Annotated in this window: 52 protein-coding genes (2 of these 52 only partly in view); 14 read left to right on the forward strand and 38 right to left on the reverse strand. The window is 57.5% G+C overall.

The annotated features are described in order from the left end of the window. From fdh3B to AC2FFF_RS00905, 6 genes are all read right to left on the reverse strand, one after another. Positions 1–377 carry the 5' portion of a formate dehydrogenase FDH3 subunit beta gene (fdh3B, locus tag AC2FFF_RS00880; RefSeq protein WP_085821701.1) on the reverse strand. Its footprint begins 217 nt before the window's first position, so 377 of the gene's 594 nt are visible here — the first part of the coding sequence; the start codon lies at positions 375–377; its stop codon lies beyond the left edge, outside the window. 11 nt (positions 378–388) lie between these two features. Further along, positions 389–3,283 (reverse strand): formate dehydrogenase subunit alpha, encoded by a 2,895-nt coding sequence (locus tag AC2FFF_RS00885; RefSeq protein WP_281972245.1) that lies wholly within the window; start codon positions 3,281–3,283, stop codon positions 389–391. Between the two features lie 107 nt (positions 3,284–3,390). Beyond that, complete coding sequence (locus AC2FFF_RS00890; protein WP_142634359.1) at positions 3,391–3,579, reverse strand: ubiquinol-cytochrome c reductase iron-sulfur subunit N-terminal domain-containing protein; 189 nt, start codon at positions 3,577–3,579, stop codon at positions 3,391–3,393. A 59-nt stretch (positions 3,580–3,638) separates the two neighbouring features. After that, on the reverse strand, positions 3,639–4,250 hold the full coding sequence (locus tag AC2FFF_RS00895) for a TorD/DmsD family molecular chaperone (protein ID WP_281972244.1): 612 nt from the start codon (positions 4,248–4,250) through the stop codon (positions 3,639–3,641). A 4-nt stretch (positions 4,251–4,254) separates the two neighbouring features. Then, positions 4,255–4,836 (reverse strand): DUF3306 domain-containing protein, encoded by a 582-nt coding sequence (locus AC2FFF_RS00900; protein ID WP_281972243.1) that lies wholly within the window; start codon positions 4,834–4,836, stop codon positions 4,255–4,257. Then, positions 4,833–5,387, reverse strand: coding sequence for a DUF3305 domain-containing protein (locus AC2FFF_RS00905; protein ID WP_142634353.1), 555 nt, complete (start codon positions 5,385–5,387; stop codon positions 4,833–4,835). The genes AC2FFF_RS00900 and AC2FFF_RS00905 overlap by 4 nt, the downstream gene beginning before the upstream one ends. 230 nt (positions 5,388–5,617) lie before the next feature. Here AC2FFF_RS00905 and AC2FFF_RS00910 point away from each other — a divergent pair, with 230 nt between their 5' ends. Beyond that, positions 5,618–7,570: a 4Fe-4S binding protein gene (locus AC2FFF_RS00910; protein WP_281972242.1), complete on the forward strand. Its 1,953-nt coding sequence runs from the start codon at positions 5,618–5,620 to the stop codon at positions 7,568–7,570. Here AC2FFF_RS00910 and AC2FFF_RS00915 read toward each other — a convergent pair. Further along, positions 7,564–8,292: a c-type cytochrome gene (locus AC2FFF_RS00915; protein WP_142634349.1), complete on the reverse strand. Its 729-nt coding sequence runs from the start codon at positions 8,290–8,292 to the stop codon at positions 7,564–7,566. The two genes, AC2FFF_RS00910 and AC2FFF_RS00915, sit on opposite strands and share 7 nt — an antisense overlap. A 110-nt stretch (positions 8,293–8,402) precedes the next feature. Here AC2FFF_RS00915 and AC2FFF_RS00920 point away from each other — a divergent pair, with 110 nt between their 5' ends. Genes AC2FFF_RS00920 through AC2FFF_RS00930 form a run of 3 tightly spaced genes read left to right on the forward strand, consistent with a single transcriptional unit; the run spans position 8,403 to position 10,635 of the window. Then, positions 8,403–9,464 carry an Mrp/NBP35 family ATP-binding protein gene (locus tag AC2FFF_RS00920; protein ID WP_281972241.1) on the forward strand — a complete coding sequence of 354 codons (1,062 nt, stop codon included), beginning with the start codon at positions 8,403–8,405 and terminating at the stop codon, positions 9,462–9,464. Then, on the forward strand, positions 9,461–10,156 hold the full coding sequence (locus tag AC2FFF_RS00925; RefSeq protein ID WP_281972240.1) for a biotin/lipoate--protein ligase family protein: 696 nt from the start codon (positions 9,461–9,463) through the stop codon (positions 10,154–10,156). The genes AC2FFF_RS00920 and AC2FFF_RS00925 overlap by 4 nt, the downstream gene beginning before the upstream one ends. Continuing rightward, positions 10,156–10,635, forward strand: a complete 480-nt coding sequence (locus AC2FFF_RS00930; RefSeq protein ID WP_281972239.1) for a DUF6505 family protein — start codon at positions 10,156–10,158, stop codon at positions 10,633–10,635. Before AC2FFF_RS00925 ends, AC2FFF_RS00930 begins: the two co-directional genes overlap by 1 nt. 3 nt (positions 10,636–10,638) lie before the next feature. Here AC2FFF_RS00930 and AC2FFF_RS00935 read toward each other — a convergent pair whose 3' ends face one another. The 8 genes from AC2FFF_RS00935 to acs all read right to left on the reverse strand — a co-directional run bounded on the left by AC2FFF_RS00935 (position 10,639) and on the right by acs (position 20,037). Beyond that, complete coding sequence (locus AC2FFF_RS00935; RefSeq protein WP_281972238.1) at positions 10,639–11,139, reverse strand: flavin reductase family protein; 501 nt, start codon at positions 11,137–11,139, stop codon at positions 10,639–10,641. A gap of 88 nt (positions 11,140–11,227) precedes the next feature. Next, positions 11,228–12,640, reverse strand: coding sequence for a 3'-5' exonuclease (locus tag AC2FFF_RS00940; RefSeq protein WP_281972237.1), 1,413 nt, complete (start codon positions 12,638–12,640; stop codon positions 11,228–11,230). A 1-nt stretch (position 12,641) separates the two neighbouring features. Further along, positions 12,642–13,160, reverse strand: coding sequence for a hypothetical protein (locus AC2FFF_RS00945; protein ID WP_142634335.1), 519 nt, complete (start codon positions 13,158–13,160; stop codon positions 12,642–12,644). A 26-nt stretch (positions 13,161–13,186) separates the two neighbouring features. Continuing rightward, positions 13,187–15,010: a DUF294 nucleotidyltransferase-like domain-containing protein gene (locus AC2FFF_RS00950; protein WP_271946600.1), complete on the reverse strand. Its 1,824-nt coding sequence runs from the start codon at positions 15,008–15,010 to the stop codon at positions 13,187–13,189. A gap of 111 nt (positions 15,011–15,121) precedes the next feature. After that, on the reverse strand, positions 15,122–16,906 hold the full coding sequence (locus tag AC2FFF_RS00955; RefSeq protein WP_142634331.1) for a sodium:solute symporter family protein: 1,785 nt from the start codon (positions 16,904–16,906) through the stop codon (positions 15,122–15,124). Positions 16,907–16,912: 6 nt separating this feature from the next. Continuing rightward, a complete protein-coding gene (locus AC2FFF_RS00960) occupies positions 16,913–17,197 on the reverse strand; it encodes a DUF4212 domain-containing protein (RefSeq protein ID WP_142634329.1) in 285 nt (94 codons plus the stop codon). Positions 17,198–17,381: 184 nt separating this feature from the next. Continuing rightward, the gene (locus AC2FFF_RS00965) at positions 17,382–18,065 is read right to left on the reverse strand and encodes an adenylate kinase (RefSeq protein WP_142634327.1); all 684 of its coding nucleotides are present in this window, start codon (positions 18,063–18,065) and stop codon (positions 17,382–17,384) included. Between the two features lie 7 nt (positions 18,066–18,072). Next, positions 18,073–20,037, reverse strand: a complete 1,965-nt coding sequence (gene acs / locus AC2FFF_RS00970) for an acetate--CoA ligase (RefSeq protein ID WP_142634325.1) — start codon at positions 20,035–20,037, stop codon at positions 18,073–18,075. 428 nt (positions 20,038–20,465) lie between these two features. Here acs and AC2FFF_RS00975 point away from each other — a divergent pair, with 428 nt between their 5' ends. From AC2FFF_RS00975 to AC2FFF_RS00985, 3 genes are all read left to right on the forward strand, one after another. Beyond that, positions 20,466–21,482, forward strand: a complete 1,017-nt coding sequence (locus tag AC2FFF_RS00975; protein ID WP_496695146.1) for a C4-dicarboxylate TRAP transporter substrate-binding protein — start codon at positions 20,466–20,468, stop codon at positions 21,480–21,482. A 65-nt stretch (positions 21,483–21,547) separates the two neighbouring features. Beyond that, positions 21,548–22,177, forward strand: coding sequence for a TRAP transporter small permease subunit (locus tag AC2FFF_RS00980; RefSeq protein ID WP_142634321.1), 630 nt, complete (start codon positions 21,548–21,550; stop codon positions 22,175–22,177). 3 nt (positions 22,178–22,180) lie between these two features. Next, positions 22,181–23,584, forward strand: coding sequence for a TRAP transporter large permease (locus AC2FFF_RS00985; protein ID WP_281972234.1), 1,404 nt, complete (start codon positions 22,181–22,183; stop codon positions 23,582–23,584). Positions 23,585–23,651: 67 nt separating this feature from the next. Here AC2FFF_RS00985 and ocd read toward each other — a convergent pair whose 3' ends face one another. The 3 genes from ocd to rocF are packed head-to-tail and all read right to left on the reverse strand — an operon-like array spanning position 23,652 to position 26,542. Then, entirely contained in the window at positions 23,652–24,692 is a 1,041-nt protein-coding gene (ocd, locus tag AC2FFF_RS00990; protein WP_142634317.1) for an ornithine cyclodeaminase, read from the reverse strand. A gap of 9 nt (positions 24,693–24,701) precedes the next feature. After that, the gene (ctlX, locus tag AC2FFF_RS00995; protein ID WP_271946611.1) at positions 24,702–25,622 is read right to left on the reverse strand and encodes a citrulline utilization hydrolase CtlX; all 921 of its coding nucleotides are present in this window, start codon (positions 25,620–25,622) and stop codon (positions 24,702–24,704) included. Continuing rightward, complete coding sequence (rocF, locus tag AC2FFF_RS01000; RefSeq protein ID WP_142634313.1) at positions 25,622–26,542, reverse strand: arginase; 921 nt, start codon at positions 26,540–26,542, stop codon at positions 25,622–25,624. Before rocF ends, ctlX begins: the two co-directional genes overlap by 1 nt. Positions 26,543–26,628: 86 nt before the next feature. Here rocF and AC2FFF_RS01005 point away from each other — a divergent pair, with 86 nt between their 5' ends. Together AC2FFF_RS01005 and mprF are read left to right on the forward strand one after the other, a co-directional pair. Beyond that, positions 26,629–27,057: an Lrp/AsnC family transcriptional regulator gene (locus AC2FFF_RS01005; protein ID WP_142634311.1), complete on the forward strand. Its 429-nt coding sequence runs from the start codon at positions 26,629–26,631 to the stop codon at positions 27,055–27,057. Positions 27,058–27,155: 98 nt separating this feature from the next. Further along, positions 27,156–29,765, forward strand: coding sequence for a bifunctional lysylphosphatidylglycerol flippase/synthetase MprF (gene mprF / locus AC2FFF_RS01010; RefSeq protein ID WP_281972233.1), 2,610 nt, complete (start codon positions 27,156–27,158; stop codon positions 29,763–29,765). A gap of 3 nt (positions 29,766–29,768) precedes the next feature. On the opposite strand, the gene AC2FFF_RS01015 is transcribed toward mprF, so the two are convergent. The 6 genes from AC2FFF_RS01015 to AC2FFF_RS01040 form a co-directional block, all read right to left on the reverse strand. Next, a complete protein-coding gene (locus tag AC2FFF_RS01015) occupies positions 29,769–31,331 on the reverse strand; it encodes an efflux transporter outer membrane subunit (protein ID WP_496677784.1) in 1,563 nt (520 codons plus the stop codon). A gap of 11 nt (positions 31,332–31,342) precedes the next feature. Continuing rightward, positions 31,343–32,488: an HlyD family secretion protein gene (locus tag AC2FFF_RS01020; RefSeq protein WP_142634305.1), complete on the reverse strand. Its 1,146-nt coding sequence runs from the start codon at positions 32,486–32,488 to the stop codon at positions 31,343–31,345. Between the two features lie 21 nt (positions 32,489–32,509). After that, positions 32,510–32,872, reverse strand: a complete 363-nt coding sequence (locus tag AC2FFF_RS01025; protein ID WP_142634304.1) for a DUF3302 domain-containing protein — start codon at positions 32,870–32,872, stop codon at positions 32,510–32,512. Between the two features lie 34 nt (positions 32,873–32,906). After that, positions 32,907–33,476 (reverse strand): disulfide bond formation protein B, encoded by a 570-nt coding sequence (locus AC2FFF_RS01030; protein WP_142634301.1) that lies wholly within the window; start codon positions 33,474–33,476, stop codon positions 32,907–32,909. A 9-nt stretch (positions 33,477–33,485) separates the two neighbouring features. Continuing rightward, positions 33,486–33,641, reverse strand: coding sequence for a DUF5993 family protein (locus AC2FFF_RS01035; RefSeq protein WP_185956618.1), 156 nt, complete (start codon positions 33,639–33,641; stop codon positions 33,486–33,488). A 97-nt stretch (positions 33,642–33,738) separates the two neighbouring features. Then, on the reverse strand, positions 33,739–34,521 hold the full coding sequence (locus AC2FFF_RS01040) for a DeoR/GlpR family DNA-binding transcription regulator (protein WP_142634299.1): 783 nt from the start codon (positions 34,519–34,521) through the stop codon (positions 33,739–33,741). A gap of 203 nt (positions 34,522–34,724) precedes the next feature. Between AC2FFF_RS01040 and glpD the strand changes: the two genes are divergently transcribed. Beyond that, the gene (gene glpD, locus AC2FFF_RS01045; protein ID WP_281972229.1) at positions 34,725–36,302 is read left to right on the forward strand and encodes a glycerol-3-phosphate dehydrogenase; all 1,578 of its coding nucleotides are present in this window, start codon (positions 34,725–34,727) and stop codon (positions 36,300–36,302) included. Positions 36,303–36,339: 37 nt separating this feature from the next. Here the strand turns inward: glpD and AC2FFF_RS01050 are convergent, their stop codons facing one another. The 3 genes from AC2FFF_RS01050 to metG form a co-directional block, all read right to left on the reverse strand. Next, positions 36,340–39,477, reverse strand: a complete 3,138-nt coding sequence (locus tag AC2FFF_RS01050) for an efflux RND transporter permease subunit (protein WP_281972228.1) — start codon at positions 39,475–39,477, stop codon at positions 36,340–36,342. A gap of 3 nt (positions 39,478–39,480) precedes the next feature. Next, positions 39,481–40,659, reverse strand: a complete 1,179-nt coding sequence (locus tag AC2FFF_RS01055) for an efflux RND transporter periplasmic adaptor subunit (protein WP_142634293.1) — start codon at positions 40,657–40,659, stop codon at positions 39,481–39,483. A gap of 289 nt (positions 40,660–40,948) precedes the next feature. Next, on the reverse strand, positions 40,949–42,667 hold the full coding sequence (gene metG, locus AC2FFF_RS01060; protein WP_496750541.1) for a methionine--tRNA ligase: 1,719 nt from the start codon (positions 42,665–42,667) through the stop codon (positions 40,949–40,951). Positions 42,668–42,923: 256 nt separating this feature from the next. Here metG and AC2FFF_RS01065 point away from each other — a divergent pair, with 256 nt between their 5' ends. Continuing rightward, complete coding sequence (locus AC2FFF_RS01065; protein WP_496750539.1) at positions 42,924–43,640, forward strand: OB-fold-containig protein; 717 nt, start codon at positions 42,924–42,926, stop codon at positions 43,638–43,640. A gap of 33 nt (positions 43,641–43,673) precedes the next feature. Next, positions 43,674–45,344 (forward strand): flotillin family protein, encoded by a 1,671-nt coding sequence (locus tag AC2FFF_RS01070; RefSeq protein ID WP_281972224.1) that lies wholly within the window; start codon positions 43,674–43,676, stop codon positions 45,342–45,344. A gap of 30 nt (positions 45,345–45,374) precedes the next feature. On the opposite strand, the gene AC2FFF_RS01075 is transcribed toward AC2FFF_RS01070, so the two are convergent. The 7 genes from AC2FFF_RS01075 to AC2FFF_RS01105 form a co-directional block, all read right to left on the reverse strand. Next, complete coding sequence (locus tag AC2FFF_RS01075; RefSeq protein ID WP_496882807.1) at positions 45,375–46,598, reverse strand: MFS transporter; 1,224 nt, start codon at positions 46,596–46,598, stop codon at positions 45,375–45,377. 70 nt (positions 46,599–46,668) lie between these two features. After that, positions 46,669–47,265: a YceI family protein gene (locus tag AC2FFF_RS01080; protein WP_496750537.1), complete on the reverse strand. Its 597-nt coding sequence runs from the start codon at positions 47,263–47,265 to the stop codon at positions 46,669–46,671. Then, positions 47,262–48,476 (reverse strand): MFS transporter, encoded by a 1,215-nt coding sequence (locus AC2FFF_RS01085; RefSeq protein ID WP_281972222.1) that lies wholly within the window; start codon positions 48,474–48,476, stop codon positions 47,262–47,264. Before AC2FFF_RS01085 ends, AC2FFF_RS01080 begins: the two co-directional genes overlap by 4 nt. Positions 48,477–48,537: 61 nt before the next feature. Next, the gene (locus AC2FFF_RS01090; protein ID WP_142634279.1) at positions 48,538–49,164 is read right to left on the reverse strand and encodes an ImuA family protein; all 627 of its coding nucleotides are present in this window, start codon (positions 49,162–49,164) and stop codon (positions 48,538–48,540) included. A gap of 48 nt (positions 49,165–49,212) precedes the next feature. Continuing rightward, on the reverse strand, positions 49,213–49,794 hold the full coding sequence (locus AC2FFF_RS01095) for a retropepsin-like aspartic protease family protein (protein ID WP_142634277.1): 582 nt from the start codon (positions 49,792–49,794) through the stop codon (positions 49,213–49,215). A gap of 40 nt (positions 49,795–49,834) precedes the next feature. Beyond that, positions 49,835–50,455 (reverse strand): MarC family protein, encoded by a 621-nt coding sequence (locus tag AC2FFF_RS01100; protein ID WP_142634274.1) that lies wholly within the window; start codon positions 50,453–50,455, stop codon positions 49,835–49,837. Further along, positions 50,452–52,305 carry an ABC-F family ATP-binding cassette domain-containing protein gene (locus AC2FFF_RS01105; RefSeq protein ID WP_496882808.1) on the reverse strand — a complete coding sequence of 618 codons (1,854 nt, stop codon included), beginning with the start codon at positions 52,303–52,305 and terminating at the stop codon, positions 50,452–50,454. Before AC2FFF_RS01105 ends, AC2FFF_RS01100 begins: the two co-directional genes overlap by 4 nt. Before the next feature lie 106 nt (positions 52,306–52,411). Here AC2FFF_RS01105 and AC2FFF_RS01110 point away from each other — a divergent pair, with 106 nt between their 5' ends. After that, the gene (locus tag AC2FFF_RS01110) at positions 52,412–53,614 is read left to right on the forward strand and encodes a multidrug effflux MFS transporter (protein WP_271946668.1); all 1,203 of its coding nucleotides are present in this window, start codon (positions 52,412–52,414) and stop codon (positions 53,612–53,614) included. Positions 53,615–53,731: 117 nt separating this feature from the next. Next, a complete protein-coding gene (gene ndk, locus AC2FFF_RS01115) occupies positions 53,732–54,154 on the forward strand; it encodes a nucleoside-diphosphate kinase (RefSeq protein ID WP_142634270.1) in 423 nt (140 codons plus the stop codon). Between the two features lie 54 nt (positions 54,155–54,208). Here ndk and AC2FFF_RS01120 read toward each other — a convergent pair whose 3' ends face one another. The 4 genes from AC2FFF_RS01120 to AC2FFF_RS01135 all read right to left on the reverse strand — a co-directional run. Further along, a complete protein-coding gene (locus AC2FFF_RS01120) occupies positions 54,209–54,556 on the reverse strand; it encodes a TfoX/Sxy family protein (protein WP_271946672.1) in 348 nt (115 codons plus the stop codon). A gap of 74 nt (positions 54,557–54,630) precedes the next feature. Beyond that, complete coding sequence (locus tag AC2FFF_RS01125; protein ID WP_271946675.1) at positions 54,631–56,001, reverse strand: sensor histidine kinase; 1,371 nt, start codon at positions 55,999–56,001, stop codon at positions 54,631–54,633. Then, positions 55,994–56,674 carry a response regulator transcription factor gene (locus AC2FFF_RS01130; protein ID WP_142634264.1) on the reverse strand — a complete coding sequence of 227 codons (681 nt, stop codon included), beginning with the start codon at positions 56,672–56,674 and terminating at the stop codon, positions 55,994–55,996. Before AC2FFF_RS01130 ends, AC2FFF_RS01125 begins: the two co-directional genes overlap by 8 nt. A gap of 183 nt (positions 56,675–56,857) precedes the next feature. Beyond that, positions 56,858–57,671, reverse strand: the 3' portion of a protein-coding gene (locus AC2FFF_RS01135) for a Do family serine endopeptidase (protein ID WP_281972220.1). 623 nt of this gene lie beyond the right edge of the window; the window shows 814 of its 1,437 coding nt (coding positions 624–1,437); its start codon lies beyond the right edge, outside the window; its stop codon occupies positions 56,858–56,860.

Consider the following 57,671-nt stretch of genomic DNA (forward strand, 5'->3'; position numbering starts at 1 on the left):
GGGCCACCGGCGCAGAAGGTACATTTGTCCATCTTGCCGCGTGATCCGAAGTTGCCTGCCTGTGGGTATTGCGGCGCGCCGAACGGGCACGCATAGAAGCAATAGCCGCAGCCAATGCACAGGTCCTTGGAGTGCAGGACGACCCCTTCTTCGTTCTGATAGAAGCAGTCAACCGGGCACACCGCCATACAGGGCGCATCCGAACAATGCATACAGGCAACCGAGATCGAGCGTTCGCCCGGGTCGCCGTCATTGATCGTCACCACTCTGCGGCGGTTGATGCCCCAAGGCACCTCGTGCTCGTTCTTACACGCGGTTACGCAGGCGTTGCATTCGATGCAGCGTTCAGCGTCGCAGAGAAACTTTGCTCTAGCCATTGTCGTCCTCCTTACGCTGCTGAGATCTTGCAGAGAGTCGCTTTGGTCTCCTGCATCTGGGTTACTGAATCATAGCCATAGGTCTGGGCAGTGTTCGAACTTTCTCCCAGCACATAGGGATCAGCGCCTGAGGGGTATTTGTCCCGCAGATCCTGACCCTGGAAATGGCCGCCAAAGTGGAATGGCATAAAGGCCACGCCGGCACCAACCCTGTTGGTCAGCATCGCCATCACCTTGACCTTACCACCCTCAGGCCCTTCGACCCAGACCTGAGCCCCGTCGCGAATGCCCAGGTTGTTGGCATCACGGGGGTTGATCTCGACGAACATGTCCTGTTGCAGTTCGGCCAGCCACGGGTTCGACCGGGATTCCTCACCTCCGCCCTCATACTCGACCAAACGACCTGACGTCAGGATTATCGGGTAATCCTTTGAAAAATCGTTCTTCTGGATCGAGGCATACAGGGTTGGCAGGCGATAGGACTGACGATCCTCATAGGTCGGATAGTCTTCTACCAGATCACGCCGGTTGGTATAGAGCGGCTCGCGATGCAGCGGGATCGGGTCCGGGAAAGTCCAGACCACGGTGCGGGCCTTGGCGTTGCCAAAGGGCGCACAGCCATGTGCAATCGCAACCCGCTGGATGCCGCCCGACAGGTCGGTTTTCCAGTTGGTCTTTGGCCCCGCAACGGCGTCGATGGCCGCACGTTCTTCGGCCGTCAGATCGCCGTCCCAACCAAGATCCATTAGCATCTGCATCGTGAATTCGGGATATCCGTCCTGAATTTCCGACCCAACGCTATAGACCCCTTCCGCCAGCAGGTTGTCGCCATCACGTTCCACGCCAAAGCGCGCGCGGAAGGTCAGGCCACCTTCGGCCACCGGTTTGGACATGTCATAGAGGTTTGGTGTCCCCGTATGACCCATCTCTGGCGTTCCCCAGCACGGCCAGGGCAGACCGTAGTATTCGCCGTCGTTTGGTCCACCTATAGCTTGTAGCGTGGTTCTGTCGAACGTGTGCTGATTGGCCATGTGGCTTTTCAAACGCTCTGGCGACTGGCCGGTATAGCCGATGGTCCAGAGGCCCGAGTTGAACTCACGCGTGATGCTTTCAACATTCGGGGTTTCGGCATCCTCCATCTCGATATTGCGGAAGAACCGATCCGCCCAGCCGAATTTGTTGGCGAACTTGGCCATGATGACCTCGTCCGGCAGGCTTTCGAACAGCGGTTCGACCACCTTGTCGCGCCACTGCAACGAGCGGTTCGAGGCCGTGACCGAGCCACGGGTTTCGAACTGCGTACAGGCCGGCAGTAGGTAAACGCCATCGGTCCGATCATGCAGAACGGCGGAAACGGTGGGATACGGGTCGATCACGACCAGCATGTCCAGCTTTTCCATCGCCGTCTTCATTTCCGGCCCGCGGGTTTGCGAGTTCGGAGCGTGCCCCCACAGAACCATGGCTCGGACATTGTTGTCCTGATCCATGTTGGCGGGGTCTTCCAGAACACCGTCGATCCAACGAGAGACCGGGATGCCGCGCTCGTTCTGTAGCGGTTTATCCTTGCCCTCCTTGTCTTTGATCGAGGCGAACTGGCCGGACAGCCATTCAGGGTCTTCACCCCAAACGCGCGCCCAATGGCCCCATGCCCCTGCGGACAGCCCATAATAGCCGGGTAGGGTGTGGGACAGAACACCAAGGTCCGTCGCACCCTGCACGTTGTCGTGGCCACGGAAGATGTTGGTGCCACCGCCCGACGTTCCCATGTTGCCCAACGCCAGCTGCAGCACGCAATAGGCGCGTGTGTTGTTGTTGCCATTGGTATGCTGGGTGCCGCCCATGCACCAGATCACCGTGCCAGGACGGTTGTTGGCCATGGTGCGCGCCACGCGCTTAAGCTGTGATCCGGGTACGCCGGTCACACGCTCAGTTTCTTCCGGGTTCCAGTTGGCGACCTCTTCACGGATCTGATCCATGCCCCAGACACGGGTGCGGATGAACTCCTTGTCCTCCCAGCCGTTGTCGAAGATGTGCCAGAGAATACCCCAGATCAGCGCCACGTCAGAGCCGGGGCGGAAGCGGACATATTCATCCGCATGCGCCGCAGTGCGCGTAAAGCGCGGGTCGCAGACGATCAGGGGCGCGTTGTTCTGCTCTTTTGCGCGCAGAACATGCAGCAGTGAGACGGGGTGCGCCTCGGCCGGGTTGCCACCGATGATGAAGATAGCCTTGGAGTTGTGGATGTCGTTATAGCTGTTGGTCATGGCGCCGTAGCCCCATGTATTCGCAACACCAGCAACAGTGGTCGAGTGGCAGATACGGGCCTGATGGTCCACGTTGTTCGTGCCCCAATAGGCGGCGAACTTGCGGAACAGATAGGCCTGTTCGTTGTTATGTTTCGCGGAACCAAGCCAGTACACACTGTCCGGTCCGGATTCTTCGCGGATGTTCATCATGCCGTCGCCGATCTCGTTGATCGCCTCTTCCCAGCTGATGCGCTTCCACTCGCCGCCTTCCTTTTTCATCGGATATTTCAGGCGGCGTTCACCATGGGCGTGCTCACGGACCGAGGCCCCCTTGGCGCAGTGCGCACCCAGGTTGAAAGGGCTGTCCCAGCCGGGTTCTTGCCCGATCCAGACGCCGTTCTGCACCTCGGCGACGACGGTACAGCCGACCGAGCAATGCGTGCATATGGATTTGATGTTTTCGACGGCTTGATTGGCCGCTGACTGGGCACTGGCTGGCGTCACGGTTCCACCCGTGGCGCTGATCGCGGCCAACCCGCCGATCGTCAGGCCCGATCCGCGCAGGAATGCGCGGCGATCGACGGTTTTCTCGCCGACCTGGGACAGGATACTTGTCCGCTGGGAGCGTCTCGCAACCCCGTTGGTCTTTTTCCTAAGCATTTCTTTCCTCCCTTGCTGGCCATGTTTTCCATGGCTGGCTTGGTCCTGTTGGTGCCGACGTCAGGGCCAATCGCAACCGTCAGTCGGGTGGTGACATCGTCCGGGGTTCAGAACCGGGCGCTGTCCAGATATGCGCGCGTATGCGCGGTGTCCTGCATGCGGGTCTCATCCGTTGGCAGCTCGGCTGCCTCGGCTTGTCCGCTCAGGCTGGCGGCGGCGACTGCAGCGGGCGCTGCGGTTCCGGCCAGTTTCAAGAAGTCACGGCGCGTGGCGCCTTCTTCCTTGGTTTTGCTCATGGGATCCTCCTTTCCCAATTGCGATCTAGCGCCTATTGGGGCGCTGGCGAATGGCGGGATCATCCCGCCGTCATTCGAAAGGCTTCACGCTCGATTTCCATGAAAACCCGACCGGCGGTGCCGACCGAGGCATAGAAAACCGAGTTTTCCGCGGCTTCCAAATCTGAATAGAAATGTGCGGCCCAGGGACCGATATGCTTGTTCCAGAACGCTTTTTGATCTTCCAGCGAGGCGGGTGAACCAAAGCGTCCGACGATCATGCCCGCCATCATCTCCATCAACGAGGCGATATTGTCTTCGGGTTCAAACACGTTCTGCGCCCGTGTGATCTGACGAACCGCCATGTCGTTGCGCAGTTGCGCCAGCGGTTTTTCGTTCAGGAAACCAGTCAGGTAGAAACTGGCATAGGGCAGCAGTTCTCCGCGTCCTAGCCCGATGAACAGGGCATTGAATTCGCGTTCGGCAGCCGCGGGTTTGGTCACCTTGGCGACCCGCGACATGGCCTTGATAGCCTGACCCAGATCGGTTTCATCGCCGGTCAGACCAGTAACCTGAGACAGCAGCATCTGATCCGGAGGCGCCGCAAGCAGCAGCCCAAGGAAGTTATAGAAATCCGCGCGCAGACGATCCTCGGCTGAGACGTCCAGGTTTTGCGCGTTGCTTGCGTTCATACGGTTATCCTTCGTATTCAAACTTCATGCGGCGTGGGGCAGGCGTAAGCTCTGCCTCTTCCGGGTCGTCGATTTCAGAAATCATTACAGGCTCTGACGATTGCATCTCGGCTACCTCGGGCAACTCAGGCTCTTGCGTGGTTTCTTCAACCTCAGGGATCGGGTCTGCGTCTTCCTCCTCGGCCTGAGTGGCCAGAGCTTCGATATGGGCAAGCATCCCTTTGCCGACCTGATAGGCGGTCTGGATATTTTCGATCACGCAGGCGGCATCTGTATAATCTTCGCCGTAATCCACCAGCCCATCGACATTGGCCAGAACCGGGTTTAGGCGCCAGAGCTGCCGAAGGGCGCGGCGGCGCAACCGGTCAGGCACTGCCTTGGCCATAAAGCCCGAGATGTCGTCACCAACTTGCAACAGATCAGGATCGGGCAAATTGAATTCTGCCAGAATTTCAGCGTCAGTCTTTTCTTCCAGCTCGCCCCGCTGTTCAGCGAAAGCCTGTTCTTGTGCTGCTACAACCTCTGCTTTGGCCTCAGCCTGAACGGCGGCTTTACGGCGCGACCAGAAATCGCGGGTTTCTGTCATTGCACAATCCTCCGCGGGGCGCGGAAAACATCCGAGTCTTGCCGGATGCGTACATCCCCTTTGCCGTCCTCAACCAGATCGGTGCGTTTCTTATCACGGCGGCGCTTGACGAAGACTTCGTTGCGATGATGCTCCAGTGCGAAATCACGTACCCAAGCGATCAGCCCATCAGTCATTGGGATTTTCTCGACAAGCTCTTCGCCGGTATCGGCGTAGTCCTGTCCTTCGAAGGGTGAGGCGGTCACCAGCACCGCGTCCATCGGCTGTGTTCCATCCAGCGCATCGCGCAGGACCAGATAGATCGAGGGTTGCCCGTCCGACAGGTTGACCATGTAGGCTTCGGCCTCATCTGACCAAAGGGTCAGGGGCAGGGTGGCCGCGTGGTACTCGACCGCTTCACCCTCGCGCCGCATCTCCAGCCAATCGGCCGGTCCAGCGCCGGGCAGCACGGCGACGGCGCGCCAGTTCCATTGCGCCCAGCGTGTAACCCCGGGTGTTTTGCGCACGACGACGCCGATTGGCATTTCAATCTGGCTGGCGGCCTTGGCCACTAAGTCCTCCCTGGAAAGCTCTCCCCTGCCTTCCTCAGGGTCTACTATGGTACACAAAGTAGCTTCCTGCCAAGTCCTTGGGTGGTCGAATATGCACCCTTCACCGATTGTTTACGGTCCTCGCGGCTCTTATCGGGCTTTGTTCCGGCGATCCGACCCCCACGGGCATTGCTACTTTCTTCAGAGGTTCTAAGCTTACCTTGGACTGGGGAGGACATCCGGGGGAGGTTATGGGAACAAGATTGCTGCTATGTGACTGCGCGGGAACGCAAACCATTGACGCTGAGAAACTATCGTCAGCTTGCGATGTCGCCTGCTCCAGAATTCACACCGCATTATGTACGAAAGAACTGGAAAGCGTCGCACAGCCGCTGCAAGAGGGCAAAGTCGTAATAGCCTGTACACAAGAGCAGGATGTTTTTCTGGCATTGGCCGATGAGTTAGGTGTCGAGGTGCCAGGGTTTGTCGATCTTCGCGATCGTGCTGGGTGGTCTGAACAAGGGCAGGATGCTGCCCCCAAAATGGCCGCGCTGGCTGCTGAGGCGGTGTTGCCTCAGCCGATCACACCCAGTGTCGATGTGGTCAGCGAAGGGACGTGTTTCATCGTCGGGCCCGGCGCGCTGAGCTTTGAAGTGGCAGAACGCCTGTCGGACCAGTTGGCCGTGACGGTCTTGGCTACTGATGACATGGACCCCATGTCGCGCAGCTTTGATGTGGTGCGCGGGCGCGTTCGTACTGTGAAAGGTGCGCTGGGCGGGTTTTCGATAAAGCTGGATGCGTTGCAACAGCTTGAACCCGGTGGGCGCGGGGCCTTTGGCTGGACCGAACCGCGCGATGGGGCGAACTCCTCATGCGATATGGTTGTGGATCTGACCGGCGGCACGCCTCTGGTTCAGGCCCCAGCCAAGCGCGAAGGGTATTTGCGAGCTGATCCCAAAGATGCGGTCGCTGTCGAACGGCTGGCGTTTGAGGCCATGCAACTGGTCGGGACATTTGAAAAGCCTCTCTATGTCCGGTTGGAAGAATCCCTATGTGCGCATTCCCGTGCAGAACAGGTCGGGTGTACGAATTGCCTGGATATCTGCCCGACGGGGGCGATCACCCCTGCGGGCGAACATGTAGCCATCGACCCTATGGTTTGCGCAGGGTGCGGAGAATGCGCGGCGGTTTGCCCATCTACCGCGATAACTTACGAGGATCCGCCCGTTTCTGCGCTGCTGTCACGGATGCACATTCTGTCGCGCACCTACCGGCGTGCAGGCGGGCAAGCACCCCGGCTGTTGGTGCATGACGCGCATGGGGCCGAAATGATCCGCCTGTCCGCCCGTTTCGGACGCGGGATTCCAGCGGATGTGATCCCGCTAGAACTGAACGTGATCTCGGGCTTTGGCCATGCCGAGATGCTGGCCGCGCTGGCGCATGGGTTTGCGCGGGTTGATGTGCTGCTGGCCCCAACAACCGAAAGGGATGCCTTGGATCGCGAACTGGCGCTGGCGCAGGCTATCGCTGGGACTGCAGTGTTGGCACTGATCGATGAGGCTGATCCCGATGCGCTGTCCGACCTGCTATATGCGCAGGACGTGCCGCCCCCCTTGGCCGACACGGTTCTGCCGCTGGGAAATCGCAGGCAGATTACGCGACTGGCCGCACAGGCGCTGAACCCGCAGGCCGCAGCCCCGTTGCCCTTGCCCGAGAATGCACCCTATGGGGCCATCGCGGTGGATACGGACGCCTGTACATTGTGCCTCAGCTGCGTGTCCCTTTGTCCGTCAGGCGCTTTGGCCGACAACCCGGATATGCCGCAGCTGAACTTCCAACAGGATGCCTGTCTGCAATGTGGCCTATGCCGAACAATCTGCCCCGAGAATGCGATAACTCTGGTACCGCAACTGGATTTAAGTGATGCGGCCCTGTCTCAGGACGTGTTGAACGAAGAAGACCCTTTTGCGTGTGTGGAATGCGGTGCCCTCTTTGGTGTCAAATCGACCGTCGAACGTATCATGGAAAAGCTGTCTGGTACGCATCCGATGTTTGCGACATCCGAACAGGCGCGCATGATCCAGATGTGTGACAACTGTCGTGTGAACGCGCAGTTCCAGCACAAGGACAACCCGTTTCAGTCAAACCCGAAACCCAAAGTCGTCACGACCGAGGACTATTTCTCGAAAAGAAAGGATCATTGAAGCTGTAGCGGCGCGCCCAGATCTGCTGCCTCGATGGCCGAGACAAAGGCCAGAATCGCCTCTAACTCCTCCAGCGTCATCTCGACCGGGTGGATTGGCGAAGGACGCAGAGGGTCAAAGGGCGGGGTTACGTCCTCAATCTGCGTAAAAGCAGGATGAGGGTTCAGGGCAAAGAAGGCCTGAAACCTATCAGACCAGTCTGGCATCGCCCGCAGCACAGCGAATGAGGGGGTGGAGCCAAGCCCGTTCATCTGGTTCTGCGGACCGATCACATGGCAGCGCCCGCAATGGGTCATCGACAGCTCCGCACCCAGGACAGCGTCGCCGTCGATCTTGTCGGTCTCGGTCGCGGCCTCGACCGTTAAGCTGGCGGAATAGGGCGGGCCGCTTTCGGGCGCGAAACTCTCAACGGTGCGCTTGCCGATGTCAGACAGCAGCCAGTCCCGAAACCGAAGCTGCTTTGTGTCGTCCAGTATGCGCAGGTGGTAAGTGACCCCGTGACGCGCGAAAACCGGATCGCCTGGCGGTGATCCACCCAGAGACATAGCGCCGGTATCGTCCGCAACGACGCGTATCCCGGTCTTGAGAGAAAAACGCGGAAGAATATGTTGCAACAGACCAGAGTCTGTAACCTCATCCGGGGCGGCAAGCCCCAGCGCCTCTTGCGACCAAGAGGGGGTAGCAGAGAGCAGCAAGCTCAGGCAAAAGAAGGTAACCCGCATGGAGGCAGCTTATCGGCCTGCGCCCGAATGCGTCAAATGAACGAAAAAAAGACGGAGACACATGCAATGAAACGTATCCCAACGACCGGGCAAACCAAAAGGGTAATGGCATGAGTGTTCGTGACGCGGTTCTGGCGAACCTGAAGAAAATCACCGATCCGGTTTCAGGCCAGGATATCGTCAGCGCCGGAGTTGTCCGCGCGTTGAATGTCGATGGCGATACAGTGCGCTTTGTGCTTGAGATTGATCCGAAACAGGCAGAGCGGATGGAGCCGGTGCGCGCCGCCGCCGAGCATGCTGCGCAGTTGGTGGAGGGGGTCGACAAGGTTTCCGCCATGATGACCGCGCATTCCGAAAAGGCCCCGCCTGAACTGAAGCCCAAGCCGAAACCATCTCAGACAGGTCCGCAGGCCGTTCCGGGTGTCGATCGGATCATCGCCGTTGCATCCGGTAAGGGCGGAGTCGGTAAATCCACCGTATCCGCAAATCTGGCTTGTGCTTTGGCTGCAGAAGGGCGGCGTGTCGGGTTGTTGGATGCTGATGTCTATGGCCCATCACAGCCTCGGATGCTGGGTGTCTCTGGCCGCCCGGCCAGCCCGGATGGCAAAACGATCCTGCCCCTGCGCAATCATGGCGTCACGATGATGTCGATGGGACTGATGACCAACGAAGGGCAGGCGGTCGTCTGGCGTGGTCCGATGCTGATGGGCGCGCTTCAGCAGATGATGGGGCAGGTTCAGTGGGGAGCATTGGATGTATTGATTGTCGACCTACCGCCGGGCACCGGCGATGTGCAACTGACGCTCAGCCAGAAGTTCAAGGTGGACGGGGCCATCGTGGTGTCGACCCCGCAGGACGTGGCCCTGATCGACGCGCGCAAAGGGATCGATATGTTCAATCAGCTCAAGACGCCGATTATTGGAATGATCGAGAATATGTCGACCCATATCTGTTCGAATTGCGGGCATGAGGAACATGTGTTCGGCCATGGCGGCGTCGCCGCCGAGGCCGAGGCGCTGGGCATTCCGCTGCTTGGTGAGATTCCGCTGCATCTGGATATCCGGGTTGCGGCGGATGGGGGCGCGCCCATCGTTGTCAGCAAGCCGGACAGCGCACAGGCCGAAGCTTTCCGCAAGATTGCCCGCGACATGATCACCAAGGGCAATGCATGACCCAGCCGGTCTTTCCTCCGTTGCTGACTGGACATGGCGTTCAGGGCGGGGAAGACCCGTTCGAACGCGCCCAGGCGATGGCAGCGCTGGGCTGTGATGCCGGAACGGTGGTCTACAACATTCAGGCCAACCGTTTGCGCGTTGCCATTGTATTTGCACCTGAGGTTCCATTGCAGGATGCCATGGTGATGTTGCCGCTTTGCGGAGTTGGGTTTCAGAATGCGCTGGGCGCTCTGGCCCCGCCCGAGGTTGCCGTTCATCTGGACTGGGGTGGCCCTATCTGTGTGAATGGTGCGACCTGCGGCAAGTTTCAGGTTGCTGCGTCGACTTCAGATCCTCAGATTGAGCCTGACTGGTTGATTGTCGGCTGGGAGCTGGCCTTGATACAGACCAGCACTGCGCCAGGCCAGACCCCGGATATCACAGCGCTCTATGATGAAGGGTGTGCCGAGGTCCAGCCTGTCCAGCTGATTGAAAGCTGGTCACGCCATATGCTGACCTGGCTCAACCGTTGGCAAGAAGACGGCAACGCGCCGTTGCACAGCGAATGGTTGGGTTTGTTGCGTGGTGTTGGCGAACCCTTCGGCGAGATCGGGGTCTTTTTGGGCACTGATGAACGGTTTGGCATGCTTATCCGCAATGGTGCGGACACCCGCCTGCACCCGCTGACTGACTTACTGGAGAACGGATGATGAAACTGGCCCGTGCGATCCATTTCGATGAAAGCGACACGAATGTGTTTCATTCTCCGGCGCGAACGGGTGAGTGGTGCATTTCAGGCGGGTTCGAGTTTTCGAATTGGGGCGAAGGCGATTTGGAGGGTAAAGCCCGCCAGGCCTTTGCGAATGGTTGGTTAGGGGTTGAGACATTCGGCCGGGTGACCTTTGTAGCGGTGACGCAGATTGAACAGGCCGAGATCGACCAGATTGCCCGGAATTTGGCGGAACATTTCGTGCAATTCTACGGGGCCCCATCGGTCGAGGCCGCCCTGGGTGTTGCGCAGGAAGAGATCGCGCATATGGCAGAGCTATGTGATGAACACGCCGCCAATACTCTGCTGACCGTCGCCCGCGAGCTGTCTGAAACCGGGGTGCTTGAGGCGTTTCGCATCATCACACCGCAGGAAACCCAGCTTGAGGCGCTGGCGGTCCACGGATCGCTGGACGAATAGGGCTTATAGCAGATCAGCAAAGCCGCCGAATTGACCGCGTTTGAAGATCAGGCCTTTGCCGGTGCGGTACATGGCCTGTTCGACTTCACCCACGATGATCAGATGATCCCCTGCCTCGTGCCGGGCATGAAGCTGGCAGTCGAACCGCGCCAGACAATCCGCCAGACGAGGGCGACCACGGTGATCTGCGGCCCAGTTGGCATGTGAAAAATCCGCACCCGCGCGCGCGAATTTTAGGGCCTGTTCCTGCTGTTCCTCAGCCATCACATGGATCGAATAGTGATCGCAGTCTTTGAAAGCGTCGAACCGGTTTGAATCCTTCGCCAGGCACCACAGCACCAGCGGAGGCGTCAGCGAGACCGAGGAAAACGAATTGACCGTGATTGCGCGGGGCCCCAGCGCAGTTTCGGTGGTGACAACGGTGACGCCGGTTCCAAAACACCCCAATGCCTCGCGAAACGCGGTGCTGTTGTCCGGGGTTGGGGTGAAGGTGCGGTCCGTCATCTCACGCTCATTCTGTGGCCGCGCCTCAGGTGCCACGGCAAGTCGGGATTGTCCATGAAAAGCTGCGCCTGAGGTGCATATTTCGCCCTCAGTTCAGGTCCTCAAGCAGACGACCGTGCCGGCGGGTTGCTTCGATGACCTCGCCAAACGTATTCATCCCGCGCGCTTGCAGCATCGGAAGCATCCGAACCAGCGCCTCGGCGGTGGCAACTGCATCACCCAATGCCGTATGGCGCAGCTCATGCGGAATTGTAATGTCCAGCCGTTCGCACAGCGCGTCCAAAGTGTGCGTGTCGCTGGCGCCGAACAGGACCGCTGATAGCAGGACCGTATCCAGTACGGGATGCGTCCACTCAACTTTCATACGGTCGGCGTGGCGTCGTAGAAACGCCATATCAAAAGGTGCATTATGAGCCACGATTACAGCATTTCGCGCGAATTCGTGAAAGATACGCCCGGCTTCGGCGATTTTCGGCGCGCCTTCGACCATTCGATCCGTAATCTTGTGAACCTTGGTCGAGGCGGCAGGGATCGGCATGACCGGGTTCACCAGCATATCCAACCTTTCGCCTTCGACCATCCGTCCATTTACCACACGGACTGCGCCGATCTGGACGATCTCGTCTTTGTGCGGCAGCAGGCCTGTGGTTTCGGTGTCGAAGACAACAAAACAAAGCTCGCGCAGAGGCAATGTCTCGAATGATTGGTCGGTGGATGTGTTCAGCAAACCAAAGTCATAGACCAGAGGTCTGGCAGCCTCAGGCGCTATATTGGCGGCGCTGTCATCTAGGATTAGCATATAGCCGGAAGTTTCCCCCAGCGGTTTCATGCGGGCTGAATAGGTCTGCGCCCCATCAATGCTGGTCAGCGAACAGGATGCCTCCATCCCGGTCTTGGTCAGTTTAGCATAGGCTTTCTGCAGCGCGTCTGGCTGGAAGTAATCGAACAGTGGCGCATTCAGGCGTGGATGCGAAATCTGTGCCAGAACCTCGGCCGCCTGTCCGTCATACAAAACGAGCCTGTGAGAGGCGCTAGCCAGCAATATGGCTACAGGAATTTCAGTCAAAAGCGCCCTAAGCCTTTGCTGTTCCGCAGCCAGATGCTCGGTTTCAGCAGCGACAGCCTCTGCCACGGCCATGGTCTTGTCGGACAGTTGGTTGGCCAGACCGGCAGCCGCAGGGGCCAGGTCGCCAAGATACCGCGCGGCTTGCAGATCGAGGTCGCGGCTGACACCGGCATGCGCTCGTGCGCGCAGTTCAGCGGAAAGCCTTTCGATCGGCTTGGCGACATTATCGTCGAACAATAGCCAGACAGCGGCGATCAGGGCCAGCAGACCGAACCCGATGACGATCTCTGCAAAGATAAACGCGTCAAAAAGGGCCGGATCCGCCGCCCGCCTGTAGCTGACCCAAAGCGCAACCGAGCTGACGGCAACCCCGCCGACCGCCAGTAGGCAGAAGAACAGGAAAATCCGCAGGCGCAGGCTTAATCGGGTCAGCATGTTACACTCCGCAAGTGGCCTCGATGATCGGATCGTTGGTAGAGCCTGTTACCCAATCGGCGTTCAGCAACTGGCCGTTGTCACCAAACTCTGCCCCATCCGCCAGATTGGCGCGTTGGTTCTTGTCGCAATCCACAGCGACCGGCAATTTTGAAACCGGTGCCCAGCGACCAAAGAAATACAGTTCAACGAGGCGCTGCTCAGGCACTTGGTCATTGGTGCGCACAGATAGGGTGTCGATTGCGGCAAAACGATCAACAAAGGGCATCGCATAGGTCCAGGGACGGTACAAAGCGCGGCTTTCGACCTCTTGAATGATGATCAGACCATCTGGAAGCGTATCGCGCGTGCGGTCAAACCATGAATACTCGCTGTTGATCGTCATCCCGATCATGCCAATGCCCGCCGCGACTGGTGCGGACCAACGAGGCAGGCGTCCACCTGTCAGTTTGTTGATCACCATCACGATGCCGGCTAGGGCGACGCCTGCAAATATCGTGCCGATCAGTTCTAAGAACATGAATACTCTCCAAGGTTCCTGAGGGTTTAGCCCAGCATTCCTTTACCGTGGCCGACCGCCGATTGCATTGTTTTTACCACGACAAAGGCATCTCGCAGATGACTTCGCTCAAAGTCCGAAAGATCGGAAGGGGGCAGGAAATTGTCCGGCTTCTTGTTGCCTTTCACCAGACGGGCCTGATGGTCCAGCCGCGTTTCGGCGATCAGATCGTAAGCGTCCAGCAGGTCGCGGGTACCTGAGGGGCTGAGGACGCCTGCCGCCCCAGCTGCTTTCAGGCGGGCACGTGTATTGGCCTGGGACAGTTGCCCCTGAAGGCTGTATATCCGGGCCAGGTCAACCACAGGCACCACGCCATTATGCTTTAGATCCAGCGTGTTGCGATGCTCACCCGAGCGTACCGTGGCAAACCCGCGTAACAGGCCCAGCGGCGGCGTGTGCTTTAACGAGTTCGAGATCATATGTGCCACAAAGATTGAATTCGCTTGGGCCGCGGCCAGCGTTTCGGCCTGCAGGTCATCGAACAGGTGAAATGCGCCGCCAATGGGGCGCAGGTCGAACATGACCGAGGCCAGCATCTGCGCCTCGGGGTTTGGTTTGGCGATCCACCCGCGAAAATAATCACGCCAGACACTTACCGGTTGGCACCAGCGTGGATTTGTCGCCATCATGTCGCCCGGGCAATAAAAGTACCCACATTTATCCAGCCCGTCCGACACGATTTTTGCCAGTGCCTGGAAATATAGCAGGTCGTCATCGGTTACTTTGTCATCCAGCATCAAGCAGTTGTCCTGATCCGACACCCCGGTTTGTTCCTGTCGTCCCTGCGATCCACAGGCCAGCCATAGGTAAGGCACAGGTGGTGGTCCAAGCTGTTTTTCCGCCATTGCCAGCAAACGTCTGGTGGCTGTGTCGGCGATATCGGTAATCAGGCGCGTAACGATCTCGTGGCGATTTCCGGCAGCGACAAGCTGGACCAGAAGCTGGGGAATCTCTTCGGTCACTTCTGCCATCTGCTGCGCGGTTTGCGCATTTGCTATCCGGCGCACCAACTCGGCGGAATTGACCGCCTGATAGTGGGTCAGGTCTGTCTGGGTGACAATTCCGACCAGACGCCCAGCTTCGGATACCGGAATATGGCCGATGCCGCGCTCCATCATGATGTGAAGAACATCCGATCCGATATCCGACGGCGACAGCGTCACCGGGTTTGCCGTCATTATTGCCGATACAGGGGTATCCACAGACATCCCATCGGCAACGTATTTGCCCGAGATATCTCGTAAGGTGGCGATCCCCAAAAGAATGTCCCCCTCGGTGATGCAGAGAGAGGAAATATGTCTGTCCCTCATCATCTGCGCCGCTTCGCGAACGGTGGTAATAGGGGGGCAGGTTGCGGGGTTATGTGCCATCAGAACGTCGATAGCGCTGGTTGCAAGGCTTTGGGGGCTGGAGCGTTCCGTGCGGGTCCGATCAAAGAATTTGGCGACGATTTCATGTTCGTCAATGAGGTCTCGGATCAGGTTGGGCGGGATCACCAGAAAAACCGAGTTTGCGTGCGCCTGCGCTTTGGTCGCGGCTTTACCGTCTTTCAGTAAACCGCGTTCCCCGAAAGAATTGCGCAGCCCCAGATGAGAGACAATCGCGCCGTTCCTGTCAGTGATTTCAACCTGTCCTTCGTAAATCACGAATACGCCGGGCAGGGGCGCGCCCAGTTGATACACCGGGGATCCTTCTTCGACCTCCCAAACTTCGATCTGATCAGACAGCGTTGCCAGATCATCGGCGGGCAGGGCGTCATAAGGGTGAACGGATTTCAGAAACCGCGTGATCTCGGCTTGGGGCAGGGGCATCGGATACTCCTCGGTTTCTATTCGAAAAATCCCGCCCGGTGGAATGCCGGGCGGGAGTAGTCAGTCGAAAGACACGGCCTTTGGCAAGGTGCTCAGGGGCCGCATCTCTACTCAGTGATCCTGAGCGGCACCCGCGCCACGGGGAATGCGGACGCTTTCGACCAGATCCTTGATCTCTTGCGGGGTTTCCTTGGTCATGCCAGCCACCACATAGGCGACAGTGAAGTTGACCAATGCACCGATCGCACCGAACGAAGTCGACTTGATCGTACCCAACAGAGGATCAGCATCCGTGAACGAGTTGGTATCCGGAATGAACAACCAGCCCTTGTGCAGGAAGATGTAGACCAGGGTCACAGTCAGACCAGCCAGCATACCAGCAACCGCACCGGTGTTGTTGATGCGGGTCGAGAAGATCCCCATCATCAGCGCCGGGAAGATCGAGGCAGCTGCCAGACCAAACGCCAGGGCAACGGTCTGCGCTGCAAAACCCGGAGGGTTCAGGCCCAGATATGTCGCCACAACAATGGCCACGCCCATTGCGATCCGCGCCGACAGAAGCTCGGATTTTTCCGAAATCTGCGGGTTGATCGCGCCTTTGATCAGGTCGTGTGACACAGCGGACGAGATCGCCAGCAACAGGCCCGCAGCGGTCGACAGAGCAGCCGCAAGACCACCGGCAGCGACCAGACCGATCACCCAACCCGGCAGGTTGGCAATTTCGGGGTTGGCCAGAACCAGGATGTCACGGTTGAACTTGGTCAGCTCGTTTCCGACCCAGCCCTTCTCTTCCGCAAGCGCCTGCATGTCGGCATTCTTGTCGTTATAGTACTGGATCTTGCCGTCGCCGTTCTTGTCTTCCCAGTCCAGCAGGCCGGTTTTCTTCCATGTGGCCATCCAGTCATAACGGGCGTCGTTGTCGATATCTTCGACGGATACGGCGCCACCTTCGATGCCGCCATTTGGCCACATCATGTCACTGATGTTTAGACGGGCCATTGCGCCAACCGCAGGGGCGGTCAGGTAAAGCAGTGCGATGAACACCAGCGCCCAACCGGCAGACCAGCGGGCATCAGCCACTTTCGGCACGGTGAAGAAACGCATGATTACGTGCGGCAGACCGGCCGTACCGATCATCAGCGACAGCGTGAACAGCACCATGTTCAGCGTGTCCGAGTGGTGGGCGGTGTATTCGTTAAAGCCCAACTCGGTCACGATCGCATCCAGCTTGGTCAGCAGCGGTTCACCGCTGGCGGTATCACCAAACAGACCCAGAGCCGGAACCGGATTGCCAGTCAGTTGCAGGGAAATAAAGATGGCTGGGATTGTGTAGGCGGTGATCAGCACGCAGTACTGAGCGACCTGTGTGTAGGTCACGCCCTTCATCCCCCCAAACACCGCGTAGGCGAAAACAACGGCTGCACCAATTAACAACCCGGTGGTGTTTGACACTTCAAGGAAGCGGCCAAAAGCTACGCCAACGCCGGTCATCTGGCCGATCACGTAGGTCACAGACGCTACGATCAGACAGATCACCGCCACGATACGCGCGGTCTGGCTGTAAAAGCGGTCGCCGATGAACTCTGACACGGTGAACTTGCCGAACTTACGCAGGTAAGGGGCAAGAAGCAGCGCCAGCAGCACATAACCACCGGTCCAACCCATCAGGAAGGACGAGTTGTCATAGCCGGTAAAGGCGATGAGGCCCGCCATCGAGATGAACGAGGCCGCAGACATCCAGTCTGCCGCTGTCGCCATACCGTTGGTGACCGGGTGAACGCCGCGACCGGCGGCGTAGAATTCTGATGTGGACCCAGCACGGGCCCAGATCGCGATGCCGATGTAAAGCGCAAAGGACGCGCCCACAAACAGCAGGTTGATGGTAAACTGGTCCATAGGGCCTTACTCCTCCTCAACGCCGTATTCAGCGTCTAGCTTGTTCATCCGCCAGGCATAGTTGAAGATCAGCAGCAGAAAGACCAAGATGGATCCCTGTTGCGCGAACCAAAAGCCGAGATCGGTTCCGCCGACGGAAATGCCGGACAGAAGTGGACGCAGCAAAATGCCGAATCCAAACGACACCAGCGCCCAGATCACCAGGCTGATGTAGATAAGACGCAGGTTGGCCTGCCAATAGCCCTTATCGGCTTCGGCAGTCTGCGCGGAGTGTGTTGATTGATCCGCCATCGCGGGTTCCTCCTTCGCTTCCTCTTTGAGCGGCCCGTTGTCCTAACCCTCCAGCGCGCGGGGCCACTTTTCGATATGCTTGATGCCAGGTGGCATCAGGCAAGACTTCTCTGGTCCGCCAGAGCGGGTCCTTTGAAGTTTTCCTTTAGGAATTCGGCCCTTATTGAGGGCGGGCCATATTCCCCTAGTTCATTGTGTCGCTGACGATCCGTTCCAGATTGCCGGCGATGTCTTCGATATTGCCCATGGCGTTCAGACCTTTCAGAACGCCATGGTCTTGGTAATAAGTGATCAGCGGCGCGGTCTGCGCGTGATAGGCAGCCAGCCGTGAGGCGACGGTTTCAGCATTGTCATCTGCGCGGCGCTTGAACTCGGTCTTGCCGCATTTGTCGCATTTGCCTTCGACTGCGGGCGTTTTGAACCGGTCATGGAACCCTTCGCCACATCCGGCACATGTGTAACGGCCGGAAATACGGATCACCATTTCAGCGTCTTCAACCTCAAGACTGATGGCTGCGTTGATCTGCTGACCGGTCTCTGACAGCAGCGCGTCCAGCGCCTGTGCCTGAACCGTGGTGCGGGGGAAGCCGTCCAGAATGACGCCCTTGGCGCAGTCCGGTTCGGCCAGACGATCCCGCAGGATTGCAATTACGATATCGTCACTGACCAGATCACCCGCCTCCATGACAGCTTTGGCGGCTTTTCCGGCTTCGGTTCCCGCGGCAACTGCCGCCCGTAACAGGTCACCCGTGCTGAGTTGGACAAGCCCGAACTTGTCTTCGAGCATACGGGCCTGTGTACCCTTCCCGGCGCCCGGGGGGCCGAGAAGGATCAGTACGGTGGGTGTAGTGATCGTGGCAGCGTCCATCACATCCTCACTTGCTTGCGCGGTTTTCGATCAAGTTGTCGACCACGGACGGATCAGCCAAGGTCGATGTGTCACCGAGCGATCCAAAATCATTCTCGGCGATCTTACGCAGGATACGGCGCATGATCTTGCCCGAGCGGGTTTTTGGCAGGCCAGGAGCCCATTGGATCACATCCGGGCTGGCAATCGGTCCGATCTCGGTCCGAACCCAGGTGCGCAGCTCTTTCACAAGCTCGTCCGAGGGTTCGCGATCATTCATCAAGGTGACATAGCAATAGATGCCTTGCCCCTTGATATCATGGGGATAGCCCACAACCGCGGCCTCGGCCACGGCAGCATGTGCCACCAGAGCGCTTTCGACCTCGGCCGTACCCATGCGGTGCCCCGAGACGTTGATCACATCGTCCACACGTCCGGTGATCCAGTAATCGCCATCCTCGTCCCGGCGGCAGCCGTCACCGGTGAAGTAGTAGCCTTTGTAGTCCGAGAAATAAGTCTTCTCGAACCGTTCATGATCGCCCCAGACCGTACGCATCTGGCCGGGCCAGCTGTCCTTGATGCACAGCACGCCTTCGACGCCATTGCCGTCGATCTCGACCCCGGATTGCGGGTCCAGAACCACAGGCTGGATGCCAAAGAACGGCTTCATGGCCGAGCCGGGCTTCATCGCGTGGGCGCCGGGCAGGGGGGTCATCAGGTGACCACCGGTTTCGGTTTGCCACCAGGTGTCCACGATCGGGCAGCGCCCACCGCCGACAACGTCATTGTACCAGTTCCACGCTTCCGGGTTGATCGGCTCACCCACAGTGCCCAGCGTGCGCAGATCGCTCAGATCGCATTTCTCGACCCATTCATTGCCTTGCCCCATCAGGGCGCGCAAAGCGGTAGGGGCCGTGTAGAATTGATTGACCTTGTGCTTTTCACAGACCTGCCAAAAGCGGGATGCATCCGGATAGGTCGGAACACCTTCGAACATCAGCGTGGTCGCGCCATTGGCCAGCGGGCCATAGACGATATAGCTGTGGCCGGTCACCCAACCGACATCGGCGGTACACCAATAGACGTCGCCTTCATGGTAATCGAAGGTGATCTCATGCGTCATTGCCGCATAGACCAGATATCCGCCGGTGGTATGCACCACACCTTTCGGCTGACCGGTCGACCCGGAGGTATACAGAATGAACAGAGGGTCTTCGGCGTCCATTTCCGCAGGCGCGCAATAGTCATCCGCCTCGAGCGCCATTTCGTTATAGTCGTAGTCGCGCCCGTCGATCCATGTGGTCTGGCCGTTGGTACGCTTGACAACCAAGCATTTCACCGTGTCCTTGCAGTGTAGCAGGGCCGCGTCTGCGTTTGACTTCAACGGTGTCTTACGGCCGCCGCGAGGGGCCTCATCAGCTGTAATCAGAACCTTGGCGTCGCATCCGTTGACGCGTGCAGCCAGGGCATCGGGGGAAAACCCTGCAAAAACAATAGAGTGGATTGCGCCGATACGTGCGCACGCCAGCATGGCATATGCAGCCTCGGGGATCATCGGAAGATAAATGACCACACGGTCGCCTTTGCGCACGCCCATGGAAACCAGGATATTTGCCATCCGGCAGGTACGGCGGTGCAGTTCGGCATAGGTGATGTGTTGGGCGGGTTCATTCGGGTCATCAGGTTCCCAGATGATCGCAGTCTGATCGCCGCGTGTATTCAGATGACGATCCAGGCAGTTGGCTGAAACGTTCAGAGTGCCATCCGCATACCAGTTGATCCCGACCGAGCCCAAATCATAGCTGACGTCTTTCACTTGGGTATAGGGTTTGATCCAGTCAACGCGTTTGCCTTGTTCGCCCCAGAATGCAACGGGGTCGTTTATAGAAGCCGTGTACATTTCGCCGTATTTCTTGGCATCGACATGCGCACGCGCTGAAATTTCTGCGGATGGCGGATAAACTTTGGCATCTGCCTGAGCAGCGGTTGTCATTCTGAGGTTCCTCCCTCTGGACTTAAATTCACTGGGACAATCTTGCCCGCTGAACAGGCAATGTCGACCTGTTTCCTCCCGATGCAGGATAATACGGAGATCAGAAAACAAAGAAATAAATTACAGAAATAGCAGGGTTTATTTGTTAATAAATTTCATTCCCTCTGGGGGATTTGTAAAGGAAATCGTAAGATAGTAAAAAAACATATTTAAAACAGCAATATAGATGTTAACCACATTTTCACTGTTTTCAAAGTGCTTGCCCGTGAAATTTACACATTTCATATACACCTTATGATTGTTAGCGCTGGCGGGCGGTTTGCAGATTTTTGTGGGTGGTCTGGCAGGGGTTGGCACATATCGATGTTGGCGCTAGCTTTACGCGCAAGCGACCCAAAAAAGGGGGCGCATCAATGGGAGAATTCACTATGACTAAAATGTTGAGCGGTGCCGCCGTCGCCGCCCTGACTGTTGCATTCGTTACCGAAGCTGCAGCAACAGAATGGAATGCTTCGGTCTGGGGCAAACGCCGGGCCTTTACCGAACATGTCGAGAAACTGGCTGAACTGGTCAGCGAAAAAACCGGTGGCGAATTCACGATCAATGTCAGCTATGGCGGGCTGTCAAAGCCGAAGGAGAATCTGGACGGGATTGAGATCGGTGCATTCGAGATGGCGCAGTTCTGCGCAGGCTATCACCGCGACAAAAATCGGGCGATCACTGTACTTGAACTGCCGTTCCTGGGTGTGAACAATTTGGAAGAAGAGGTGGCCGTCAGCCACGCTGTATATGATCATCCCGCCGTTAAGGATGAGATGGCTCAGTGGAATGCCCGGATCATCATGACGTCGCCAATGCCCCAGTATAATATCGTTGGAACCGGTGATCCGCGCTCAACGCTTGCCGATTTTGACGGCATGCGTGTACGTGCGACCGGCGGGCTGGGTAAGGCGTTTGAGGCCGTTGGCGGTGTTCCAACATCGGTGCCCGCGACCGAGGCGTTTAATGCGATGGAATCCGGTGTTGTTGATACAGTGGCCTTTGCTCAGCACGCACATTTGTCTTTCGGCACCATCAACGAAGCCGACTGGTGGACGGCCAACCTGAACCCCGGCACTGTAAACTGTCCGGTTGTGGTCAATATCGACGCCTACGAAGCGCTGCCTGCAGAACATCGCGAAGCGCTTAACAGTTCTGTCGACGAGGCCATTGCCCATTATCTCGCCAATTACGGCGGTCTGCTGGAGCAGTGGGATGGTGTGTTGACCGAAAAAGGCGTGCAGAAAGTTCAGATCGACGAAGCCGTGCTGGAGGAATTCCGCACCAAGGCTGCTGATCCGATCCGCGAGCAATGGATCGCTGACATGTCCGCGCAGGGTCTGCCTGCGCAGGATCTATATGATCTTGTTCAACTGACGCTGAAACAACAGCGTGGCGGGAACTGATCACGCGTTCCGGGTACCCAGCGCGGTACCCGGACACTGATTCCAATACAGAAAGGGCCAGCGGAATGGCAGGACAGGCGACGGTGCTTGCGGATGATAGCCGTCTGAGCAGGCTGGACCAGCTGCTGTTAAGGGCCGAGCGTACGCTTGCACTGATCAGCGGAATTGCCGTGTTCGGGTTAATGGTGCTGGCAGTTGTCTCGGTGAGCGGGCGCAACGCCTATAACGCGCCATTGCCGGGCTATGTCGATTGGATCGAGCAAGCCATGCCCTTGATTGCGTTTCTAGGTATCTCTTACGTACAACGCGATGGGGGCCATATCCGGATGGATATTGTCATTTCGCGGCTACACGGACGGGCTTTGTGGCTGTTCGAGTTGATTTCGGTCGTTCTCATCCTGGTGCTCATGTTGGCATTGGTCTGGGGCAGCTGGTCCCATTTCGACAGATCATTCGACTTTGGCGCACCTCTGTGGAGCCGGGACAGCTCGATCGACATTGGCATCCCGCTCTGGCCTGCCAAGTTACTGGCACCTATTGCGTTTTCGGTACTTTGCTTGCGGCTTGTGCTGCAAATCTGGGGTTATGGACGGGCCTTTGTGCTGGGCCTACAAAACCCAGTTGCGGTGCCGATGATACAGGACGCTGCTGCGCAGGCTGCCGCTGAAGCCGAACAATTCGAAGGGCAGGACTAGTAAATGGACTCGATTGAGATTGGCCTTTGGGTCACCGGTGGTCTGCTGGTTCTGGTTATCACCGGAATGCGTGTGGCTTTTGCCGCGGCTTTGGCGGGGCTGATCGGTCTTGTTTGGATATTCTGGGCCAAATTCGGATATGATCCTGACCGATTTGGCAAGGCGCTGACCGTTGCGGTAAAAACCGCAGGGCAAGTGCCGCATTCCAAGGTTGCAGCCCATACGCTCAGCCTGATTCCGACCTTTATCCTGATCGGTTACCTTGCCTACTACGCAGGCCTGACGCGCGCGCTGTTCGAGGCCGCCAAGCGCTGGGTAGCATGGGTTCCGGGTGGGCTTGCGGTCGCAACCGTGTTCGCCACCGCTGGTTTTGCTGCGGTCTCGGGGGCATCGGTCGCGACATCTGCGGTATTTGCCCGGATCGCGATCCCGGAAATGCTGAAGGTCGGGTACAACAAACAATTTGCGGCGGGCGTAGTTGCTGCAGGTGGCACTTTGGCCTCACTGATCCCGCCCTCGGCGATCCTTGTGATTTATGCGATCATCGTAGAGCAGGATGTGGGCAAACTGCTGCTCGCCGGGTTCATACCGGGGGCCTTTTCGGCGGTTATCTATGGTCTGCTGATCGTCGGCATCGCCGTTGTGTTCAAAAATGTCGGCCCGCCGGTCACTGGCTTTACTTGGAAACAGCGTTTTGCCGCGCTGCCTGGTGCCCTACCGATTGTTGCGGTGATCCTGATCATCATCTGCTTCGTCTATAACCCGTTTGGTGAAAAAGCCTGGGGCACGCCAACCGAAGGCGGGGCAATCGGTGCCTTTATCGTGTTCTGCTTCGCGCTGTTCCACGGCATGAGATGGGCAGAGTTGAAATCCGCACTGCTTGAGACCGCCAAACTGACCGCGATGATCTTTTCGATCATCTGGGGCGTGCTGATCTATGTCAGGTTCCTGGGTTTCGCCGATTTGCCAAGCGCGTTTTCCGACTGGATCACGTCGCTGACAATGTCACCCATGCTGATCCTGATCTGCATCCTGCTGGCCTATGCGGTGCTCGGCATGTTCATGGATGCCATCGGGATGCTATTGCTGACTCTGCCGGTTGTCTATCCGGCAGTTATGGCGCTGAACGGGGGCGAGGCCGTCACCGTTGCGGAAAGTACGTTTGGGATGTCCGGTCCGATGTGCGCCATCTGGTTTGGTATTTTGGTGGTGAAAATGGCCGAGTTCTGCCTGATCACGCCACCGATCGGTTTGAATTGCTTTGTCGTTGCCGGCGTCCGCCCTGATCTGAGCGTTCAGGACGTGTTCAAGGGCGTGACGCCGTTTTTCATCGCCGACGCCGTGACGATTGCGCTGCTGGTCGCCTTTCCGGGCATCGTTCTGTACCTGCCTTCGCTGGCCGGGTAATTGGCATCTGGCGAAGTCAATCTTTGGTGATACCTGCCCCCGGCTGGCGCACGGGGGCAGGGTATCTCTATTTCGCTCGCATCAGCATTCCGTACAGATCGCGCGGGTCGTCAGGGTCTGCCAGCATGTCCAAGGGTTCGTAGTAATCTGTGCCCCGGACTGCGGACTGGATGTAGCGCAGGGCTGAAAAATCCTCGATCGCGAAGCCTACGCTGTCAAACAACGTGATCTGACGATCATCTTTGCGACCCTCGGCCTGACCCGTCATGACCTGCCACAACTCGGTGACGGGATGATCGTCTTCAAGGGCCTGAATCTCGCCCTCAATACGGGTTTGCTCCGGGTATTCGACGAATATTTCAGAGCGTAGCAGGATATCCCTGTGCAGTTCGGTTTTGCCAGGACAGTCGCCGCCGATCGCGTTGATGTGGACGCCTGGGCCGACCAAGTTATCGGTCAGGATCGTGGCATTTTTCTTGTCCGCCGTGCAGGTCGTGATGATATGCGCGCCTTCGATGGCGTCCTCAGGGGATTTGCATTTCACGACCGAGAGGCCAGAGCCCGCCAAGTTGGCCGCACATTTTTCGGTAGCAGCCGCGTCGGTATCGTACAAGCGAACAGTATCAATCCCGCACATGGCCTTGAAGGCGAGGCACTGAAATTCGGATTGCGCGCCATTCCCGATCATTGCCATGGTCGAGGCCGATTTGGGCGCAAGATAGCTGCCGACCAGAGCAGAGGTTGCTGCGGTGCGCAATGCAGTCAGCATGGTCATTTCGGTCAGCAGGGTCGGATAGCCTGTGTAGACGTCTGCCAGCAATCCAAATGCGGTAACGGTCTGTAGGCCTTCGGAGGTGTTCTTGGGGTGGCCGTTGACGTATTTAAACCCATAGGCCTCACCGTCTGAGGTTGGCATCAGTTCAATCACCCCATGCGGCGAGTGGGCAGGGATGCGGGGTGTTTTGTCAAAGCTTTCCCACCGTTTGAAATCAGCTTCGATTTGCGCCGCAATATCGGTGATCATACGTTCGACGCCGATGTGGTGGACCAGTCTCATCATATTGTCGACAGACACAAACGGCACCAGGGCCTTTTCAGATGGTTGCATTAGGGGCTCCTATCGGCGGGACAGGTGGATGCCCGCAATCATGCAGCGCACGGATCCACCGGCAGTTTCAATGGTGGGAATCGAAAGCGGCAGAGGTGTCGCGCTGGCTTCGATTGTAGCGATTTGTTCCGGGGTCAGGGCGGCAAGTGCCCGGCTGGACAGCGCCAGCACGGGACCATTCAGGCCGCTCAGTTCGATGGCGTTGCCAGCAAATTCAGCGATCTGATCATGGGTCAGGTCGATGACCGTGCGACCGGATTCTTCCAGCCTGGCTTTCACTGTCGCGCGGCGTTCGGGGTCCGCGATCATATCAAGACAGATCAGCGCGTATTTGGAGCCGATGCCCATCAGAACATTCGTGTGATAGACATCACGTCCTGCGGCATCATGCGCCTCGAATGCGATGGGCTCATAGTTGAAATGGGTGCAGAAACGCTCCAACAGAACGGGGTCGGCGCGGTTGGATTTGACCGTGTAGGCCACGCGGCCAATGTGGTCCAGAACCATCGCTCCGGTGCCTTCCAGCGCCAGTCTGTCCTGTTCAAGCCCGGAATAATCGATCACGTCCTGAACACGATACTCCTGTTTCAACATTTCTATGACGTCGGCGCGACGTTCGCGCCTGCGCGACGGCACAAACATCGGATAGATTGCCACATGTCCGCCGGGATGGGTCGAGAACCAGTTGTTCGGAAATACGCTGTCTGGTGTGTCGAGGTCTCCGAAATCGTCGAAGACATGAACCTTAATACCCGCATCGCGCAGCAGCGCCACCGCCTGATCATGTTCATCGCGTGCTTGGACAGACGTGGCCGCTGCCGAGCGGTTGGCCAAGGTCTGGAACGCATTGTCGTCGCGTGTCTCGGGGTTCGAAGCAAACGCATGGGGCCGGATCATCACAACGGCTGGTGGGGCTTGTAGAGATTGCATCAGAAGCTCCGGGTGGGGCGGTCAAAGATGCGGCGGCCCAGCAATGAGGCGGCCAGATCCACCATCAATTTTGCAGTGCGGCCGCGTTCGTCCAGAAACGGGTTCAATTCTACCAGATCCAGCGAGCAGACAAGACCGCTTTCGTGCAGCAGTTCCATCACTAGATGAGCCTCGCGTTCGGTCGCGCCACCTGGAACTGTTGTGCCAACTGCAGGAGCAATGGACGGATCAAGGAAATCCACATCCAGCGAAACATGAAGGATGCCATCCGCTGCCCGGACCCGCTCCAGAAAGGCCATCAGCGGTGCTTTGATGCCGTTTTCGTCGATGCTTCGCATATCGGCCAGCATTGCGCGATCCTGTTCCAGCCGAGCCCGTTCGGCTGGGTCGACCGAGCGCAGACCGATCATGCCGACCCGGTCGGTCGGAACTGGCGATGAAACCGGTGGGAAGTCGTCAAATCCGGGCTGTCCGGTGAAATAGGCTACGGGTGTCCCGTGCAGGTTGCCGCTATCGGTGCTCTCGGGTGTGTGGAAATCGCTATGCGCGTCCAGCCAGAGAACGAACAGTGGGCGTTCGATCCGCTCGGCGTGCTGTGCCATGCCCAAAACCGTGCCCATCGAAAGCGCATGATCGCCGCCCATGAAAATTGGCAGGCCTTGTGGGGCAACATCCTGCGCGACACGGCTGAGAGCCTTGGTCCAGCCGATACACTCGGGCAGGGCGAAGAGATGCGAATGTTCGGACATATCCGGAATGTCAGGTGTGATATCGCCGAGATCCCGTAGGTGAAGACCGAGATCGGAAAGAGCTGATTGAAGCCCCGCAACCCGATAGGCATCGGGGCCCATCCGGCAGCCCTGTCGACGCTTGCCCGAATCCATCGGGGCGCCAACCAGAATTACGTTGTTTGTATCCATATGGAATACTACTCCGGCAATGTGGCTTGCGGATAGGGATCAAAATGCTCAAAATGGAACCGCAAGTGACATAACGGAAGTATTGAATGGACGATTTGGATGGCAAGCTTCTCAGCGCTCTGCATCGGGATGCCCGTGCTTCACTCTCGGAACTGGCTGAAACACTGGGAGTCACACGCACAACAGTGCGCAGCCGTCTGCAACGTTTGAAGCAATCCGGCGAGATTGTGGGCTTTACGGTTCTGACACGGCAGGATGTGGCGCAAAGCCCGGTCAGAGGGTTGATGATGCTGGAAATCGAAGGGCGCGGCACCGAGCGCACCATGGCCCAAATTGCCGCCATGCCACAGGTGCGGGCTGTCCATTCGACAAATGGCGGTTGGGACTTGATTGCCGAGATTGGGACCGAGACCCTGGCCGAACTGGATGAAATCCTGTTTCGCATCCGCAGGATCGAAGGGATTACGCGATCCGAAACCAACTTGCTTCTTTCTACTCGGAAAGGCCGCGTCTGATTGCTGTAGTGCTTTGAGCAGCAAGGAATATGTGTAAAAGTTGCGATGCGTTCGCCACCCGCGCAAAGGCAGCTGCAAACCTGAAACAGGGAAATCACATGACTGATCAGGATACAGGCAAAGAACTCTGGGCCATCAGACTTGCCGAAAGAGTATCCGGTTTTCTGGAACGACCCCTGGTCAGAATCGCCATTCCCGTAATCGTCATGCTGGTCGCCCTGACCGTGCTGCATGAACTGTCTGCACATGTGAAATGGTCATCCGTTCAGACGGATGTGGCGAACACCTCTTGGACGCTGTTGTTCATCGCCTTGTGCTGGACCGCTTTTAGCTTTGTTTCCCTGTCTTTATACGACGTCTTTGCAGTCCAGAGCGTTGCCGACGGTGAGGTTCCTTTGCCGGTTGCGGGCATGGCCGGGGCCTGTGGTTATGCGGTGTCAAACTGCCTTGGGTTTTCCTACATCACGGGCACGGCGATCCGGTATCGGATCTACGCATCTTTGGGGCTGGATCTGGGGCGTGTCGCTGGGGTTATTGCGACCTCGTGGATCGCTTTCTGGTCCGGCATGACCTTGCTGTTAGGGGCTTTGCTGACCTTTCATCCCGACGGGATATCGAAGGTTTTGCCAATCAGCGATACGGTCGAGACGGTCATAGGATTGGGCCTTTTGATCGCTCTGGCAACGCTGTTCATCTGGCTGTCGAAAGGCGGGCGCAGGCTGGCCTATGGCGGGGTTGGATTTAACCTTCCCGGCGGCAAACTGGCCGGGTTGCTGACGCTGGCGGCCTTGGGCGATGTGTTTGGTGCGTCGATGGTTCTGTATGTGCTGCTGCCGACAGACCTTGGGATCGGCTACCCCTATTTCTTCACCATCTTTATTGGCGCGATTGCGGTCGGTATCCTCAGCCATGCGCCGGGTGGAATTGGCGCCTTCGAGGCGACTATGATCGCGGGACTTGGCGCGTCAGGCCGGTCGGATGTCATTGCCGCGCTGTTGCTGTATCGCCTTGTTTATACGTTTCTTCCCTTCCTCATCGCCACACTCTCGATCGCTGTGGCATCAGCATTGACCCATCGTCGACATATTACTGGTGCAGCCACTTGGGTTTATCGAGTGATCCGTCCGATCGTGCCCATGGTGGCCGCAGGTGTGGCCGCAGTGGCCGGTGTGATACTTCTGGTCTCCGGCGCGTTGCCTGCAAGCAGCGGTAACCTGGGTGTGCTACGGGATTTCCTGCCCCTGTCCTTTGTCGAAGCGTCCCACCTGGCCGGAAGCGCGGTAGGGGTCTTGCTGATCCTTGTATCACGGGGGCTGTTTCGCAAGCTTTACCGGGCTTGGGTTGTGGCCATGCTGTTGATGCTGGCCGGTTTTGTCGCTTCGCTGACCAAAGGGCTGGATACGCACGAAGCGCTCAGCATGGTGGGTAGCATCGTTCTGCTGGCCATGTTCCGGGATGCGTTCTATCGGGTTAGCGGCGCGTCGATCTTCAGGTTGAACATACCCTGGCTGGTCAGCGTTCTTGCATTGCTTGCCGTGATCTTTTGGGTGGGTCTGTTTTCTTATTCCCATGTCGAATATCAAAATGCCCTGTGGTGGGAGTTTGCCTGGAACGGCGACGCCTCGCGGTTCCTACGATCCAGCCTTGTGGTTGCGGTCATCCTTGGAGTGGTTGCCGTTAGCTCACTGTTCGGGCGCGAGATTCCTGTTCCAGCCCGCACAGAAATCCCCGAAGTAGTCGAACGTCTGGTGATGGAAAGCGAAGACACAGAATCCCAGATTTCCCTGACCGGGGACAAGCAGTTCCTGATCGCGCCGGATGAAACCGCTTTTCTGGCTTATGCCGATACCGGCAACGCACTGGTCACCAAAGGTGAGCCAGTAGGGGATGAAACCGCCGGTAAACAGCTGATATGGCAGCTGCGCGAGATGGCGGACCGTGAGGGTAAACTTTGTGCCTTCTACAGCGTTTCCACCAAATACCTGCCGACCTTTCTAGACCTTGGCCTGTCGATCCTGAAAATTGGCGAAGTAGCGCGGGTGCCGCTGAAAGATTTCTCGCTGGACGGAAAATCCCGCAAGCGGTTCCGTCAGGCCAAGAACCGGGCCGAGCGTGAAGGGTATGTTTTCGAGATTATCCCAAAACAGGAACTAAACCTGATCCTGCCCGAGTTGCGCAAGATTTCGGATGACTGGCTGGCACAAAAAGCTGGGGCCGAGAAAGGTTTTGCGCTTGGCGGATTTGATGAAACCTATCTGTCCTATTTCGACCACGCGGTGCTGCGGAATGGCGAAACAGGTGAGATCGTCGCGTTTGCTAACCTTTTTCAGGGTGGGCAAAAATCAGAACTGTCGCTGGATCTGATGCGGTATGAACCAGATAGCCCAAGTTTTGTTATGGACGCGCTGTTTGCCGAGATGATGTCATGGGGGGCCGAGCAGGGGTTCCACTGGTTCTCGCTGGGGGCGGCACCGTTTTCCGGGATCGAAAACCGGCAACTGGCATCGCTGTGGAACCGCATTGGCGGCTTTGTCTATGAACATGGCGAACAGTTTTATCACTTCGAGGGGCTGCGCTCGTTCAAGCAGAAATTCGAACCAGAATGGAGCCCGAACTATTTGGCCAGCCCCGGAGGACTGGCCGCGCCGCGTATTCTCTACGAGGTCAACATTCTGATTTCGGGCGGCTTGCGCGGTCTGACGAAATAGCGCTCAGTTCAGGCTGGCTTGGGTCGGAGCCTGTTGCAGCAGGTCTCCCCAATCGGTGCGATAGGCCATTTCGGCCAGCACGGTTTCCGGCAGGAACTCCTGATTTTGCCGGATTTGCCAACCACCTCCTAAACCTTTGTAGACTGCAACCAGATTGCTCGAGACCTGCTGGCGGGCTTCGATCAGGTTGGCCTGTGATCGCAGCAATGCGGTTTGCGTGTTCAGAACGCGGGAATAACTGGCGATGCCATCCCGGTATTGGTTCACCGCGATCTCGGCAGCTTTGCGCGATGCGGTGACGCTGTTTTGGTAGAATGTCACCTGTTTGCGTGATTGCGTATAGGCGACCATAGCACTTTCTACCTCGGAATAGGCGGTCAGAACGGTGTTTTGATAGTTCGCAATCAAGGCCTGATAAGCTGCGTCCTGGGCGCGGACATTATTCTTGATCCGCCCATAATTCAGCACATTCCAGACCACTCCGGCACTGGCCAGCCCAGTATTGCTGGCGGATGAAAACAGGTCCTGACTGCCCGAGGCCTGCAGGCCGATCGAACCGGACAGGATGAACTGGGGATACAGGTCAGCAATCGCGATCCCAACTTGCGCAGACTGTGTGGCAGCGGCCAGTTCTGCGGCGCGTACATCCGGGCGTCGGCGCAGCAATTCCGCTGGTACTCCAACGGCGACGTTGGATCGGGCCGAAGGGATACGACCGGAATTACCCAGCAACCCGGCCATGCGCGAGGGTGTTGTTCCCAGTAAAACAGCCAAAGCATTCTTGGTCTGCTGAAGATCGCTTTCAATTTCCGGCACTAGCGCCATGGTATTGTTCAGCAGGGCGGTGGCCTCTTGCACATCCAATTCAGTGGTGACGCCGTTGTTGAAACGCAGTTGCGTCAGATCAACCGAATCCTGCTGCAGCTTGATATTTTCTCGTGCCACGAACAGGGTTTCTTGCAGCGCGCGGAAGCTTACATATAACGCTGCTACATCGCCGGTCAGCGTGACCAAAGCGTCATCGTAATTAGCGACCTGAAGTGCCAGATTGGATCGTGCGGCCTGCACACCCCGGCGTTGCTGCCCCCACACATCCAATTCCCATTGGGCGTCGAAGCCAACCTGCGAGGTCGAGAATTCGGTATCCAGAGGGATGATCCGATTGATATCGGAAATCGGCCCGATATTATCGCTGATCTGGCGCCGCTCGATCGAACCTCCGATGGCCTGCGATTGGGGGTAAAGCTCACCAAAGGCAATCCCAAGCTGTGCGCGGGCCTGTAATACGCGCGCACCGGCCACCTGTAGCGCCAGGTTCTGGGCATAGGCTTCGGCGATCAACCGGTTCAAAGTGGCGTCGTTGAAGGTCTCCCACCATTTTGCCACAGGGGCACTACGCGAGGTGAGGCCGCTGGCACCGACTGAAGGGTTGTTTACCTCGATCCATTCCTTCACGACCGGAGAGTTCGGTCGCACAAAATCAGGACCGACAGGTGCGCATCCCACCAGCAGCGCGGCACACAGGGCTGTGCCCATCAAACTGCGGTTTAGCCTGGCCCGTGTCATACAGCGTGTCCTTAAATGTCCAGTGGTCGGATGAAGTTTGCGAAGGAATAGAGGCGGATATTGATGCGCCGCAGGAACTCAAAGCTTTTGCCCTGGCCGGTATAGATTGCCACCGCGGCATGTCCACCGGCGGGAAAAACGTGGCCATCTGGAATATCGACCGAAATCTGCACGGCAATATGTCCAGGAATTTTTGGCAGTTCAAATCCGGGCAGGCGGCCTGATGGCAGATATTGACCCTGGCGGGTTGCCCACCAGATTGCCTCGACTTTGCCGGTCAGGATTTCTCCGGGATATAAGTCCAGCGCGACCTCAACCTGTTGCCCGGGTTTCACAAATTTCAGGTTTTGCTGCCGGTAAGTGGCGAGAATATAGGGATTTTCTTTGGTCACAAAGCTGGCGATTGCGCCCAATCGGATGTCACCGACAACCAGACCCGGGCGTGCCTGTTGTGAAACGATCATACCATCTTCGGGCGCGTAGATCGTAGTATTGTCCAGAAAGTACCGGGCCTTTTCCAACTGAGCCTGAGCTTGAACGATTCCGGTATTGACCCCGTCGATCTGCGAATCCAGCGCCAGCTTTGCCTTTTCCAGATTGGCTTCGGCCTCTTTTATCTTGGCCTGATCTTCCGTGACCTGCTCGTTCCAGCGATCCAGCTCATCCTCGCGGGCACCACCCGCAGGGACAAGGTTTTCATACCGTGCTTGCTGGGTCAGCGCATATGCCAGTTGCGCGTTGGCTCGCTCGACGGCTTCACCCGCGACGATCACATCCTGTTCCAGAATTTTGGCGTTCTGCTGGGCTGCAACCAACTGTGCGGATGCCTCTTCGAATTCAAGCGCAAAGACGGTGTCGTCGAACCGATACAGCGGATCCCCTTTCTTCACCTCTGTATTCGGCTCGACCAGAACCTCGGACAGGATGGTTGGTTCAGTCAGGCGCGGTACGATCTGTATGGTTGAGCGGACTACGTGGCTGTCGATCGAAAATGGCTGGAAGAACCGCAGCGCAACCATAAAGATCAATAACAGATGAGCACCCACCCAGAAGGAAACGATGCCCCAGGCGATACTAAACTTAAGCCATTGTAGTTTGAAGAAGATCAGCCAGACAAAAATGATGTAGAAAAGCGTAATGCCAAGAGCGACAAACATATTGTGGGACTTCCTTTAGCCTTAGCTTTTTTGTGTTTCGTCCGGGTCCAGTGGATCGCGATATTCTTCGGTCAGATCACCGCCTAACCGTTTGATATCCTTCCGTATCGCATCGCGTTCATCATCAGGCATACGGCGGATATCGACAGTGGCTGCATCGTGGAAAGCCCACATAAAGGCGTGAATCCAGGGAACGACAGCCAGAAACCCCATCCAGCCCATGATCTTGACTGCCTCGGCATGGGGATGGTTGCGTTTGATTGCGATGCGGCCGGGCAGTCCCATTATGAACAGAAACAGCGCCATTACAGCGGCCAGCAGCAGTATAAGTGCGATAAATGTCAGATAGTCATAATAGCCTAGCGGCTGCCCCAGTAGTCCCATTCCGATGCCTCCATGAGGGAAGGTTTATCCATCCTCAGTTGTTGGTGTCCAGTTCGTCAATCAATTTGTAGCTTGTCGGCGGGTCAGCGCAGATACCTGGGCCACATTCCAACAAGGTCGCCCCCGCATTCAGCGCGGCCAGCCCTAGCATTACAAAGAACGCGGTTTTGGCCAGCATATTGCCCCCGAACCGTGGTTGATCGACGGTTGTGTCCTGATATTGACGGTCGAAAAGCAGCATGATTGCCGTGCCCAGCAGGATCAGAAAAAAGCAGATCGCGGCCCATGTGTAGTAGTGATACCCAAAAACAGGCGAACCATAGTGGCCGGTACCCGGTACGATATGCAGCAAGATCTGGCGAACGGAAACGCTGATCCCAAACAGTGCCGCAAGCAACATCAACGCATAATGCTGCGGCCGGGCTCCGTATAGCAGGTTCAGGCCCAAACCAACGCCCACCGCTACGAACCCGACCCGTTGCAATAAGCAAAGCGGGCAGGGCAGTTCGTTCAGCGCCAGCTGGTATCCGAAGGCCAGCACAAGAACGAGGCTGACCGCCAGGGTTCCCAACGCGTTCAGGGTGCGGGAAAGCTCGGGTGTCATTGTGGCCTCCTACAGCTGAATGGTCAGTTGGCTGGTGGCATGAAACTTCAGCCAATAAACACTTAGGGCCATGGTAATGAAGAACACAACATTGGCCGCTTTGGTTTTTCTATAATAATTCAGCCCCATAGTGGCTGAGAGTAACGCAAATAAAAGCGCGATCATGGCCCGGATCTCCCCCTTGCCGTGCACTGATTGCAATATGTTGTGATACTGTCAGGGCCGGTCGCCTATGACAAGAACCACGTTTGGAATTACGCGTTTAATGCGAATCTCCGGTGGTTCGGCCGCTGTATACGACCCGCGTTCCCCATTCCTTGCATTTACGTGCAAGCCGACTTGGAAGAGGTTGATCTGTAAAGAAAACGTCAACTTCGGACATTGAGGCAATACGGGCAGGGGCCGAGCGCTGAAATTTCGAATGATCGGCAACCAGAAAGCTGTGTCTGGCCTGTGCAATGATAGTCTGGCTGACACGGACTTCTTGGAAATCGAAATCCAGAAGATCACCATCGGCGTCCAGTGCGGAACACCCGATTACCGCATAATCGAACTTGAATTGTTCAATCGTTGAATTGGTCAGATTGCCGATCAGACCACCGTCCGACCGGCGCAGAACACCACCGGCGACGACGATCTGGCAGTTCGTGTTTTCCACCAGGATACGCGCGACATTCATGTTATTTGTCACCACCATAAGATCTTTGTGGTTTAGCAACTGATGCGCGACAGCCTCGGTCGATGTACCGATGTTCAAAAAAAGCGATGCACCATCCGGTATGTTGGCAGCGCAAACCTGTGCGATACGGGTCTTGATTTCAGCATTCAGGGCGCGCCGGTCCTCGTAACCGATATTCGAAACGCCGGATCGCAGGACCGCGCCGCCATGAACCCGGTCCAGCTTGCCCAGTTCCGCAAGCTCGGAAAGATCACGCCGGATCGTTTGGACCGTGACACCAAACTGCAACGCCAGATCCTCGACCATGACGCGACCATTCTGCTTGGCGATTTCTATGATGTCTGACTGGCGGAACGAAAGAGACAAGGGAAGCTCCGGTTATTGGGTTCTTTCGTTTTTGTTCCTTTTTTCGCAATATTGCAACCGGCAGAAAACAAACATCGTTTGGACAACAACAAAAAATCGCTATTCTTGTTCGTTACGCGAAAAAAAACGAAAATCCACATTGACGAACCGAGTATCGAACGGGTTAACTGCCGCACGTTTTCAGCAAAAGGACTGACCTGCAAATGGCACAGCAGACTGGCCAGGTTACTGACCTATTCATCATCGGTGGCGGTATTAACGGTTGCGGGATCGCGCGTGATGCGGTCGGGCGGGGATTGTCGGTGACATTGGCCGAGATGAACGACTTGGCATCGGCGACGTCCTCTGCCTCGACCAAACTGTTCCATGGCGGCCTGCGGTATCTTGAGTACTTTGAATTCCGACTGGTCCGCGAGGCGCTGATCGAGCGTGAGACCTTGCTGCGGGCAATGCCGCATATCAGTTGGCCGATGCGCTTTGTGCTTCCGTACCACGATGGGATGCGCTTTGACTCGGACACGCCGACATCGCGCCTGCTGAGCATGGTGATGCCCTGGATGCGCGGTCGTCGCCCGGCCTGGCTGATCCGTCTGGGCCTGTTCATGTATGACCACCTCGGGGGGCGGAAAATTCTGCCGGGAACTTCGTCGCTGAATCTACGGTCTGCGCCCGAAGGCGGCCCGCTGCAGAACAGGTTCGAAACTGCCTATGAATATTCCGACTGCTGGATTGAAGATTCCCGTCTGGTGGTTCTGAACGCCCGTGATGCCGAGGCCAGAGGTGCCGAAATTCTGGTCCGGACAGAGGTTCTGTCTGCCGAAAGGGTCGATGACCTGTGGCATGTCACGATCCGCGACAAGCAGAGTGATGAAACGCGCGTCGTCCAGGCCAAGATGCTGATCAATGCCGGTGGCCCTTGGGTCGGGGACATTATTCAGGACAAAATCCACGTGAACTCGCGCGAGGGGGTTCGGTTGGTCCGCGGCAGCCATATCGTAACCCACAGGTTATTTAACCATGACAAATGCTATTTCTTTCAGGGCGAAGACGGGCGCATCATCTTTGCCATTCCCTATGAGAGAGATTTCACCCTTATTGGAACAACTGATCAGGATCACCCAGACCCATCGGTTCCTCCAGTCTGTACTGAGTCTGAACAGGAATATCTGTGTGCATTTGCGTCAAAATATTTTGAGCAGCCTGTGACCCGCGAAGACATCGTTTGGACCTATTCCGGTGTGCGCCCTCTGTATGACGATGGGGCCAGCAGCGCAACGGCCGCGACCAGAGACTATACTCTGAAGGTCAATGGGCTTGGCGGTGCTCCGGTTTTGAATGTTTTCGGCGGCAAGATTACGACCTATCGCAGATTGGCCGAAAGTGCGCTTGAGAAAATCGCTGAGTACTTCCCGGATTTGCCCGGTCCATGGACCGCTGGAGTTTCTTTGCCGGGTGGCGATTTCCCCGTTAGCGCAGTGCAAGATCTAATTGCCGGTCTGGAATTTGACTATGCCTTTTTGAATCGCACATGGGCGGAACGGCTGGTGCGCGCCTATGGAACCGAGGCGCGCGCTATTCTGGCCGATGCAAAAACCGCTGAGGATCTGGGGGAAGAGTTCGGGGCGACGCTGACCGAACGCGAAATGGAATGGTTGGTCACCAAGGAATATGTGCGCTGCGCTGAAGATGCCATCTGGCGCAGAAACAAGCTGGGCCTAAGACTTGATGCCGATCAGATCGCTGCCATCCAGCGCTGGATCGAAAAGCGCCTGGCCCATTAAAGAAAAGCCCCGCGTTTTTGGCGGGGCTTTTTTTGATTTATGCGGCTTCTTCCGAAGGGTCGGGGTCGTTCTTTGTCCCTTTGAGCCATTCCCTCAGCCCCTGCATCAGGGCGTAAAGTACCGGCACAAGGATAACGCCAACCAGAGTTGCCGCCAGCATTCCGCCAAAGACGGCGACACCGATGGCCTTCTGGCTAGCCGCTCCCGCGCCGTTCGCGGCAAGCAACGGTACAACACCCAACAGGAAGGAGAGGGCGGTCATCATCACCGCGCGGAATCGTTGATGGGCGGCTTCGGCTGCAGCATCTTTGATCGAAAGGCCATTGGCACGCTGTTCCATTGCGAATTCAACGATGAGGATACCGTTCTTCGACGCAAGCCCCACCAGCATGATCATCCCGATCTGCGTGTACAGGTTTATGTCGCTACCCACGATGGCCACCGCCGCAACCGCCCCGAATAGGGCAACAATAACCGATAGAAGAATGGACACCGGCATCGACCAGCTTTCGTATTGCCCCACCAGGAACAAATAGGCGAACAGGACAGCAAGCCCGAGGATAATGATCACAAGGCTGCCGGATGCAAGCTGCTGTTGCGCGGTACCTGTCCATTCAAACGCGTATCCCGAGGGCAGGGCGTTGGCGGATTCTTCTGTCATCACAGTGATAGCGTCGCCACTGGACAGCCCTGGCGCAGGTACAGCTGTAACAGTTGCCGAACGGAACAGGTTATGCCGTTTTAACAGGACTGGCCCCAACACGTTTTCCACGTCGATCAACGTACCCAATGGAACCATATCGCCCTTGGTCGAGCGCACATACAGGTTCGAAATATCTTCGACCTTGTTCCGATAGCTCCCCTCGGCCTGAATCATCACGCGGTAGACGCGGCCGAACAGGTTGAAATCGTTCACATAGTACGAGCCTAGCTGGGCTTGCATCGTCTGGAAAATCTCAGCAACAGACACTTCCAGGGTTTTCGCTTTCTCACGGTCCAGATCGACAAATAGCTGAGGAACATTGGCCCGGAATGTTGTATAGGCCTGACCAATCTCGGGTCGCTGGTTTGCAGCATAGACGAAGGACCCAACGGCCGAGGCCAGATCCTGAGGCGTACCGCCCCCGACTTGCTGAACCTCCATTTCCACACCGGCTGACATGCCGAGGCCCTGAATCGGTGGCGGGTTGAAGGCCACGATCGAAGCTGCGGATTCGCCATTTGCAATCGCCAGAACCTTGCCCAGAATGGCATCGGCAGACAGGTCGGGATCTTGCCGCTCGTCCCAGTTGTCGAGGTTCACAAAAACGGTCGCTCCATTTGTGGTTGTGCCGTTCAGCAGCGAAAACCCGTTGATCAGAACCGTACTGGCGACCCCCGAGATATCGCGGATTTGGTCGTCGACCCGACCTGCGATAGTCTCGGTTCGTTCCAGTGTTGCCGCATCTGGCAACTGGATGTCCACAAAGAGATAGCCGTTGTCTTCAAGCGGAATAAAACCGCTTGATGTGTTCGACATGATCGTCCCTGTACCCATGGCCAGAACAACGATGACGCCCAGTCCGGCGACTGGCAGAATTAACAGTTTTCGGACAACGACAACATAACCGTCACGCAGCGTTCCGATGAAACGCTCAAACAGGGCCAGAATACCCTTGGGCGGACCCGAGCGCGCGCGCAGAACCAGTCCGCAAAGCGCCGGAGACAAGGTCAAAGCGTTGATTGACGAAATCACGACCGCAGTCGAGATGGTGACTGCAAACTGAGAATACAGTCGCCCCGAGATGCCAGGCATAAAGGTCACGGGCACAAAAACGGCCAGCAGAACCAGAGTGGTTGCGATGACGGGTCCGGTGATTTGGCCCATTGCTTTCCGTGTCGCCTCAGGCGGGGACAACCCTTCGTCGGCGATAATGCGTTCAACGTTTTCAACCACCACGATGGCATCATCGACCACGATCCCGATTGCCAGTACAAGCGCGAACAAAGAAATTGTGTTCAGGGACATCCCAAACGCCAGCAGGAACGCGAACGTCCCGATCAGCGAAACAGGAATAGCAACCGCCGGAATGATCGTGGCACGCCAACTGCCCAAAAAGACAAATACGACCGAAATCACTAAAACGAACGTCAGCATCAGGGTGGAAACCACGTCGTTCAGAGATTGTTCCACGAAGTCGGTCGTGTTGAACGGAACCTGATATTCAACATCTGTTGGGAACGAACGCGACAGCCGGTCTAATTCGGCCTGAACACGATCTGAAACAGCCAACGCATTGGCACCGGGGGCTTGATAGATACCGATAACCGTTGCGGGTTCTGCCTGGAAATAACCCGAAGCCGAATAGAACTGCGCTCCAAGTTCGGTTCTGGCAATGTCCCTTATGCGTACGATTGCCCCTGCATCACCAGTACGGATGACAATATTGCCAAATTCAGCGGCCGAGGTCAGCCGGCCCTTGGTCTTGATCGTATATTGAAATGTCTGTCCCTCAGGGACCGGCGGCGAGCCTATCGAACCGGCAGACACTTCGATATTCTGTTCTCGGATAGCGTTTATGACATCACCCGGTGAAATCGACAGGGCGGTCATCTTGTCGGGATCCATCCATATCCGCATTGCATATTCAAGGTTAGTCAGAACGTCGGCTTTACCAACACCCTGTACCCGCGCCAACGCATCTTTCAGGTTGATCGAAGCGTAGTTCGACAAGAATACACTGTCATAGGTGCTTTTGGGTGAGGTCAGCGTGACCAGCATCAGCATATTGGTCGATGCCTTCTGCGTAACGACACCCGACGAAGTCACCTCTGACGGAAGCGAAGACATGGCCTGCGCAACGCGGTTCTGCACGTTGACGGATGCAATGTCAGGATCGGTGCCGACTTCGAAGGTAATATTCAACGAATACGATCCGTTATCCGAAGAGGTGGACGTCATGTAGATCATGTCATCCACGCCGTTGACCTGCGCCTCGATCGGCGCGGCGACAGTGTTCTCGACCGTTTCGGCATTGGCACCGGTATAGGTGGCGGAAACGCTGACGACCGGTGGCGTAATATCAGGAAACTGGGCGACCGGCAGAACCATATAGCCGATCCCGCCCATGATCGTCAGGACAAGCGAAATAACTAGGGCCAGCTTGGGCCGGCTGATGAACAGGGATGAGAACATCTGTTACTCTCCCGGCTGCTCGGATGCGGTGACAGCATCCACTGCCACACCCGGGCGCACGCGCTGGAGGCCCTCGACGATCACGCTTTCCCCTTCGCGCAGGCCGTCTAGAACGATCACAGCAGTTCCGACATTGTCGCCGGTGGTGATATAGCGCTGTTCGACCATTTGCTTATCGTTAACGACCAGAACGAAATCACCGCGCTGATCACGCGACAAGGCCGCCTGCGGGATCAGAACCTGCAAGGTCGGCTCCAGGGCTTCGATATGAACGCTCAGGAACTGACCATCGAGGATCAGCCGGTCGGCATTTGTGAATTCGGCCCGCATTGCAATCGTTCCAGTTAGCGGGTCGATATGGTTGTCAACGAAAACAATCGAACCTGTTTCGCCCAAGTCCGATCCATTGGGCAGCGTTACATGCACATTCGGGCTTTTGGGGCTTTCGGCCAGCGACGATGCATTCTCGCCATATTGTTCAAGAACCGAGGTAAACTGTTTTTCGTTCAACGAGAAATTCACATACACTGGTGCCTCGCTGACGATATTCACCAATGGTGGGTTGTTCGGGCCAACAACGTCCCCGACGCTGATAGCGACCCGCCCGATACGGCCGGTGAACGGTGCGTGGACCTTAGTATAGCTCAGATCAAGTTCAGCCTGTTGGATCGCGGCTTTCGCGGCTTTGACTTCGGCAATGGCCACAAGTTCGTTGGCACGGGCGATATCCCGTTCGCTTTCCGGAGTGGCATCGCGTTTGTAAAGTTCTTCCTTCCGGGCCAGGTCAACTTTGGCGAGCTCAAGATTTGCTTCGGCACGGTCCAGATCGGCATTCCGTGCATCTAGTGTCGCCTGATACAGGTCCGGCTCGATCGTGAACATAAGGTCGCCTTCATTCACCATCGCGCCGTCTTCAACATTCTGACTGTCCAGAAATCCGCTGACCCGGGCGACAATATCGGCCTTGTTCAGCGCCTCAGCTCGACCGATGAAAGTCGCCTCGTCCGTGATTTCTTGCGTGTAGGCCGCTGCGATGGACACTTTGGGCGGTGGGGCGTCACTTTTATCCTGCGCGGCAGCTGGCACCACCAACCCACACAGGGCCAAAGCTGCGGCATACCAAACGGATTTGGCTATGGGGTCATTCGGTCGAAAGCTGAAAAGTGTTGATGCAAGGATCATGGCAGAAGCCCCATTGAAACAAAAACTGGATACAACTCGGGTCGCCGCCAGCGGTCCGAGTCGCCTAAACTCTTTGTGAGGATGGCTGGTTTTGGTAGGTTTCTCAAGCGTGTTAGCCCGTAAGGCAATCGCTTACCCAAGGATATTTTTCTGTAGGGCGGCAGGTTTACGCAAATCGGCCAGGGCTAGTTTCCTGATCTGGCAAGGGCGTTTCCGGCAATCTGGATCAAACGCAAAATGAAAAAAGGGGGCCGTAAAGCCCCCTGTATTCTTTTCCCGGTCGGGTGTCTTAGGTGCGGACACCTGCAAAACGGTCCTGCCAGTCTTCGCGCTGTTCGTCGGTGATCTTGGCGAACAGAACATCGGGAACGGCAAAGTCGTGGCCTGCGGGCAGGGCGGACAGGGCCGCCGCAACATCGTCAGGCCAGGCGGTATCCATCGTGTTCATCGCGCTCAGCATACGGGCGGTGGTTTCGGGAATGAACGGCGCACTGAGCACGGCATAGAGCCGGATCAAGTTCAGACCCAGACGCACCTGTACCGCGGCCTGTTCTGGATCTTCCTTGAAGGTCGACCAGGGTGCCGCGGATTGAAGATACTCGTTCCCGGCAACCCAGATGGCGCGCAATTCCTGGGCGGATTTGCGAACTTCCATTGCCTCCATGAACCCTTCATAGGCGCGGACGCGGCGGGTCAGCTCTTCGATCAGGGCCTGCTCGCGGTCGCCATAGGTGCCGCCTTGGGGCACCGCCTCGCCGAATTTTGAGCGGCAGAACTTGGTGATCCGGCTGACGAAGTTGCCCAACACATCGGCCAGATCCTTGTTCACCGATTGCTGGAAGTTCTCCCAGGTGAATTCGCTATCGCTGCTTTCGGGCGCATGGCTCAGCAGCCACCAGCGCCAGTAATCGGCAGGCAGGATGTCCAGCGCCTGGTCCATGAACACGCCGCGACCTTGGCTGGTTGAGAACTGGCCGCCGTCATAGTTCAGGTAGTTGAAGGATTTCAGATGGTCGACCATCTTCCACGGCTCACCCGAACCTAGAATGGTCGCCGGGAAGGACAGGGTATGGAAAGGCACGTTGTCCTTACCCATGAATTGAACATAGCGCACGTCATCGGCACCTTTGTCAGTGCGCCACCAGCGCTCCCACTCGGCATCCGGCTTGCCGGTCGCATCAGCCCACTCCTTGGCGCAGGCGATGTATTCGATCGGCGCGTCGAACCAGACGTAAAAGACCTTGCCCTCCATGCCGGGCCAGTCCTGATCGCCCTTCTTGACCGGCACGCCCCAGTCCAGATCGCGGGTAATGCCACGGTCTTGCAGGCCGTCGCCGTCATGTAACCATTTCTTGGCGATCGAGGTGGTCAGGATCGGCCAATCGGTCTTGGAGTCGATCCAGGCGTTTAGTTGATCCTTCATTGATGACTGGCGCAAATACAGGTGCTTGGTTTCGCGCACCTCAAGGTCGGTCGAACCGGAAATGGCCGAGCGCGGCTCGATCAGGTCGGTCGGATCCAGTTGCTTGGTGCAGTTTTCGCACTGGTCGCCACGTGCACGGTCGTACCCGCAGTTGGGGCAGGTGCCTTCAATATAGCGGTCAGGAAGAAAGCGCCCATCGGCGTGGGAATAGACCTGTTTCTCGCTCACTTCGCGGATCAACCCGGCGTCATCCAATTTGCCAGCGAAATGCTGGGTCAGCGCCTTGTTCTGGGGGCTGGATGAGCGGCCAAAGTGATCAAAGCTCAGGCCAAAGCGCTGTGCGATATCGGCCTGCACGCCATGCATCTCGGCACAGTATTCGGCGACCGGCTTGCCTGCCTTGGCGGCGGCCAGCTCGGCGGGGGTGCCGTGTTCGTCGGTGGCGCAGAGAAACATGACCTCATTCCCCCGGCCGCGCTGATACCGCGCATACAGGTCGGCGGGCAGTTGCGAGCCGATCAGATTGCCGAGGTGCTTGATCCCGTTGATGTAGGGGATCGCCGAGGTGATGAGAATCCGAGCCATGTTCCGTTTCCGCGTATGTAACTGCAGGCCCGTCTATCTTATGTCACAGCCCAGCAAAAGCCCGGCTTTTGCACGGATGCAACTTTCCGGCCCCATGCACGGAAAAATCCCCAAAGAACGGGTTTCCCGACTGCCGCTGTGTCACCGTGTCAATTACCCATAGGTTGAAATATAGAATCACAACCTCTTGAAACTTTGTCATGACTCCCCATATTTACTGCATGCCATCGTATACAATAACGGAGACGGCCCACTGATGTTCAGTTTTCTACTCGAGGGTGCATTTGTGCCCTTTACCATTGCGATTGCGCTGTTGTTTGGCCTTTTGGGGCTGGAACTGGTGGCGCTGTTGCTGGGTGGAAGCCTGATGGCGGGTGAGGGCGACGTTGACCTTGATCTGGTTGACGCTCCGGAATTGGACATCGGTGATTTCGAACTTGATCTGGACGCGGATGTCGATCTGGGTGAGTTCGAGCTGGCCGAGGTTGCGGCGGAAACGCCGGTTGTGACCTCGGACGGTCCTGCAAGCTGGCTGGGCTTTGGCAAAGTGCCTTTCATGATCTGGCTGGTGGTTTTGCTGGCTGGTTTCGGCCTGTCGGGCATCGGTCTGCAACTGGGCCTGCGTGATGTGATGGGCTTTGATCTGCCCTCATGGATGGCTGCGATCCCGGCCGGGGCCTTTGGCATCTGGTTTGCGCGTGGCTTTAGCGCGGTCTTTGCCCGCCTGCTGCCGAAAACCGAGACCGAGGCTATGTCAGAACGGATGCTGGCCCGCCGTCGCGGTTTCATCTCGCAAGGGACGGCATCCCGAGGCCGCCCGGCCGAAGTGCGGGTCATGGACCGCTTTGGCAATGCGCATTACCTGCGCGCTGAACCCCTGCAGGACAAGGATACGCTGGAACAAGGCACCGAAGTGCTTGTCCTGCGCGACCGACGGCGCGACCGGTTCGTTCTGGTCGGCTTGTCAAACTAACCAATTCAACAACCCCAAATCGGAGGATTTTGCATGGAACTTACATTCCTAGCCGTCACAGTTGTGACCATTTTAGCGGCCGTTATGTTCATTGGCCTTGTACTGGCCCGACTGTACCGCCGCGCAACCCGCGAGGTGAGCCTGGTGAAAACCGGTGCTGGCGGTAAGAAAGTCATCATGGATGGTGGCGTCATCGTCGTGCCGCTGTTGCATGAGGTCAGCCCGGTCAACATGAAGACCCTGCGTCTTGAGGTGCAGCGCAGCGCCGAGGCCGCTTTGATCACCAAAGACCGGATGCGTGTTGACGTGGGGGTCGAGTTCTATGTCTCGGTCATGGCCACGGAAGAGGGCATCGCACGTGCCGCCCAAACCCTGGGCGCCCGCACATTCGATGTCGAACAACTGCGTGAGATGATCGAAGGCAAATTGATTGACGGTCTGCGTGCTGTGGCTGCGCAGATGACCATGGACGGTCTACACGAAAACCGCGCCGATTTTGTGCAAGAAGTGCAGAATGCCGTGTCCGAAGATCTGCTGAAAAACGGCCTGTCGCTGGAATCGGTCTCGCTGACCGCGCTGGACCAGACGCCGTTCGAAGCGCTGGATGAGAACAACGCCTTTAACGCCGTGGGTATGCGCAAGCTGGCCGAGGTGATTGCGACCTCGAAAAAAGAGCGTGCGCAGATTGATGCGGATGCCGAGGTGGAAGTGCGCCGTGCAGCGATGGAAGCTCAGCGTCAGAAGCTGTTGATCGACAAGGACGAAGAGCAGGCCCGCATCGAACAGACGCAACAGATCGAAACCCTGCGCGTGGCGCAAGAGGCCGAGATCGCCGCGCGGACCGAGGATTCTGTACGTGAAACCGAGCGTGCCCGGATTGCCCGTGAAGAAGCCATTCGTGGCGCCGACATTGAACGCGAGCGTAAAATCCGTGAGGCCGAGATCTCGAAAGAGCGCGAGCTAGAGGTTGCCGAGCAAGAGCGTCAGATCATCATCGCGCAGAAATCCGAAGAGGAAAGTCGCGCGCGTGCATCCGCTGATCTGGCCCGTGCCGAGGCGACCAAAGCGACCGAAGCGGTGGTTACCGCCCGCGATGTGGCCGAAGCCGAGCGTCAGAAGCAGATCGTGCTGATCGAAGCGACGCGTGAGGCTGAACGTCAGGCCACAGCCATCCGTCTGGCCGCCCAGGCCGAGAAAGAAGCTGCCGCCGACCGCGCCGAAGCCCGCCGTGAAGAGGCGCAAGCCGAAGCGGATGCGCTGAACATCCGCGCCGAGGCCAAGAAGAACGACATGCTGGCCGAAGCGGAAGGTAAGCGCGCGATTGTCGAGGCTGACAATGCCCTGTCCGTCGATCAAATCCGTCTGAAGGTTGATCTGGCCCGGATTGAGGCGATGCCGACGATCATTGCGGAAATGGTCAAGCCCGCCGAAAAGATCGACTCGATCAAGATCCATCAGGTTGGCGGGATCGGTGCCGCCGGTGGTGGCGGAGGCGCCAATGGCGACAAGCCGGTGGTGAACCAGGCGCTGGATTCGATCATGGGTATGGCCGTGCAGATGCCCGCGCTGAAAAAGCTGGGCGAAGAGCTGGGCTTATCGATGGAGAACGGTGTGGGCGGTATCGTCAACGGCGCGCTAGAGCCCACTGTTAAACCAGCCGATGAGGCAGAAGTGGTTGATCAGAAACCACGAACCGAACACTAAAAGAATGGGCCGGGAATTTCCCGGCCCTTTTTACTGCTTCTCGCGCGACCGTTTCAACAGGCGCCCGATAGTAAAAGAAGTTCGTGGCGAATAGACATAGTTGGTGCGCTCTTCGGGGGTCGGACGTGAGCGCATCCGCGCCAGTCCAAAGATGATCAGGAAGACGTGGCCAAGCGCTACAAAGGCGAAAAGCGCGCCGGGTCCAAAGGATTGGATCAAAGTGGATGACACGTAAGGCGAGGCAATCGCACCCAGCGCATACCAGAACATCAGCGCGGCAGAGAGCTCGACCCGTTGTTCGGTTGTGGCAAAGTCATTGGCGTGCGCGGATGAAACCGAGAAAATCGGGAAGGTCGTAAAGCCGAACAAACACGCGGCCAGCATGACGCCGACGGTTCCGGTGTTGCTGGCGGCCATGGTCACTCCACAGCTGAGGACGGCGGCAACCGAAAGCCAGATCAGTACCCAGCGCCTGTCGTATTTATCGGCCAGCCATCCCATCGGATATTGCGCCAACGCGCCGCCCAGCACGAAAGACGCCAGGAAAAAGGCGATCTGATCGACGCCAAGCCCGACCTCTTGCCCGTAAACAGGGCCGACCATCCGAAAGGACGCCGAGCTTAACGCGGCAACCACCACCCCGGCCACCGCCAGAGGAGAGCTGTTCCAGGCCAGTTTCGGGCGCAGCCGCGGGGCTTCGGGCGTTTCGGGCTGGCTGGCGCGCGTCAGTGTTAGCGGCAACAGGGCAGCGCAGCACAGGATCGCCAGCAAGTTATACGAGACATATGATGCTGGCGGCAGAACTGCGATGATCAGCTGGGCGCAGAGGGACGCGCCCATATCGACGATGCGATAGGTGCCCATGGCGCGCCCGCGCGTCTCATTCGTGACCTTTGCGTTCAGCCAGGCCTCGATCACTGTGTAGCACCCGGCGACACAGGCGCCTGACGCGATCCGAAGGGCCGCCCAGATATAAGCGTTGTCCGTCAGGGTGTGCCCCAGCAACCCCATTGCGCCCAAAGCTGTGCAAACGGCAAATGCCCGCGAATGGCCGACGCTTCCCATCAGGCGCGGGGCCCACCAGCATCCCACAAAGAAGCCAACGAAATGAGCCGAGCCCAACAGACCAATCTGCCCAGTGGTGAAATTCAGGGTCAGGCCGGAAATCGCATCCAGCGGGCCAACGCCACCGGTGGACAGTTGAAGCAGAATGACGGAAAGAAATAGGGCGGCAAAGGAAATGATCGTGCGCATGATGGGCTCAGATTGCGATATTTCCAGCGCGGTGCGCGCGGCTTATCGACTTTGTGGCGTCGTTTTTGATCTATCCAGTCTTTTTGATCTTGGCCCGGATATCAAGGCCAACAGTTTCCTTTACGAGGTCGGAATAACCCGAGGCGCCAAATTCGTGACGGTTCAGTGAACCGCTGAGTTGGATGGAGAGGTTATTCAAGTTGTCTCGGGCGCTGCCGGGCGGGCGAAAAATATTGGCGCGCAATGTGATTGGTCGCGTTACACCACGCAAGGTCAGATCTCCTGTGATCTCGGCCCCGTTCGAGATACGTCCACCGTTGCCAAGCTGAATATCGGTCGAGGTGAAATGAATTGTGGGAAATCCTTTGGCGTCCAGAACCCCAGCGCTGAGCATCGGTTTGCGGGCGAAGGGCAGGTTGGTGCGCGCCTTGGCGACGTTTAGCGAGACATCCACCCGGCTGTTGGTCAGGTCGGTCATGTCAATTCGGATATCTGCAGATTGTATCGGCATGGTTCCGGACTGTGTGATGCCGGACAGCTCGAACATAAAATCTACGGAAGTGCCATTGCGGACCAGTTCATAGGGACGCAACCCGGCCAGAGCCGGGCGCGCAAATGGAAGGGCGGTCAACCCGGACAGTACAGCGCGCCTTGTCAGTTGGGTCATATCATGACCTCCCGCCTGCGGGGCCGCGATCGCCTTAGCAACATCAGCAGGATAGCGATGTTCAGCCCGTTCCAGAGGATGCCATTGATAAAGGCCAGTTGATAATTTCCGGTTAAGTCGTAAATCCACCCGGACATCCATCCGCCCAGTGCCATGCCCATGATGGTCATCATCATGACAAAGCCAACGCGTGCTCCGGCCTCTTGCGGGGGCATATATTCACGTACGACGAGCGCATAGCTGGGGACAATGCCGCCCTGCGCCAGACCGAACATGAGGCTGATAATGTAAAGTGAGGCCATCCCGTCATAGGGAAGGAACAGAAATAGGGCGATACATTGCAGGAAAGAGCCGACCAGCAATGTCATCAACCCGCCCAGCTTGTCGGCGACCAACCCCGAGATCACTCGGCTGACCACGCCGCCCAGCAACATCAGCGAGAGCATCTCGGCCCCGACCGCCGGGCCATATCCGAGCCCGACGCAGTAGGACACGATATGGACCTGCGGCATCGACATGGCCACGCAACAGCCGATTCCGGCCAGACCAAGAACGTATTGCAAGCTGCGCGGCGATATTCCCACGCTGCGTGCGTTGATCTGCGCATTGGCGGCGGCGGTTTGATGGGCCTCGATCGGGACTTGCCGGCGCAACAGCAGAGACAGGGGGATGACAACGAGCAGCGTTATGACCGCCAGCGTCAGATAGACCTGCTGCCATCCCTCACGTGCAAGGATGCCTGACAGAAGCGTTGGCCAGATCGCCCCAGACAGGTAGTTTCCGCTGGCAACCAACGCCACTGCGATCCCGCGGCGTTTCATGAACCAGTGTGAGATGTCCGCGATCAGAGGGCCAAAACCAACAGCCGTGCCCAACCCCAACAGCAGATGGGCCAGTGACAAGAGCAGCATATTCGGCGCCCATGTTGCCAACAGATAGCTGACCGCGCTCAGAAGGGCGGCACCGATCAGTGCCTTGGTCACGCCCAACCGATCAACCAGTTGCCCCAGCCACATGTTCCCCAGTGCAAACCCGATCATCGACAAGACATAGGGAAATGAGGCTTCGGCCCGACCGGCGCTGAATTGCGCCTCGATCGCGGGCATCACGACGATTACCGCCCACATGCCCACATTCGCCACCGTAGCGATTGCGAGGGTGATCAGAAGGCGAAGCCAAGAATAGCGGCTGTCATGGATTGGATGGCTCATACCGGAACGCTAGGGTTGGATGTAGCACTTGGCTAGTCACAAGTGCCGTGAGCCGCGTAACTTATTCCCCCCAATACACATCTTGGGCCTTGATCCGCGTCAGGTTCAGCCCGGCATGCGTCTTGGTCTGGGTGGCCTGCCAGCTGACCGGGGGCAGGGCGCGGGCGCGACGGCGGGTCAGGGTCCAGCAGGGAACCCCGGCGTGATGATCCGCAGCCATGTGCCAGCGGGTTTCAACCCCCTGTGCGCCGCCATCGCCAGGGGTCAGTAACAGGCCCAGCGGGGCTGGCCCCATCGTGCCGCCTTGTTCCGCGGCCAGATGCATCCGTCGGACCGGCGTCAGGCCGGGCGCCTCGGGCAGATCGCAGATCACCAGTGGGGTTGCCCCGCTGCGCAACGCTTCTTCCATGCACCACAGCAGATCCTCGGCATGGTTGGGGCGGGCAAACAGGAACCGGGCCGGATCGGCAAAGGCCATCATCCCACCGGGGTGCAACTGGCTGGCCTCCCACGCGGGGGAAATCCACAGAACCGGCCCCTGTGCCTGACCGGCCAACCACATGGCAAAGCTGCGCCGGGCGGGGCCGCAGGCCTCGTGCACGCGGGCCAGTTGCAGGGTGATCTGCGGATGGAGATTCAGCCCTGCCATTTGTCGTGCGGGTTTGCGGCCAAGAAGGTGTGTGGACATGCTATTACTCTAGCATGTTCTTATTATGTTCTCAATATCGAGAGGGTATCAGCGCGACAGGATCAGACGCCCATCCGCGAATTGTATATTCGAGAACCGGTGCAGGTAATCCATGCCCAGCAAGGACTGATCCAGCGCCCCTTCATTCACCCAGGCCGAGACATTGCGATCCGTGATGGGCCCCAGTTCAAGGCTGTCCAGCCGTATCGGGGCGGTGCGCACCTCGCCATTGGCCGTCAGGGCCCGCCCGAAATAGTTCAGCTGATCGGGGTCAACACCGATGCGTCTGGCATCCGCCTCGTTCAACACAATCTGGCTGGCGCCGGTATCGACCAAAAAGGTGATGGGCTCTCCGTTGACCAGAACCGGTAGATAGTAGTGCCCGTCATAGGCGCGCGGCACCTCGATGCTTTCGCCGGTCACGGTCATCTGCGGGGCAGGGCCCACAGTGCTACGGATATCGCCCCATAGTCCATAGGCGGCAATGATGCCGATAAAAATAAACACCCAGGCCAGAGCCTGTTGCAACGTTTTGTTCAGGCTTTGCCGGTTCTGAGAGATAAACCAGGCCACGACCGCTGCGCCCAGCAATCCAAGATAGGCCAGATTTGCAATGCTGTCGCCGTCCATACCGCTACCTTACTGCGTCACTCGAATCCAATATGGGGATTTATGACGCAAATCCAAAGGCTTTTAGCCCATCCAAGATAAACTGAACTGACAAGGCCGCCAGCAGCATGCCCAACAGGCGGGTCAGCACATTCAGCCCGGTCTTGCCCAGAATTCGTGCCACCGCGCCTGAAGACAGGTAGGTGACGAACACCATCGCCACTACGATCAGCATCATGCCGATCACCACGGCCAGACCCTCTATGCCCGGATGCTGCCCGGCCAGCAGGATCATTGTGGCAATCGCGCCGGGTCCTGCAATCAGGGGAATACCCAACGGAAATACCGAAGGATCAGGATGCTCTTCTTCTTCGGCGCTGTTTTCGCGCCGCTTGGTGCGCCGTTCGAACAGCATGTCCAGCGCTGTGAGGAACAACAGAACGCCGCCCGCAACGCGGAACGCCTCCATCGAGATGCCAATAAAGCCCAGAACCGCCTCGCCGAATGCGGCGAACATGGCCAGAATCCCAGCCGCCGTCAGACAGGCGCGCACCGCTATTGTATAACGCGCATGCCGATCCATGCCTTGTGTCAGGGCCACAAAGATCGGCGTTTGTGCTGGCGGATCAATGACCACAAGCAATGTTGTAAACGAGGTTATGAGAAAGGCTGTATCCATCATGCTGCGGTCTCTGCCTGTTCCAACCGCTCTGCTGCAACCACCCAAAGCGCCTCGGCTTTTTGCATTGCCTCGACCACCTCGGAAAATTTCCGGTTCCAGGTCGCCAGGTCGTTGATCTTGTCGTCTTCATACAAACTGGGGTCAGCCAGTTTGGCCGAGAGTTTTTCGTGCATATCCGTCAATTTCTCGATCCGTTCCTCGCATTTGCGCAGATCGGCGCGCAGGTTCAGAACCGCCTCGCGCGATGGGCGTTTGGGCTTGGCCGTCAGCGGCTTTTCCTTAACAGGTTTGTCGCGGCCCAGCAGTAGGGACCGATAGGATTCCAGATCCCCGTCAAACTGTTTGACGGATCCGTCCGAGACCAGCCAGAGGTGGTCCGCCACCAGCGAAAGCAGGTGCATGTCATGACTGACCAGCACTACGGCTCCGGAATAGGCGGTCAATGCCTCAACCAGCGCCTCGCGGCTTTCGATGTCCATATGGTTGGTCGGTTCGTCCAGAATCAGCATATGCGGGGCGTCGATGGTGGCAAGCAGCAGCGACAGGCGCGCCTTTTGACCACCGGACAGCCGCCCGACCTTGGTTTCTGCCTGATCGGCATTCAATCCGAACCCGGCCAAACGCGAGCGCCACTTGCCCGGTGCTTCATTCGGGCGCAATCGGCGCAGATGATCCAAGGGCGTCTCGTCCACATGCAGCTCATCCACCTGATGCTGTGCAAAATAGCCGATGCGCAGCTTGGTGCTGCGGCTCATCTTGCCAGCCATCAACGGCAGACGATCAGACAGCAGCTTGGACAGGGTCGATTTGCCCTGACCGTTCTTGCCCAGCAGCGCGATGCGGTCATCCTGATCAATGCGCAGGTTCAGTCTGCGCAGCACCTCGGTCTCGCCGTATCCCGTCACACCGCCTTCGATTTGAATGATCGGGGGAGACAGTTCTTCTGGTTCGGGGAAGGAAAAAGCGCGCAGAGCAGCCTCTTGCGGGGTCGAGACCAACTGAATGCGTTCGATCATCTTCAGGCGCGACTGGGCCTGAACTGCTTTGGACGCCTTATAGCGAAAGCGATCCACGAAGCTTTGCAGATGTGCGATGCGCGCCTTGGCCTTGGTGTTTTCCGATTCCGCCTGTGCCAGACGTTCGGCGCGGCGTTCCGCGAATTTATCGTAAGGCACCGCGTAATAGGCCAGCTTGCGATCTTCCAGATGCAGGATCGACCCCACAGCGCGGTTCAGCAACCCGCGGTCATGGCTGATGATGATCACCGTGTGCGGATATTTCGCCAGATAGCTTTCCAGCCACAGAGCGCCTTCCAGATCCAGATAGTTGGTCGGTTCGTCCAGCAGCAACAGATCAGGCTGCGAGAACAGCACCGCTGCTAGCGCGACGCGCATGCGCCAGCCGCCGGAAAAGTCCGAACAGGGTTTCAGTTGATCCTCGTCATCGAACCCCAACCCTTTGAGGATCGAGGCTGCGCGCGCTTCGGCCGACCAGGCGTCTATATCGGCCAGCCGGGTCTGAATATCGGCGATGCGTCCGGGGTCCGTAGCACTATCGGCTTCAGTCATCAACGCGCTGCGCTCGGTATCGGCGGCCAGAACGGTATTGATCAGTGAGGCATTGGACGAGGGCACCTCTTGCGCCACGCCACCAATACGCGCCCGTTTCGGGACAGCGATACTGCCCGATTCCAGCGCCAGTTCCCCCCGGATCAAGCGAAACAGGGTGGTCTTGCCGGTGCCATTGCGCCCCACTAGTCCAACCTTGTGGCCATCGGGGATGGTTGCACTTGCGCCCTCGAACAAAGGGCGGCCTTCAACGGCATAGGTGATGTCTTGAATCCGTAACATATGCTGCTCTTAGCAGAGCCGTTATGCCGCCGCCAGCAGCTTGCATGTTCAACCGGCATTCAATGTGTTAGCGCTGTTTTGCCTGAAGTTTTCACACGGTTCCATCATGCATACAGCCCGAACACCTCCGTCGTTGGTCACGCTGGTCTTTGCCACGGCGTTGTCGGTGCTGACGCTGAATATGTTCCTGCCATCGCTGGCGCATATGAGCGTGGACTTTCAGGTGGATTACGGCCTTATGAATCTGGCGGTTGCGGGATATCTGGCGGTTTCTGCTGTGCTGCAACTGATCATGGGTCCTCTGTCGGATCGATATGGGCGCAGACCGGTCCTGTTGATCTGCATGTCGATCTTCGTGGTCGCATCCATCGGCTGCGTGCTGGCTGGGTCAATCTGGGTGTTTCTGGGTTTTCGCCTCATTCAGGCTGTGGTCGTCGCCGGGTCTGTGCTGTCCAGCGCCTCAATCCGCGACCGCTATCCCCCCAACGAGGCGGCCAGCAAGCTGGGCTATGTCGCAATGGCTATGGCATTGGCGCCAATGCTGGGACCGATGTTGGGCGGCGCGTTGGACATGCTGTTTGGCTGGCGTTCGGGGTTTGTTCTGTATTCCTTACTTGGCACCGGTCTGCTGGCTTTGCTGTGGTTTGATATGGGAGAGACCAATATAAACCGCGCCCCAACATTCGCGGCGCAGCTGAAGGAATATCCGCATCTGTTCCGCGCCCGCAGGTTTTGGGGTTATGCCCTATGCGCGGCATTTTCGATCGGCGGTTTTTTCAGTTTTATCACCGGTGCACCGTTGGTTGCAGCTGCTTGGTTTGATCTGAGCCCCGCGATGCTGGGTCTTGGGATCGGCATTATCACCGGGGGGTTCATGGTCGGGAATTTTGTCACTGGCCGATTGGCGGCGCGGACGCAGTTAACAACTATGATCCTGATAGGGCGGAATGTAGCCACGGCAGGGCCGCTTTGCGGGCTGCTTCTGTTTTGGGTCGGGCTTGGTACGGTTTGGGTCTTTTTCGGCTCGGCCATCTGTGTCGGTTTCGGCAATGGACTGACCAACGCCAATGCATCGTCGGGCGTGATGTCGGTTCGTCCCAAACTGGCAGGCAGCGCGGCGGGCCTGTCAGGTGCAATGATCGTTGCGCTGGGGGCGGTTCTGACCACGATCACCGGCGCCTTTGTCAGCCCGGAAAACGGACCCTTTCTTGTGCTTGGCATGATGTGCGGGTGCAGCTTTATCGGCCTTCTGGCAGTGCTCTATGTTCGTCGGATCGACAGTCTGGACCCGTTGCCCAGCACATTGTGACCGGCAAAGCGCCGGAGCAGGGCATCATAACACTTTTCATAAGCTACAGACCATGATACGCGGCCCGCGATGGATTTCGGCGCGGGCCCCGCGCCCTATTTTTAAGGAGAGGCCGACATGGCACTGGAACGCACATTCTCGATCATCAAACCCGATGCAACCCGCCGCAACCTGACTGGCAAGATCAACGCCAAGTTTGAAGAGGCCGGTCTGCGCATCGTTGCGCAAAAGCGCATTCACATGACCAAAGCACAAGCTGGCAAGTTCTATGACGTCCATGCCGAGCGCCCGTTCTATGACGAACTGTGCGAATTCATGTCGTCCGAGCCGGTTATTGTACAGGTTCTGGAAGGCGAAGGCGCCATTGCCAAGAACCGCGAAGTCATGGGCGCAACCAACCCTGCAGATGCGGCCCCCGGCACCATCCGCGCCGAGTTCGCTGAATCGGTTGGCGAGAACTCGGTCCACGGTTCAGACGCACCGGAAACAGCAGCGGTTGAGATTGCCTATTTCTTCTCAGGCATCGAACTGGTCGGCTAATCTGTTTTAAGATCAAGCCTATAAAGCCGCTCCCGGGGTCGGGGGCGGCTTTTTCTATGCGGGTTTCAAATCGTCCGAAGATACCCGGACGCCGATTGCATCCAGATCCGCAATCATCTTCGTCTCAGGCGCAGTACTGTTGCTGGCTTTGATTGCGTCGAACCTTTGCCGCAGGGCTTTTTTCTCTTCGCCTTTGCAATCGTTCCAGGGGCGGCCTTGCAGCCCCATCACCAAAACATAATAGCCGATGAAATGAGGGCGCGATCCTGCCTGCAAGAGTTTTGCATAGGCCGCGTCGGGGCCTATCTCGCGCAGTTGCTGGGCCGAGTGGATACCAGCACGCGCGCAAGCCTGTTCATAGGCCGGGCCGAGGTTACGGATAGTTGAGATCGGGTCAGACATAATCGACGTTTTAACCGGTGTCAGAATTACTGTCACCCGATCCTTTTTTACCTTTGCGGTTCATGATCACCGGATCAGGGTTTGCGCGACAGACGAATAGTGGCTTCTAGGCCCGGATCACAGTTGCGGGCGTCGAACATGCCTTTGTGCATATGCGATATCGCTGCGACCAAAGCCAGGCCCAGACCTGCATTGCGCTCGGTCCGGGCGGGATCGAGTGTCACAAAGGGCATCTGCAGACGGGCCAGATCATCCTGTGGTACACCGGGGCCGTGATCCCGCACGCTGAGGTTGGTATACAGGCCGTCATCCGCAATATTGATCGTGATGGTCGAACCATCAGGCGCGTATCGCAGAGCATTTTCCAACAGGTTGGACAGTGCCTGAGATAAAAGGGGGCGGTGGCCGGGAAGGGGGGCAGTTGACCCTGTAACTTCAAGTGTTACGCCCTGATCCGTCGCAACCGGATCATAGAGCTCGACCACGTCTGCCACGAGTTGCTTAAGGTCGACATCTTCGAACTGCTCTCGCCCGACACCTGCTTCGGCACGCGAAATCTCAGTCAGTTGGCCCAGAACCCGCAGGACATGATCAACCTCGGTCGTCGCGCGCGCGATGTCGATTTCGCGATCCTGTTCGGATTTGCGGCTATCTGACAGGGATTCGACCCGCTGTTTCAACCGCGACAAAGGAGAGCGTAGATCATGCGCGATCGAATTCGAGGTTGTCCTTAGATTGCTGACCAACTCCTCGATCCGGTCCAGCATCGTATTGAGCGTACCTGAAACCTGATCGAATTCATCACCGGTCCCGCGCAAGGGCATCCTGCGCGACAGGTCGCCTGAAACGATATTTTCTGCGGTCGAGGCGATGTCAGACAGGCGCGAAAAGACGAGCCTGGTAAACAGCCAGCCTGTCAGGACGCTCAGCGCCAGCGCGATTGCCAGCGCGAAGCCGACCGAGCGTAAAAGAACACGGTCAAACTGCTGTCGTGCCAGCGCATCCCGCCCGACAAGCAGGCGTTCTCCGCCCGGCAGACGAATGGATGCAGCCGAGATTGGCACCAGCTGTTCGCTGTCCGAGCGTCGCAGCTCTAGTTGGACCCAACCACTTCCGGCAGTGATGTCATCGGGCCATTGTCTCAGGTTGCCAGCCAATTTCGTCCCGTTGCGGTCGGTCAACAAATAGAGGGCATCCCGTTCAGAGGCGGTGGGAATACGGCGTTCGATGGCTGTCAGCAAACCGATGAGCCCGCGCCTTTCGTATTCATCGGCCAGACCGGTCAATTCCGCGGAAACCACCGAGCGGGTTTCGCTTTCGATACTGCGATTTGCGGTGACATAGACAAGGGCCAGCACGGTGGCTGTCAGCAATGTGCTCAGAACCATGCTGGCCAGAACCAAACGCGTTCTGGAATTATTGAACGAAAGCCGTAGGTTATCCATCAGATATCATGTAACCTGCGCCCCGGACTGTTTCAATCAACGGGATCTCTCCGCCTTCATCCAATTGGCGGCGCAGTTTCGAGATATGGACGTCAACCACATTGGTGTTCGGGTCGAAATGATAATCCCAGACACCTTCCAGCAACATGGTGCGTGACACTACGCGGTTCTTGCGTCTCAGGAAGAATTCCAAAATCTGAAATTCACGCGGTGTCAGGGTAATCTCTCGCCCGTTGCGGGTGACTTTGCGGGTCAGCAAATCCATATCCAGATCGCGGCAGGTCAGGGTTGGGTTTTCCTCAGATTCCTGCGGGCGTCTTAACAGAGCTTCGATCCGCGCATGCAGTTCCTGAAAAGAGAACGGTTTGACCAGATAATCATCTGCACCGGCCCTCAGGCCTTTGACTCTCTCATCGACCGCGCTCATTGCGGTTAACATCAGAACCGGAGTTTTCAGACCCGCGGCGCGCATGGATTTGATCAGTGACAGGCCGTCTAGACCGGGCAGCATTCGGTCCAGAACGATGGCGTCAAAGCCACCATCTGTGGCGTGATACAGCCCTTCGCGCCCATCCGCGGCCTGTTCGACGACATATCCTTCCTCGCTGAACCCTTTTGCTATGAATTCCCGGGTGTCTTCATCATCTTCAACGATCAACAGGCGTCGGCTCATGATCTGAAATCCTTTCTACCGGAACTTAAACACAATTTTTCAAACAAAGTACAAGATTTGACCGGTTTAGATGCCGGGTGCGTCGTTGCGCACCCGGCTGCTCCGGCAGATTGCGGACAATTCAATCATGCCAGAGAGGCGCCCGCCAGATCTCCCCATCACGTGGCGCGCGCAGGTGTTCGATCAGGCGATTTCCACCGCAACAAAGATCTGGTTGCCGCCACGGTTGATCAGGACAAGCGCGGGATCAGTTTTTTCGCTGTCCAGCGCGTCTTTCAGCGCGTCAGGAGTGGCCGTGTCCTGGTTGCCCAGCTTCACGATCACGTCGCCACGCTGAAGACCGGCTTTGGCTGCAGGGCTGTCCGGTTTCAGGTCCGTGACGATCACACCGTCAATATTCTCGGCCACGCCCAGTTCCGCACGGTTGGTTTCTGTTAGTGGTGCAACGGTGACGCCCAGGGCGGTGCCCGAAATGCCTTCATCCACTGACTTTTCCATTTCGGCCGATGCGGACTGATGCTGTCCGATCGTCAACTTTATGTCTTGCTCACTGCCGTTGCGTAAAACTGTAAGCGTGCTTTCTGTTCCAACCTTGGTTGTCCCGACAAGGATCGGCAGGTCGCTGCTGGACGCGACGGGTTCGCCGTTAAAGGTCAGGATGACGTCGCCCTGTTTCAGGATGCCTTCGGCAGGGCTGTTGGCAACAACGTCCGAAACCAATGCGCCGTTTGAGGCATCAATTCCCATCGCCGCTGCGATTTGAGGGCTGACATTCTGGATTGACACACCCAGCCAACCGCGGCTGACCTGGCCATCATCGCGCAGATCCGCGGCAATATGGTCCACAATGTTCGACGTGACGGCAAAACCCAACCCGACCGACCCACCGCTCGGGGAATAGATGGCCGAGTTCACGCCGATAACCTCACCATCCATGTTGAACAGCGGGCCACCGGAATTGCCTTTGTTGATGGCCGCATCCGTCTGGATGAACTCG

The sequence above is a fragment of the Ruegeria sp. YTSA226 genome, assembly GCF_059609905.1.

Coding starts and splice junctions, on each gene's coding strand:
- AC2FFF_RS00895 (WP_281972244.1), bottom strand. CDS start 4,250: ATGAACGCAAGCAACGCGCAAAACCTGGACGTCTCAGCCGAGGATCGT.
- AC2FFF_RS01035 (WP_185956618.1), bottom strand. CDS start 33,641: ATGATCGCGCTTTTATTTGCGTTACTCTCAGCCACTATGGGGCTGAAT.
- AC2FFF_RS01080 (WP_496750537.1), bottom strand. CDS start 47,265: ATGACCCAACTGACAAGGCGCGCTGTACTGTCCGGGTTGACCGCCCTT.
- AC2FFF_RS00975 (WP_496695146.1), top strand. CDS start 20,466: ATGACTAAAATGTTGAGCGGTGCCGCCGTCGCCGCCCTGACTGTTGCA.
- ocd (WP_142634317.1), bottom strand. CDS start 24,692: ATGCAACCATCTGAAAAGGCCCTGGTGCCGTTTGTGTCTGTCGACAAT.
- ndk (WP_142634270.1), top strand. CDS start 53,732: ATGGCACTGGAACGCACATTCTCGATCATCAAACCCGATGCAACCCGC.
- AC2FFF_RS00885 (WP_281972245.1), bottom strand. CDS start 3,283: ATGCTTAGGAAAAAGACCAACGGGGTTGCGAGACGCTCCCAGCGGACA.
- AC2FFF_RS00910 (WP_281972242.1), top strand. CDS start 5,618: ATGGGAACAAGATTGCTGCTATGTGACTGCGCGGGAACGCAAACCATT.
- AC2FFF_RS01105 (WP_496882808.1), bottom strand. CDS start 52,305: ATGTTACGGATTCAAGACATCACCTATGCCGTTGAAGGCCGCCCTTTG.
- mprF (WP_281972233.1), top strand. CDS start 27,156: ATGACTGATCAGGATACAGGCAAAGAACTCTGGGCCATCAGACTTGCC.
- AC2FFF_RS01020 (WP_142634305.1), bottom strand. CDS start 32,488: ATGTTTGTCGCTCTTGGCATTACGCTTTTCTACATCATTTTTGTCTGG.
- AC2FFF_RS01090 (WP_142634279.1), bottom strand. CDS start 49,164: ATGTCCACACACCTTCTTGGCCGCAAACCCGCACGACAAATGGCAGGG.
- AC2FFF_RS00930 (WP_281972239.1), top strand. CDS start 10,156: ATGAAACTGGCCCGTGCGATCCATTTCGATGAAAGCGACACGAATGTG.
- AC2FFF_RS00920 (WP_281972241.1), top strand. CDS start 8,403: ATGAGTGTTCGTGACGCGGTTCTGGCGAACCTGAAGAAAATCACCGAT.
- AC2FFF_RS01085 (WP_281972222.1), bottom strand. CDS start 48,476: ATGAGCCATCCAATCCATGACAGCCGCTATTCTTGGCTTCGCCTTCTG.
- glpD (WP_281972229.1), top strand. CDS start 34,725: ATGGCACAGCAGACTGGCCAGGTTACTGACCTATTCATCATCGGTGGC.
- AC2FFF_RS00915 (WP_142634349.1), bottom strand. CDS start 8,292: ATGCGGGTTACCTTCTTTTGCCTGAGCTTGCTGCTCTCTGCTACCCCC.
- rocF (WP_142634313.1), bottom strand. CDS start 26,542: ATGGATACAAACAACGTAATTCTGGTTGGCGCCCCGATGGATTCGGGC.
- AC2FFF_RS00960 (WP_142634329.1), bottom strand. CDS start 17,197: ATGGCGGATCAATCAACACACTCCGCGCAGACTGCCGAAGCCGATAAG.
- metG (WP_496750541.1), bottom strand. CDS start 42,667: ATGGCTCGGATTCTCATCACCTCGGCGATCCCCTACATCAACGGGATC.
- AC2FFF_RS01110 (WP_271946668.1), top strand. CDS start 52,412: ATGCATACAGCCCGAACACCTCCGTCGTTGGTCACGCTGGTCTTTGCC.
- AC2FFF_RS00955 (WP_142634331.1), bottom strand. CDS start 16,906: ATGGACCAGTTTACCATCAACCTGCTGTTTGTGGGCGCGTCCTTTGCG.
- AC2FFF_RS01075 (WP_496882807.1), bottom strand. CDS start 46,598: ATGCGCACGATCATTTCCTTTGCCGCCCTATTTCTTTCCGTCATTCTG.
- AC2FFF_RS01125 (WP_271946675.1), bottom strand. CDS start 56,001: ATGGATAACCTACGGCTTTCGTTCAATAATTCCAGAACGCGTTTGGTT.
- AC2FFF_RS01030 (WP_142634301.1), bottom strand. CDS start 33,476: ATGACACCCGAGCTTTCCCGCACCCTGAACGCGTTGGGAACCCTGGCG.
- AC2FFF_RS00935 (WP_281972238.1), bottom strand. CDS start 11,139: ATGACGGACCGCACCTTCACCCCAACCCCGGACAACAGCACCGCGTTT.
- AC2FFF_RS01005 (WP_142634311.1), top strand. CDS start 26,629: ATGGACGATTTGGATGGCAAGCTTCTCAGCGCTCTGCATCGGGATGCC.
- AC2FFF_RS01065 (WP_496750539.1), top strand. CDS start 42,924: ATGTTCAGTTTTCTACTCGAGGGTGCATTTGTGCCCTTTACCATTGCG.
- AC2FFF_RS01015 (WP_496677784.1), bottom strand. CDS start 31,331: ATGACACGGGCCAGGCTAAACCGCAGTTTGATGGGCACAGCCCTGTGT.
- AC2FFF_RS01070 (WP_281972224.1), top strand. CDS start 43,674: ATGGAACTTACATTCCTAGCCGTCACAGTTGTGACCATTTTAGCGGCC.
- AC2FFF_RS01120 (WP_271946672.1), bottom strand. CDS start 54,556: ATGTCTGACCCGATCTCAACTATCCGTAACCTCGGCCCGGCCTATGAA.
- AC2FFF_RS01055 (WP_142634293.1), bottom strand. CDS start 40,659: ATGATCCTTGCATCAACACTTTTCAGCTTTCGACCGAATGACCCCATA.
- AC2FFF_RS00890 (WP_142634359.1), bottom strand. CDS start 3,579: ATGAGCAAAACCAAGGAAGAAGGCGCCACGCGCCGTGACTTCTTGAAA.
- AC2FFF_RS01130 (WP_142634264.1), bottom strand. CDS start 56,674: ATGAGCCGACGCCTGTTGATCGTTGAAGATGATGAAGACACCCGGGAA.
- AC2FFF_RS00940 (WP_281972237.1), bottom strand. CDS start 12,640: ATGCTGACCCGATTAAGCCTGCGCCTGCGGATTTTCCTGTTCTTCTGC.
- AC2FFF_RS00900 (WP_281972243.1), bottom strand. CDS start 4,836: ATGACAGAAACCCGCGATTTCTGGTCGCGCCGTAAAGCCGCCGTTCAG.
- AC2FFF_RS01025 (WP_142634304.1), bottom strand. CDS start 32,872: ATGGGACTACTGGGGCAGCCGCTAGGCTATTATGACTATCTGACATTT.
- acs (WP_142634325.1), bottom strand. CDS start 20,037: ATGACAACCGCTGCTCAGGCAGATGCCAAAGTTTATCCGCCATCCGCA.
- ctlX (WP_271946611.1), bottom strand. CDS start 25,622: ATGCAATCTCTACAAGCCCCACCAGCCGTTGTGATGATCCGGCCCCAT.
- AC2FFF_RS01095 (WP_142634277.1), bottom strand. CDS start 49,794: ATGGACGGCGACAGCATTGCAAATCTGGCCTATCTTGGATTGCTGGGC.
- AC2FFF_RS00925 (WP_281972240.1), top strand. CDS start 9,461: ATGACCCAGCCGGTCTTTCCTCCGTTGCTGACTGGACATGGCGTTCAG.
- AC2FFF_RS01050 (WP_281972228.1), bottom strand. CDS start 39,477: ATGTTCTCATCCCTGTTCATCAGCCGGCCCAAGCTGGCCCTAGTTATT.
- AC2FFF_RS00950 (WP_271946600.1), bottom strand. CDS start 15,010: ATGCCCCTGCCCCAAGCCGAGATCACGCGGTTTCTGAAATCCGTTCAC.
- AC2FFF_RS01100 (WP_142634274.1), bottom strand. CDS start 50,455: ATGATGGATACAGCCTTTCTCATAACCTCGTTTACAACATTGCTTGTG.
- AC2FFF_RS00980 (WP_142634321.1), top strand. CDS start 21,548: ATGGCAGGACAGGCGACGGTGCTTGCGGATGATAGCCGTCTGAGCAGG.
- AC2FFF_RS00985 (WP_281972234.1), top strand. CDS start 22,181: ATGGACTCGATTGAGATTGGCCTTTGGGTCACCGGTGGTCTGCTGGTT.
- AC2FFF_RS00945 (WP_142634335.1), bottom strand. CDS start 13,160: ATGTTCTTAGAACTGATCGGCACGATATTTGCAGGCGTCGCCCTAGCC.
- AC2FFF_RS00965 (WP_142634327.1), bottom strand. CDS start 18,065: ATGGACGCTGCCACGATCACTACACCCACCGTACTGATCCTTCTCGGC.